At 63.1% G+C, this 57,671-nt stretch carries 44 protein-coding genes, 1 tRNA gene and 2 pseudogenes (1 of these 47 running past the window's edge); 26 read left to right on the forward strand and 21 right to left on the reverse strand.

Features of this window, described 5'->3' with window-relative positions:
* From RBB16_RS07775 to RBB16_RS07810, 8 genes and pseudogenes are all read left to right on the forward strand, one after another.
* Positions 1-1,165, forward strand: a 1,165-nt coding sequence (locus tag RBB16_RS07775) for a 3-hydroxyacyl-CoA dehydrogenase (protein ID WP_306045622.1), incomplete at its 5' end; no start/stop codon positions are given.
* Positions 1,162-3,180, forward strand: coding sequence for a phenylacetic acid degradation bifunctional protein PaaZ (paaZ, locus tag RBB16_RS07780; RefSeq protein WP_306045623.1), 2,019 nt, complete (start codon positions 1,162-1,164; stop codon positions 3,178-3,180). The genes RBB16_RS07775 and paaZ, both read left to right, overlap by 4 nt.
* Positions 3,181-3,182: 2 nt before the next feature.
* The gene (locus tag RBB16_RS07785) at positions 3,183-4,028 is read left to right on the forward strand and encodes a PaaX family transcriptional regulator C-terminal domain-containing protein (RefSeq protein WP_306045624.1); all 846 of its coding nucleotides are present in this window, start codon (positions 3,183-3,185) and stop codon (positions 4,026-4,028) included.
* Positions 4,029-4,401: 373 nt separating this feature from the next.
* Positions 4,402-5,502 (forward strand): ABC transporter ATP-binding protein, encoded by a 1,101-nt coding sequence (locus RBB16_RS07790; protein ID WP_306045625.1) that lies wholly within the window; start codon positions 4,402-4,404, stop codon positions 5,500-5,502.
* Positions 5,503-5,572: 70 nt separating this feature from the next.
* Positions 5,573-6,687, forward strand: a pseudogene (locus tag RBB16_RS07795) (extracellular solute-binding protein).
* 102 nt (positions 6,688-6,789) lie between these two features.
* A complete protein-coding gene (locus RBB16_RS07800; protein WP_071690844.1) occupies positions 6,790-7,080 on the forward strand; it encodes a DUF1330 domain-containing protein in 291 nt (96 codons plus the stop codon).
* Positions 7,077-8,633 carry an ABC transporter permease gene (locus RBB16_RS07805; protein WP_306045626.1) on the forward strand — a complete coding sequence of 519 codons (1,557 nt, stop codon included), beginning with the start codon at positions 7,077-7,079 and terminating at the stop codon, positions 8,631-8,633. The genes RBB16_RS07800 and RBB16_RS07805 overlap by 4 nt, the downstream gene beginning before the upstream one ends.
* Before the next feature lie 14 nt (positions 8,634-8,647).
* Positions 8,648-9,493: pseudogene (locus tag RBB16_RS07810) on the forward strand (ABC transporter permease); the annotation flags it as partial.
* 210 nt (positions 9,494-9,703) lie between these two features.
* Here the strand turns inward: RBB16_RS07810 and RBB16_RS07815 are convergent.
* Positions 9,704-10,438 carry an SDR family NAD(P)-dependent oxidoreductase gene (locus RBB16_RS07815; RefSeq protein WP_306045628.1) on the reverse strand — a complete coding sequence of 245 codons (735 nt, stop codon included), beginning with the start codon at positions 10,436-10,438 and terminating at the stop codon, positions 9,704-9,706.
* Positions 10,435-11,208 (reverse strand): SDR family oxidoreductase, encoded by a 774-nt coding sequence (locus RBB16_RS07820; protein WP_306045629.1) that lies wholly within the window; start codon positions 11,206-11,208, stop codon positions 10,435-10,437. Before RBB16_RS07820 ends, RBB16_RS07815 begins: the two co-directional genes overlap by 4 nt.
* 151 nt (positions 11,209-11,359) lie before the next feature.
* Between RBB16_RS07820 and RBB16_RS07825 the strand changes: the two genes are divergently transcribed.
* Together RBB16_RS07825 and RBB16_RS07830 are read left to right on the forward strand one after the other, a co-directional pair.
* Positions 11,360-12,586: an acyl-CoA dehydrogenase family protein gene (locus RBB16_RS07825; protein ID WP_306045630.1), complete on the forward strand. Its 1,227-nt coding sequence runs from the start codon at positions 11,360-11,362 to the stop codon at positions 12,584-12,586.
* Complete coding sequence (locus RBB16_RS07830) at positions 12,586-13,605, forward strand: phosphotransferase family protein (protein WP_306045631.1); 1,020 nt, start codon at positions 12,586-12,588, stop codon at positions 13,603-13,605. The genes RBB16_RS07825 and RBB16_RS07830 overlap by 1 nt, the downstream gene beginning before the upstream one ends.
* A 182-nt stretch (positions 13,606-13,787) precedes the next feature.
* On the opposite strand, the gene betC is transcribed toward RBB16_RS07830, so the two are convergent.
* On the reverse strand, positions 13,788-15,323 hold the full coding sequence (gene betC / locus RBB16_RS07835; RefSeq protein WP_306045632.1) for a choline-sulfatase: 1,536 nt from the start codon (positions 15,321-15,323) through the stop codon (positions 13,788-13,790).
* A gap of 481 nt (positions 15,324-15,804) precedes the next feature.
* On the opposite strand from betC, the gene RBB16_RS07840 reads away from it, so the two are divergent.
* The 8 genes from RBB16_RS07840 to RBB16_RS07875 all read left to right on the forward strand — a co-directional run bounded on the left by RBB16_RS07840 (position 15,805) and on the right by RBB16_RS07875 (position 26,262).
* The gene (locus RBB16_RS07840; RefSeq protein ID WP_306045633.1) at positions 15,805-17,373 is read left to right on the forward strand and encodes an ABC transporter substrate-binding protein; all 1,569 of its coding nucleotides are present in this window, start codon (positions 15,805-15,807) and stop codon (positions 17,371-17,373) included.
* A gap of 92 nt (positions 17,374-17,465) precedes the next feature.
* Positions 17,466-18,422: an ABC transporter permease gene (locus RBB16_RS07845; RefSeq protein ID WP_071690835.1), complete on the forward strand. Its 957-nt coding sequence runs from the start codon at positions 17,466-17,468 to the stop codon at positions 18,420-18,422.
* Positions 18,423-18,434: 12 nt separating this feature from the next.
* On the forward strand, positions 18,435-19,358 hold the full coding sequence (locus RBB16_RS07850; protein ID WP_083431444.1) for an ABC transporter permease: 924 nt from the start codon (positions 18,435-18,437) through the stop codon (positions 19,356-19,358).
* Between the two features lie 4 nt (positions 19,359-19,362).
* Positions 19,363-20,997, forward strand: a complete 1,635-nt coding sequence (locus RBB16_RS07855; RefSeq protein ID WP_306045634.1) for an ABC transporter ATP-binding protein — start codon at positions 19,363-19,365, stop codon at positions 20,995-20,997.
* Between the two features lie 177 nt (positions 20,998-21,174).
* Positions 21,175-22,128, forward strand: coding sequence for an ABC transporter substrate-binding protein (locus RBB16_RS07860; RefSeq protein ID WP_306045635.1), 954 nt, complete (start codon positions 21,175-21,177; stop codon positions 22,126-22,128).
* An 8-nt stretch (positions 22,129-22,136) separates the two neighbouring features.
* The gene (locus RBB16_RS07865; protein WP_306045636.1) at positions 22,137-23,198 is read left to right on the forward strand and encodes a glycine betaine/L-proline ABC transporter ATP-binding protein; all 1,062 of its coding nucleotides are present in this window, start codon (positions 22,137-22,139) and stop codon (positions 23,196-23,198) included.
* Complete coding sequence (locus RBB16_RS07870; RefSeq protein WP_306045637.1) at positions 23,195-25,261, forward strand: proline/glycine betaine ABC transporter permease; 2,067 nt, start codon at positions 23,195-23,197, stop codon at positions 25,259-25,261. The genes RBB16_RS07865 and RBB16_RS07870 overlap by 4 nt, the downstream gene beginning before the upstream one ends.
* On the forward strand, positions 25,258-26,262 hold the full coding sequence (locus RBB16_RS07875) for a GlxA family transcriptional regulator (RefSeq protein WP_071690830.1): 1,005 nt from the start codon (positions 25,258-25,260) through the stop codon (positions 26,260-26,262). Before RBB16_RS07870 ends, RBB16_RS07875 begins: the two co-directional genes overlap by 4 nt.
* A gap of 76 nt (positions 26,263-26,338) precedes the next feature.
* Here the strand turns inward: RBB16_RS07875 and RBB16_RS07880 are convergent, their stop codons facing one another.
* Positions 26,339-26,683 carry a hypothetical protein gene (locus RBB16_RS07880; RefSeq protein ID WP_306045638.1) on the reverse strand — a complete coding sequence of 115 codons (345 nt, stop codon included), beginning with the start codon at positions 26,681-26,683 and terminating at the stop codon, positions 26,339-26,341.
* A 136-nt stretch (positions 26,684-26,819) separates the two neighbouring features.
* Here RBB16_RS07880 and ppsA point away from each other — a divergent pair, with 136 nt between their 5' ends.
* Positions 26,820-29,210, forward strand: coding sequence for a phosphoenolpyruvate synthase (gene ppsA / locus RBB16_RS07885; protein WP_306045639.1), 2,391 nt, complete (start codon positions 26,820-26,822; stop codon positions 29,208-29,210).
* 83 nt (positions 29,211-29,293) lie between these two features.
* Positions 29,294-30,460, forward strand: coding sequence for a hypothetical protein (locus RBB16_RS07890; RefSeq protein WP_306045640.1), 1,167 nt, complete (start codon positions 29,294-29,296; stop codon positions 30,458-30,460).
* Between the two features lie 39 nt (positions 30,461-30,499).
* Here the strand turns inward: RBB16_RS07890 and RBB16_RS07895 are convergent, their stop codons facing one another.
* From RBB16_RS07895 to RBB16_RS07950, 12 genes are all read right to left on the reverse strand, one after another.
* On the reverse strand, positions 30,500-34,090 hold the full coding sequence (locus tag RBB16_RS07895) for a hydantoinase B/oxoprolinase family protein (RefSeq protein ID WP_306045641.1): 3,591 nt from the start codon (positions 34,088-34,090) through the stop codon (positions 30,500-30,502).
* A gap of 65 nt (positions 34,091-34,155) precedes the next feature.
* Entirely contained in the window at positions 34,156-35,439 is a 1,284-nt protein-coding gene (locus RBB16_RS07900) for a TRAP transporter large permease (protein ID WP_306045642.1), read from the reverse strand.
* Positions 35,436-35,984, reverse strand: coding sequence for a TRAP transporter small permease (locus tag RBB16_RS07905; protein WP_306045643.1), 549 nt, complete (start codon positions 35,982-35,984; stop codon positions 35,436-35,438). The genes RBB16_RS07900 and RBB16_RS07905 overlap by 4 nt, the downstream gene beginning before the upstream one ends.
* Positions 35,985-36,013: 29 nt before the next feature.
* Entirely contained in the window at positions 36,014-37,048 is a 1,035-nt protein-coding gene (locus tag RBB16_RS07910; RefSeq protein WP_306045644.1) for a TRAP transporter substrate-binding protein, read from the reverse strand.
* Positions 37,049-37,069: 21 nt separating this feature from the next.
* Positions 37,070-37,897 (reverse strand): putative hydro-lyase, encoded by an 828-nt coding sequence (locus RBB16_RS07915; protein WP_306045645.1) that lies wholly within the window; start codon positions 37,895-37,897, stop codon positions 37,070-37,072.
* An 89-nt stretch (positions 37,898-37,986) separates the two neighbouring features.
* Positions 37,987-38,880, reverse strand: coding sequence for a LysR family transcriptional regulator (locus RBB16_RS07920; protein WP_306045646.1), 894 nt, complete (start codon positions 38,878-38,880; stop codon positions 37,987-37,989).
* Between the two features lie 77 nt (positions 38,881-38,957).
* Positions 38,958-39,593: a DUF3726 domain-containing protein gene (locus RBB16_RS07925; protein ID WP_306045647.1), complete on the reverse strand. Its 636-nt coding sequence runs from the start codon at positions 39,591-39,593 to the stop codon at positions 38,958-38,960.
* Positions 39,590-41,284, reverse strand: a complete 1,695-nt coding sequence (locus tag RBB16_RS07930; protein ID WP_306045649.1) for a hypothetical protein — start codon at positions 41,282-41,284, stop codon at positions 39,590-39,592. The genes RBB16_RS07925 and RBB16_RS07930 overlap by 4 nt, the downstream gene beginning before the upstream one ends.
* 70 nt (positions 41,285-41,354) lie before the next feature.
* A complete protein-coding gene (locus tag RBB16_RS07935; protein ID WP_306045650.1) occupies positions 41,355-42,902 on the reverse strand; it encodes a BCCT family transporter in 1,548 nt (515 codons plus the stop codon).
* A gap of 70 nt (positions 42,903-42,972) precedes the next feature.
* Positions 42,973-43,950 carry a membrane dipeptidase gene (locus tag RBB16_RS07940; RefSeq protein WP_306045651.1) on the reverse strand — a complete coding sequence of 326 codons (978 nt, stop codon included), beginning with the start codon at positions 43,948-43,950 and terminating at the stop codon, positions 42,973-42,975.
* Positions 43,947-45,398 carry an aldehyde dehydrogenase family protein gene (locus RBB16_RS07945; RefSeq protein WP_306045652.1) on the reverse strand — a complete coding sequence of 484 codons (1,452 nt, stop codon included), beginning with the start codon at positions 45,396-45,398 and terminating at the stop codon, positions 43,947-43,949. Before RBB16_RS07945 ends, RBB16_RS07940 begins: the two co-directional genes overlap by 4 nt.
* Before the next feature lie 103 nt (positions 45,399-45,501).
* On the reverse strand, positions 45,502-46,383 hold the full coding sequence (locus RBB16_RS07950; protein ID WP_306045653.1) for a LysR family transcriptional regulator: 882 nt from the start codon (positions 46,381-46,383) through the stop codon (positions 45,502-45,504).
* A 116-nt stretch (positions 46,384-46,499) separates the two neighbouring features.
* On the opposite strand from RBB16_RS07950, the gene RBB16_RS07955 reads away from it, so the two are divergent.
* Entirely contained in the window at positions 46,500-46,874 is a 375-nt protein-coding gene (locus RBB16_RS07955) for a RidA family protein (protein WP_227435030.1), read from the forward strand.
* A 218-nt stretch (positions 46,875-47,092) separates the two neighbouring features.
* Here RBB16_RS07955 and RBB16_RS07960 read toward each other — a convergent pair whose 3' ends face one another.
* The 3 genes from RBB16_RS07960 to RBB16_RS07970 are packed head-to-tail and all read right to left on the reverse strand — an operon-like array spanning position 47,093 to position 49,420.
* On the reverse strand, positions 47,093-47,596 hold the full coding sequence (locus tag RBB16_RS07960; RefSeq protein ID WP_306045654.1) for a GAF domain-containing protein: 504 nt from the start codon (positions 47,594-47,596) through the stop codon (positions 47,093-47,095).
* Complete coding sequence (locus RBB16_RS07965; RefSeq protein WP_306045655.1) at positions 47,589-48,692, reverse strand: Xaa-Pro peptidase family protein; 1,104 nt, start codon at positions 48,690-48,692, stop codon at positions 47,589-47,591. The genes RBB16_RS07960 and RBB16_RS07965 overlap by 8 nt, the downstream gene beginning before the upstream one ends.
* Positions 48,689-49,420, reverse strand: a complete 732-nt coding sequence (locus RBB16_RS07970; RefSeq protein WP_306045656.1) for a GntR family transcriptional regulator — start codon at positions 49,418-49,420, stop codon at positions 48,689-48,691. Before RBB16_RS07970 ends, RBB16_RS07965 begins: the two co-directional genes overlap by 4 nt.
* Positions 49,421-49,499: 79 nt before the next feature.
* Between RBB16_RS07970 and RBB16_RS07975 the strand changes: the two genes are divergently transcribed.
* The 5 genes from RBB16_RS07975 to RBB16_RS07995 all read left to right on the forward strand — a co-directional run bounded on the left by RBB16_RS07975 (position 49,500) and on the right by RBB16_RS07995 (position 56,717).
* Positions 49,500-50,486 (forward strand): sugar ABC transporter substrate-binding protein, encoded by a 987-nt coding sequence (locus tag RBB16_RS07975; RefSeq protein ID WP_306045657.1) that lies wholly within the window; start codon positions 49,500-49,502, stop codon positions 50,484-50,486.
* 69 nt (positions 50,487-50,555) lie between these two features.
* Positions 50,556-52,583, forward strand: coding sequence for a hydantoinase/oxoprolinase family protein (locus RBB16_RS07980; protein ID WP_306045658.1), 2,028 nt, complete (start codon positions 50,556-50,558; stop codon positions 52,581-52,583).
* Positions 52,580-54,280, forward strand: coding sequence for a hydantoinase B/oxoprolinase family protein (locus tag RBB16_RS07985; RefSeq protein WP_306045659.1), 1,701 nt, complete (start codon positions 52,580-52,582; stop codon positions 54,278-54,280). The genes RBB16_RS07980 and RBB16_RS07985 overlap by 4 nt, the downstream gene beginning before the upstream one ends.
* Positions 54,277-55,785 (forward strand): sugar ABC transporter ATP-binding protein, encoded by a 1,509-nt coding sequence (locus RBB16_RS07990; RefSeq protein WP_306045660.1) that lies wholly within the window; start codon positions 54,277-54,279, stop codon positions 55,783-55,785. The genes RBB16_RS07985 and RBB16_RS07990 overlap by 4 nt, the downstream gene beginning before the upstream one ends.
* A complete protein-coding gene (locus tag RBB16_RS07995; protein WP_306045661.1) occupies positions 55,782-56,717 on the forward strand; it encodes an ABC transporter permease in 936 nt (311 codons plus the stop codon). Before RBB16_RS07990 ends, RBB16_RS07995 begins: the two co-directional genes overlap by 4 nt.
* Before the next feature lie 402 nt (positions 56,718-57,119).
* On the opposite strand, the gene RBB16_RS08000 is transcribed toward RBB16_RS07995, so the two are convergent.
* Both RBB16_RS08000 and recJ read right to left on the reverse strand, forming a co-directional pair.
* Positions 57,120-57,194 (reverse strand) — tRNA-Glu (locus tag RBB16_RS08000).
* Between the two features lie 117 nt (positions 57,195-57,311).
* Positions 57,312-57,671 carry the 3' portion of a single-stranded-DNA-specific exonuclease RecJ gene (gene recJ / locus RBB16_RS08005; protein WP_306045662.1) on the reverse strand. The gene runs 1,386 nt beyond the window's last position, so the window shows 360 of its 1,746 coding nt (coding positions 1,387-1,746); the start codon falls outside the window, past its right edge — the gene reads right to left on this strand; it ends in the stop codon at positions 57,312-57,314.

The following is a 57,671-nucleotide window of genomic DNA, read 5'->3' on the forward strand; positions in this document are numbered from 1 at the left end:
GGGGGCGGGGATTGCCGCCTCTTGTCTGTCTGCCGGATTGCGGGTGACCTTGATCGAGCGAAGCGCAAAAGAGGCAAGCGCCGCGCAAGGCCGCGTGGAGGGGCTGGTTGCCGGGGCGCTGAAACGCGGGAAAATTTCGCAATCCCAGTATGAAAGCCAGATGACCGCCTTCGCGGCGGTGGATAATTACGCGGCGGCCTCTGGCGTAGATCTGGCGGTTGAGGCGGTGTTCGAGGACCTGGGCGTCAAGCAGGCGGTGTTTGCGGAATTGGCGAAACATCTGTCGCAGGACGCCATCCTTGCCACCAATACCTCCTATCTCGATCCGCAGGAGATTTTTGCCGACATCCCCAACAAGGCGCGATGCCTCGGCCTGCATTTCTTCTCGCCCGCCCATGTGATGAAGCTGGTCGAGGTGGTGAACACCCCTGAAACCGACCCCGATGTGCTGGCCACCGGGTTCCAACTGGCCAAGCGGCTGCGCAAGATCGCGGTGCTGTCGGGCATCTGTGACGGGTTCATCGGCAACCGGATGCTGTCGGCCTATCGGCGCGAGGCGGAATATCTGTTGGCCGATGGCGCGCTGCCGCATGAGGTGGATGCAGCGATGCGGGGCTTTGGTATGCCGATGGGGCCGTTTGAATTGCAGGACCTGACGGGGCTGCAAATCGCCTGGGCCAACCGCAAGCGGCAGGCAGAAACGCGTGACCCCGCAGAGCGCTATGAGAGCATCGCCGATACGCTGTGCGAGTTGGGCCGCCTTGGGCAGCGCAGCGGCAAGGGCTGGTATACCTATGCCGAGGGCAGTCGTGCACCGCAGCGTGACCCGGAGGTCGAGGCGCTGATCGTGGCCTATTCGGCCGAACGCGGCATCACCCGGCGCAAATACACGGAACAGGAGATCCGCGACCGGCTGCTGGCCGTCTATGCCAATGAAGGCGCGCGGATCGTGGAGGAAGGGACCGCCGAGGATTTCGCGGCGGTCGATATGGTCAAGCTGCATGGCTACGGTTTCCCGCGCTGGCGGGGCGGGCCGATGCAATATGCGGCTGAGGTGGGGTGGGCCGCGATGGCCCGCGTAATGGCCGAGGTGGCGGGGGAAAGCCCCGGCTCCTGGGCCCTGGCCGACCATCTTGCCCGCGCGCTGGAAGGAGAACGGACATGAGCCTGCTGGATATCAAAAGCTTCGCCGCGGACGAGTGGATTGCGCCCGATAGCAGCGCGCGGATGATCGCGAGCGCCGTCACGGGTGAGCCGATGGCGCGGGCCGGATCGGCCCTGCCGGTGCAGGACATGCTGGACTATGCGCGGGGTGTAGGCGGACCGGCCCTGCGGGCCATGACGTTCCACGACCGCGCGCGGATGTTGAAGGCTCTGGCGCTGGAACTGGGCAAGCATAAGCAAGCGCTCTATGACCTCAGCTTCAGCACCGGGGCCACGCAATCGGATCACCTGATCGACATTGATGGCGGCATCGGCACGATGTTCGTCTTCGCCTCCAAGGGGCGGCGGGAAATGCCGGATGGGCATGTGTATCTTGATGGCGAGGTGGAGCAGTTAAGCCGCAATGGCACCTTCCTCGGTCAGCATATTGCGACGCCATTGCAAGGGGTTGCGGTTCACATCAACGCGTTCAACTTCCCCGTTTGGGGGATGCTGGAAAAGCTCGCGCCGACGCTGCTGGCGGGGGTGCCTGCGATTGTCAAACCCGCGACGGCCACCTGTTACGTGACCGAACTGGCAGTGCGGATCATGGTTGAGAGCGGCATCCTACCCGCCGGCGCGTTGCAACTGGTGTCGGGCGGGGTGGGCGATATGCTCGACCGGCTTGGCTGTCAGGATGTGGTGAGCTTCACCGGATCGGCGCAGACCGCTTTGGCTCTGCGGTCGAACCCGGTGATCCTGCGCAATTCGGTGCGCTTCGTGGCGGAGCAGGACAGCCTGAACGCCTCGATCCTTGGGCCGGATGCCGTTGCGGGCACGCCGGAATTTGATCTCTTCGTCAAGGAAGTGACGCGAGAGATGACCACGAAAGCGGGCCAGAAATGCACCGCCATTCGCCGGATCATCGCGCCACAGGCTGCGGTGCCTGCGTTGCTAGAGGCACTGTCGGCCCGGCTTGGCAGCACCACCATCGGCAATCCGCAGGACGAGGGTGTGCGCATGGGCGCGCTGGTCAGTGCGGCGCAGAAGGCCGATGTGCTGGAGAAAGCGGCGCTGATCGGGACAGAGGCGGAGCGGGTATTCGGGGACCCCGATGACTTCGCCATGGCTGGATCGAAAGGCGCCTTCCTGCCGCCGATGCTGTTCCATTGTGCCGATCCCGACGGGGCCGAGCGTGTGCATGACACCGAAGCCTTCGGGCCGGTCAGCACCGTCATGGGCTATCGCGATCTGGGCCATGCGGTGGAGCTGGCGAACCGGGGGCAGGGGTCTCTGGTGGCATCCGTCATCACCCATGATCCCGCCGTCGCCCGCGAGGTGGCGCTCGGGTCGGGAGCCTTCCACGGGCGTCTCTACTTCAACAACCGCGACTCGATGACCGAAAGCACCGGCCATGGCTCGCCGCTGCCGCATATGGTCCATGGCGGGCCGGGGCGCGCGGGGGGCGGCGAGGAAATGGGCGGCATCAGGGGCGTCCTGCATTACATGCAGCGCACGGCCATTCAGGGCAGCCCGGACATCCAGTCGGCCATCGGCGGCACCTGGGTGCCCGGCGCGGCAGAGATCGAAGGCCCGGCGCACCCGTTCACCCGCCGTTTTGGCGATCTGGCGATTGGCGAGACGATCCACACCGATCCCCGCGAGGTGACGCTGGAGGATATCGAGCATTTCGCCCATTTCACCGGCGACACCTTCTATGCCCATATGGATGAGGAGGCCGCAAAGCGGAACCCGTTCTTCCCCGGCCGCGTGGCGCATGGCTATTTGCTGCTGTCCTTCGCGGCGGGGCTGTTCGTGGAACCCAATGAAGGCCCGGTTCTGGCCAATACCGGGCTGGATGGTCTGCGCTTCATGAAGCCGGTGCAGGCAGGCGACGCGATCAAGGTGCGGCTGACGGTGAAGAAGAAGACCCGGCGCAACGATGAATATGGAGAGGTCCGCTGGCACGCGACCCTGACCAATCAGGATGACGAAATGGTCGCGGAATACGAGCTTTTGACCATGGTCGCCTTCTGAGAGTGGCGAGCCGCGCCGCGCCTGCCTATAGTCGCGCCATGGAGACGGAAAGCCAGACATTCCGGGATGCGGCGGCTTTGCTGACCGGGGGCGAAAGCCACCGGGTCTGGTCGCTGATCGTGACCATCTTCGGCGATCTTGCCCGGCGTGACGGAGACCGGATCAGCGGCGCGGCGCTGACGCGGCTTGTTGGCCTGATGGGCGTGAAGCCCGAAGCGATGCGCGTGGCGTTGTTCCGCCTGCGAAAGGATGGCTGGATCGACAGTGTCCGCGAAGGGCGGAGCAGCCTGCATTTCCTGACCCCCATGGGGCGCAGGCAAAGCGCCGAGGCCAGCCCGCGCATCTACGAGGCCGAGCGCGGCTTTCCGGACAGGTGGCATCTTTTGGTGTCCGGCACCGGGGAGCAGACCGGCCGGGGGCAGCTCGACAGTTTCCTGCTGACCGGGGAATACCTGCCGGTGGGATCGCAGGTGGTGATCGGGCAGGGGCCTCTGCCCGAAACTCTCAAGGGCTTGCTGGGTGTGGAAACCGGGCAGGTCTCGGTGCCTGACTGGCTGCGGGAACAGGTTTGCCCGCCGGATCTGATGGCGCAATATGCGGCGTTGGAGCGGGATTTCTCAACGCTGCTGTCCAAACTGGATCGCGCCCCTCCGCTGGCAACGGCAGAGGCCGCGGCGCTGCGTCTGCTTGTCGTTCATAGCTGGCGGCGCCTGCTGTTCCGTCATCCCGACCTGCCGGACTGTTTTTTTCCCTCCGGTTGGCGCGGACCGGACTGCCGGGGACTTTTCCGGTCACTTATGGGCCGGCTGCCCGCCCCCGATCTGGTATCGCTGGAGGCGGCGCTGTGATCTGCGCCACCCGAATCCCGATCGCCGCGAATCAGCCTTGGGCTTTGGCTATTTGATCCGGGACCTGATTCCCGCAGGCTGCACAACCGGTCAGGGTCGAGTGGCTCCGATGTCCAATTTCCGCGTATCTATAGCGCAACCCCTTGCACTGATTGCCTAACAAACCCCTGTATTTTGGTCTTTCGAACTAAATTCCCTGCGGGGGCTGGACGCCTTCGTCTGTGCGCTTAAGGTGGGCAACAGGACATACGTGTCGGTTTTCGACGACCATGCGTCGTTTGGCGTGCCAGAAACCGAGGCGGATGCATAAAGAATGGCCGCCAGAGCCGAAAATAAGAACCAGCGCCCCGGCGCCGGACAACAGGGAAGAAACATGAACGCGAGTTCCGGATCGGAAAACTTCGTGGTCTTCGACCGCGTGCAGAAAAGCTACGATGGCGAAACACTCGTCGTAAAAGACCTCAATCTCAGCGTTGGAAAGGGTGAATTCCTGACCATGCTTGGTCCCTCGGGGTCGGGGAAAACCACCTGTCTGATGATGCTGGCCGGGTTCGAGACGGCGACGCACGGGGAAATCCTGTTGGGCGGTCAGCCGATCAACAACATCCCGCCGCACAAGCGTGGCATCGGCATGGTGTTCCAGAACTACGCCCTGTTCCCGCACATGACGGTGGCCGAAAACCTCGCCTTCCCGCTGCAAGTCCGCAACATGGGCAAATCCGACCAGGAAGCGAAGGTGAAGCGGGCGCTCGACATGGTGCAGATGGGCGATTTCGGCGGTCGCCGTCCGGCCCAGTTGTCCGGTGGTCAGCAGCAGCGGATCGCTCTGGCGCGTGCGCTCGTCTTTGAACCGGAGCTGGTTCTGATGGACGAACCGCTTGGCGCGCTCGACAAGCAACTGCGTGAACACATGCAGTTCGAGATCACCAACCTGGCCCATAACCTCGGCATCACCACGGTCTATGTGACCCACGACCAGACCGAAGCGCTGACCATGTCGGACCGCGTTGCCGTGTTCGACGATGGCCGCATTCAGCAGCTGGCCCCGCCGGACGAGCTGTATGAGGCACCGTCCAACAGCTTCGTGGCGCAGTTCATCGGCGAGAACAACACGCTGATGGGAACCGTCAGCAAGATCGACGGCGACCGCGCAGAGGTGCGGCTGGACGATGGTGAGATCATCGACACCAAGCCCGTGAATGTCAGCAAGGTCGGCGAGCGGACGCTCGTGTCGATCCGCCCCGAGCGGGTGGAATTCAACAAGGAACGGATGACCCCCGGCGCGCACACCATCAAGGCGGAAGTGCTGGAGTTCATCTATATGGGTGACATCTATCGCACCCGGCTGCGTGTGGCCGGCAACGAGGATTTCATCATCAAGACGCGTAACGCCCCCGATCAGCGCCGGCTACAGCCCGGCGAGCAGATCGAGATCGGCTGGCGCGCAGAGGATTGCCGGGCGCTGGACGCCTGAGCAACGGACCCGCCCCTCTGAATGGGGGCGGTGCCTATTCTAATAAAGACGATCAACAGAGGAGAGACTCATGAAACTCAAGACAGCTCTTATGCTGACCTCGGGCGCGGTAATGGCCGCTTCCATGGCGCATGCAGATGCCCATATGGCCAACAGCATGACGCTTGTCAGCTGGGGTGGGCCTACCAGGCCAGCCAGGTGAACGCGTATTCTGCGCCCTACCAGGCGATGCACGAAGGCCTGGAAGTAATCTGGGACGAAAGCTCGGCCGAGGCCGTGGCCCGTCTGCGCGCCATGAACGAAGCCGGCAACATCACCTGGGATCTGGTTGACGTTGTGGCCGCGGACGCCATGCGTCTGTGCGACGAAGGTCTGGCGATGGAAATCGACCATGACGAGGTTCTGGCCCCGGCGCCCGACGGCACCCCGGCCTCCGAAGACTTCGGCGACCTGATCGTGTCCGACTGCTTCATCCCGCAGATCGTGTATTCCACCACCTTCGGCTATCGCACCGACGTGGAAGCATGGGGCGGCAACACCCCCGACGATATCTGTGACGTGTTCGACCTGGAAAACTTCCCCGGTCAGCGCTCGCTGGAACGTCGCCCGATCGGCAACATGGAATGGGCGCTGATGTGCGACGGTGTCGACCAGGCAGACGTCTATGACGTGCTGGAAACCGAGGAAGGCATCGCGCGCGCCTTTGCTGTGCTCGACACCATCGCGGACAGCACCGTCTGGTGGACCGCCGGTGCCGACACCCCGCAGCTTCTGGCTGACGGCGAGGTTGTGCTCGGGTCGACCTATAACGGTCGTCTGTTCAGCCTGATCGAAGAGCAGGACCAGCCCGTCGCCATGATGTGGGACGCGCAGGTGTTCGACCTTGATGGCTGGATCATCCCCGAAGGCCTGCCGGAAGACCGTCTGGCCCGCGTGCTGGACTTCGTCCGCTTCGCAACCGACACGCAGCGTCTGGCGGATCAGGCTCGCTGGATCTCCTACGGTCCGGGCCGCGCATCGTCCGCACCGCTGGTGGGTCAGCACGCTGAACTGGGCATCGACATGGCGCCGCATATGCCGACCGACCCGGCCAACGCGCAGCGGACCTTCCTGTTCAACTACGAATGGTGGGCCGATTACCGCGACGACATGGACGCCCGTTTCCAGGCGTGGCTGTCGCAGTAAGCTGACGTTCGCGGCGGGGTTCGCGCCCCGCCCGATGACCTGAGACACCGGCAAGGCGGACATGCGCCGCCTTGCCAGCTCACCACGAAAGGCGGGGGACAGATGCCCAAGGGGTATATCATCGGACATATCACCGTCACCGATCCTGACGCCTACCCGGAATATATCCGGCGCGATACGCCGATCCTTCAGAACCTGGGCGCCAAGTTCATTGTCCGGGGCGGTCGGTCCGAAGTGCCGGAAGGTGAGACATTCGAGCGCCATGTGGTGATCGAGTTCCCGAGCTTTGAGGCCGCCAAGGCCGCTTACAACGACCCAGAATATCAGGAAGTGGCCGAAATTCGCCGGGCCTCGGCGGATAGCGTCATTATCCTAGTGGAAGGCCACGAATGACCGACAATACGGCAGATACCCCCGCAGGCCCGGTGCTGGCCGCTGACGGGCGCCCCCTGAAAGCGAGCCTCAATCGCGCGCTCAGGGCCCAGAAGATCCGTGCGCTGCTGCTGATCGCGCCGCTGCTTCTGTTCATCCTGATCACCTTCATCCTTCCGATCGCGGACATGCTGTTCCGCTCGGTCGAAAACCAGATCGTACGAGAGACCCTGCCGCGCACCGTCGCCGCGATGGAGGAGTGGGAGAACCACGACGAAGCGCCGGGCGAAGACGTGTATGCGGGGCTGTATATCGACCTGTTCGAGGCCGCCGAGTTCCGCCGCCACACCCGTGTCGGCAGCCGTCTGAACTACGAGATGACGGGCATCTCGTCGCTGTTCCGGCAGGCGGGCCGCGGCGTGGGCCGCTTTGACACCGACATCTATACCGATCAATTCACCGATCTGGATGCGGCATGGGCCGACTACGCCACCTGGACCGGGCTGATGGGCGACAGCGCCATCCGCGCCGCACTGCCCGAGACCGCAGCCGCTTTCGATACATGGGTTCGGATCACCATCGAGGCCAATGAAGATGACCCGGCTGAGGAAAACATCGAGGATTTCGTGTTTTTCTCGCTGTATCGTGACCTGGCTGGCAGCGGCTATTCCGGCAGCAACGCGCTGTTGAGCGCCGCCGCAGACGCCGTGGGCGGGTTCGACAGCATCTCGATCCGCGATCAGTTCGAAGATCTGGACGAAGACTGGCTGAACCCCGAGTTGATGGAGACGATCTGGGTCTATTCCCCCTCCTACACACCGGGCTATTTCCTGACCGCCATCGACATGCAATTGTCGGCGGACGGGATCACTGCGCAGCCGGAGGACCGGCAGATCTATGTGACGCTGTTCGGCCGGACGCTGTTCATGTCGCTGGTCATCATGGGCAGCTGCGTGCTGCTGGGCTACCCGATTGCCTTCCTGCTGGCGAACCTGCCGATGCGGGTGTCGAACATCCTGATGATCCTGGTTCTGCTGCCCTTCTGGACCTCGCTTCTGGTGCGGACCTCGGCCTGGAAGGTGCTGTTGCAACAGCAGGGGGTGATCAATGACATCCTGGTGTGGGTTGGGCTGGTAGCCGATGACGCGCGATTGCAGCTGATCAACAACCAGACCGGTACGATCATCGCGATGACGCATATTCTGCTGCCCTTCATGATCCTGCCGCTCTATTCGGTGATGCAGACCATTCCGCCCTCTTACGTGCGTGCCGCCAAGTCGCTTGGCGCGACGGATTGGACGGCGTTCTGGCGGGTCTATTTCCCGCAATCCATCCCGGGCATCGGGGCAGGCTGTATCCTCGTCTTCATCCTCGCCATCGGCTACTACATCACGCCGGAACTGGTCGGGGGCCGGACGGGTACCTTCATCTCGAACCGGATCGCCTATCATATCTCATCGTCGCTCAACTGGGGTCTGGCCGCTGCGCTTGGCAGTATCCTCCTCGGGGTCGTGCTGATCCTCTACTGGATCTATGACCGCATCGTGGGCATCGACAACGTGAAGCTGGGGTAAAGAACATGAGCAGCCTTCCTCCTTATGCCTCGACCGGCCAGAAAGTCTGGTTCTACAGCTTCCGGGTGATCTGCGGGTTGATCTTCTTCTTCCTGATCGCCCCGATCATCACGATCATCCCGCTGAGCTTCAACGCCGAGGATTTCTTCACCTTCACGCCGGGTATGCTGGCGCTGGATCCCGATGCCTATGGGCTGGATCACTACCGGGATTTCTTCACCAACCCGGATTGGCAGCAACCGCTGTGGAACTCGGTCCGGATCGCGCCCATGGCAACCCTGCTGTCGGTCGCCTTCGGAACCCTGGCCGCCATCGGCCTGTCGCAGTCCCATGTGCCCTTCAAGGGCGCGATCATGGCGATCCTGATTTCGCCGATGATCGTGCCGCTGATCATCTCGGCTGCCGGCATGTATTTCTTCTACAGCCGCATCGGGCTGCAGGGGACCTATCTGGGCGTCGTGCTGGCGCACGCGGCACTTGGCATCCCCTTCGTGATCATCACCGTGACCGCGACGCTTGTGGGCTTTGACAAGTCGCTGACGCGGGCCTCGGCGAGCCTTGGGGCGGATCCGGTGACGACCTTTTTCAAGGTGCAGATGCCACTGATCCTGCCTGGGGTGATTTCCGGCGGCCTCTTTGCCTTCATCACCTCGTTTGATGAAGTTGTGGTGGTGCTGTTTGTCGGTTCCGCCGGGCAAAAGACGCTGCCCTGGCAGATGTTCATCGGTCTCCGCGAACAGATCTCGCCGACGATTCTGGCGGTGGCGACGATCCTTGTGGTGATCTCGATCGCCCTGCTGACGACCGTAGAGCTTTTGCGGCGACGGTCTGAACGGCTGCGGGGGATGAGCCCCGGTTAACGGATCAGGGCGGCCTTCGGGGCCGCCCTTTTCGTTTCGCCGCCTTTGGCGTCGACCCGGGAACGCGCCTCGTCACCCCCGCTTGCGCGGGGACCTCCTTGGCGCGTGCTGCCGCAGTTGCGTGGCGAGGACGGCGCTTGGGTGTCAGGCCCTATCCCCGGTGGTGAGGTTGGGACGCCTCCGGCGGGAGTATTTGGGCAAAGAAGAAGGTCAGTAGGCGGTCACGCCCCCGTCGATGGCAATGGCCTGACCGGTCATGTAGCTGTTGGCCGGATCGAGCAGGGCCATCATTGCGGCGGTGATTTCCTCGGGCGTGCCGAGACGTTTCATCGGGGACGCGTTGGCAAGGAAATCCTGCATCCCGGCCATGTCGCTGTCTGTGACCATCGGCGTGGGACTGTAGAAGGGGCAGATGGCGTTCACGCGGATATTGTTGCGCGCTTCCTCGATGGCGGCGGTTTTCGTGAGGCCCACCACCGCATGTTTGGCGGCGGCATAGGCGGCCAGTTTAGGCGCTGCGCCCAGGCCCGCGACGGAGGCCACGTTGAGGATCGCGCCGCCGGTGTCCCGCATCAGGGGGATCTGGTGCTTGAGGCCGAAAAACGTGCCCTTGGCGTTGACCGCGTGAATAAGGTCGAATTCATCTTCGCGGATCTCGGTCAGCGGCTTCATCGGCCCCGCGAGGCCGGCATTGTTCACGGCGATGTCTAGACGCCCGAACTGTTCGATGGCGAGATCACAAAGCGCCTTCACGCGATCCTCTTTCGTCACGTCACAGCGCATGTAAGTGGCCAGATGCCCCCGCGCGACATGGCGCAGGCCCCATTTGTTGCGGTCCCCCATGACCAGAAGCGCGCCTTCTGCGGCCAATGCCTCGGCCAGCAGTTTGCCGAAGCCGCTTGCGGCCCCGGTGATCAGCGCGACCTTGCCCTCAAAGCGTTTCATATGGTCAGCCCGCCATCGACGACCAGCAGTTCCCCGGTGGTGTAGCTGGCAGCATCCGAGACGAGGTAGAGCACCGCGCCCGCCATCTCGGACGGCTCTGCGGGGCGTTTCATCGGCAGGCGGGCCATGATGTCGTTGTAGTGTTTTTCGCTGTCCAGCAGCGCCCCTGCGAAACGCGTTCGGGTCCAGCCCGGCGCCAGCGCATTCACGCGGATACCATGCGGCGCGCATTCCTTGGCGAAGGCGCGGGTCATGTTCACCACCGCGCCCTTGGTGATCGAATAAGTGCCCTGCATGTCGCCCGGTTCCAGCGCGTTGACCGAAGCCGTGTTGACGATCGCGCCCTTGCCCTGATCGCGCATCATCTTGCCTGCCTCAACGGACATGAAGAAGTAGCCCCGGATATTGACGTCGAGCGTCTTCTCAAAACTGCCGAGATCCGTGTCGAGTATATGCCCGAAATAGGGGTTGGTGGCGGCGTTGTTCACGAGGATGTCGAGCCGTCCATGCGTGGCCCTGATATGGTCGAACACGGTCGCGATCTGATCCATATCGCCGATATGGCAAGCGAAGGCCTCGGCGCTGCCGCCTGCCGCATTGATCGCCTCAGCCACGGCGGCGCACCCGTCGATCTTGCGGCTGGACACGATCACATGGGCGCCGTGATCGGCGAGGATCTTGGCAATTTCCTCGCCAATTCCGCGACTTGCGCCAGTGACGAGGGCGATGCGGCCCGAGAGATCAAAAAGCGGGTGTGGTTGGATGGTCATGTCTGGGCCTCCGTCATTAGGGGGGAGGCTAGTGGTGAGTGGGCGAAACGCAAGGGCTTTTGGCGGCCTTGCGGAAATGACACGACGGCACGGTTGACAGGCCGGGGACAGGGGCGGACCTTACCTGCAACCAGCGAGGAGGAGTGAGCAGGTGGATTTCGAACCGACGCCGAAGATGCGCGAGATGCAGGCGCGCCTGACCGAGTTCATGGAGGCACATATCTATCCGGCGGAACCCGTTTTCGCGCGGCATTTCGAGACCACGGATACACCCTTTCGCACGCCCGATTTCTACGAGGACCTGAAGGAGAAGGCCCGCGCGGCGGGGTTGTGGAACCTTTTCCGTCCAAAGGCCCATGGCGGGGATCTGTCGAACCTGGAATATGCGCCGCTGGCCGAGATCATGGGCCGGGTCTGGTGGGCGCCCGAGCTTTTCAACTGCAATGCGCCCGACACGGGCAATATGGAAACGCTGATGCTTTATGGCAGCGAGGCTCAGAAGGCGCGTTGGCTGGAGCCTTTGCTGGACGGCAAGATCCGGTCTGGCTTTGCGATGACGGAACCGGATGTCGCGTCCTCGGACGCCACGAATATCCGCACCGAAATCCGCCGCGATGGCGATAGCTACGTGGTGAACGGGCGCAAGTGGTATACCACGGGTGGCATGCGCGAAAGCTGCGCGGTGTTTATTGTTATGGGCAAGTCTGCCCCGGACAATCCCGATCGCCACAAGCAGCAAAGCATGATCCTGGTGCCGCGCGACACGCCGGGTGTGAATATCCTGCGCCATGTCACCACTCTAGGCTACGCGGATGCGCCTTTTGGCGAGGCCGAGATCGAGTTTGATAATGTGCGGGTACCAGCGGACAACCTGCTGCTTGGCGAGGGCAGGGGGTTTGAAATTGCTCAAGGCCGGCTTGGGCCGGGGCGCATTCACCACTGCATGCGGCTGGTGGGGGCCGCGCAGAGGGCGCTGGAGCTGATGATGGACCGGGTGGAAGAACGTGAAACCTTCGGGCGGCGGCTCAGCCAGCATCAATCGGTGCGCGAGGACATTGCCAAAAGCTGGTGCGAGATTGAACAGGCGCGCCTGCTGACCCTGAAGGCGGCGGCCAAGATCGACCGGGATGGCGCGAAAGCCGCGAAAGACCTGATTTCCGCGATCAAGATCGTGGCGCCGATGATGGCGCAGACGGTGATTGACCGCTCGATCCAGATCCATGGGGGCAAGGGGCTGACCCAGGATCTGCCGCTGGCGGAATTGTTCAATTATGCCAGACAGATACGCTTTGCAGATGGGCCGGACCAGGTGCATATGATGGCGCTTGGGCGGCAATTGGTCAGGGCGCATCACGAGGGCAACAAGGGGCCGGTCTGATGGAGGAGGCGGAGCTTAAGCGGCTAGGCAGCTACCTGGAGGCACATCTGCCGGGGTTTCGCGGGTTGCGCACGGCGCAGAAATTCTCGGATGGGCAGTCGAACCCGACCTACAAGCTGCGCGCGGAAAGCGGGGCCTATGTGCTGCGCCGCAAACCGCCGGGCGAGTTGCTGAAGTCGGCCCATGCGGTGGATCGGGAGTTTCGGGTGCTGTCGGCACTGGCCGAAACGGATGTGCCCGTGGCCCGCGCCCTGCATCTCTGCACCGATGACAGCGTGCTTGGGGCGATGTTCTACGTGATGGAATTTGTCGAGGGGCGGGTCTTTTGGGACCCGTCGCTGCCGGGGATGGAGCCTGCGGAGCGCGCCGCGATCTATGATCAGATGAATGTGGCGCTGGCGGCGATTCATAGCGTGGATCTGGGGGCCGTGGACCTTGCGGATTTCGGCCGGGCAGGGAGCTATTACGAGCGCCAGTTCGCGACCTGGGTACGCCAGTATCGCGCGACGGAGACCGGCCGCATCCCGGCAATGGAACGGATTATCGACTGGTTAGGCGCCAATATGGTGCCCGATGACGGGCGCGTGTCGCTGGTCCATGGCGACTACCGGCTGGACAATGTGATGTTCGCGCCGGACACGCCCAGGTTGATCGCGGTGATGGATTGGGAGCTGTCTACGCTCGGTCATCCACTGGCCGATCTGGCCTATCAATGCATGTTGTGGCGGATGCCGCCGGGGCCTGTGTTGAGCGGGCTGGAAGGAGTGGATCGCGGGGCGCTCGGGCTGCCCACAGAAGACGAGTACGTCGCGCGATATTGCGAACGGGTAGGGATATCGGGGATCGAAAACTGGGCGTTCTATCTGGTCTTCGGCCTGTTTCGGTTGGCCGCCATCGTGCAGGGCGTGGGCTATCGCGGATTAAAGGGCAATGCGTCTTCGGATCGGGCCTTGCTGGTGGGGGCGCTGGCTGCACCTTTGGCCGAAAAAGCCTGTGAAATTCTTGACGGGCAGGGCTGACACGGCCCCTCTAAGTTGTTGAAATCAGATTCATTATTGGAATCCAGACAGTTGTTGAGCGACTCTCGAGTCATTCATGAAGACTGCCCGCAGGGCCAACTCAAAACCAACCCCCGCCAGATTTGGAACTGACGGGGGCAGATCTTATTTGATCAAACGCCTTAAAGGCGAGCGACCTCATTCTAACTATCTGATTTTTCGTTGAAAGGTGGGAAGCGCGTCATCTCTGCCGCCACTGTCCAATCCATATGGTTGCGCACAAACTCCTGTGCGGCATCGCGGGGCGGTTGATAGTCCCAGCTGACCAGCGCACCGATCTCCATGGCGCGATGAACCGGGCCACGGCGCTTCTGACTGGCCAAAACAGCCTCTCTAAGCGGTTTTTCCTGCCATTTCTCTGAAATGAACGCTTTGAATTCTGCGACTTTCTGCGCATGCGCGGGATCATCTGCCAGATTTTCACGCTCAAAAGGATCTGAGGAAATATCAAACAATTGAGGGGGATCAACCTCACAGTGGATGTATTTCCAAGGACCACGCCGGATCATGAAGATCGGATGGCTTGCACATTCCGCACAATACTCCCCAAGCACCTCTCCTCCATCCGGGTTATCCACAGCCCCCTGAAGCAGTGGCCAGAGCGACCGCCCATCCAGATCCATTGCCGGATCGGGGGAAGCTTGTCCCGTGGAGGCCGCGATATCGAGGAAAGTCGGCAGGATATCCAGCAGGCTGACGGGCTCTGCCACGGTCCGGTTCCCGACACCCGGACCCGCAATTATCATCGGGATTCGAGCGGAATGCTCGAAGAAGCTCATCTTGTACCAGAGCCCTCGCTCGCCAAGCATGTCGCCGTGATCCGAGGTCACGATGACGATCGTGTTCTCCAACTGCCCGGATTCCTCCAGCGCCTTCACGATTTCGCCGACCTTGGAGTCGAAATAGGACGTGTTGGCATAGTAGCCGTGACGCGCATTGCGGATCTCCTGCTGTGTTACCGGCTGCGCATCCGCGCCGATCCCGTGATGCACGCGCAGCGTGTGCGGGTCGTCGGTCAGCCCGGTCTGCGGCATGTCGATCTCGTCGTCGGAATAGAGGTTCCAGAACTCGGGCCGGGGCACATAGGGGTCATGCGGGTGGATGAGGCTGACCACCATGGCAAAGGGCGCAGTCCCGCGCATCGCATATTCAAGAATGCGGCGGCGGGCGAGGAAGGTCGCCTCTTCGTCATACTCGATCTGAAACGTGGTCGCGGCAGGTCCGGCCTGCTGCACGGACTCCATATTGTGATACCACTTGTCGATCCGCTCGTGCGGGTTGGTCCAGTCTGGCGTCCATGCATGATCGGACGGATAGACATCGGTGGTCAGTCGTTCTTCGAACCCGTGCAGCTGATCCGGGCCGACAAAATGCATCTTGCCCGACAGGCAGGTGCGATAGCCCATCATCCTGAGGTAGTGGGCAAAGGTGGGGATTGATGCGGGGAACTCGGCGGCATTGTCATAGGCCCCGATTTTCGAAACCAGCTGGCCGGTCATGAAAGACGCCCGCGACGGCGCGCAGAGCGGTGAGTTGCAATAGGCGGAATCAAAGCGCGTTCCGCGTGCAGCCAAAGCATCCATGTTCGGGGTTTTCACCACCGGATGGCCATAGGTGCCCGTGAACTGCGGGGCAAGCTGATCGGCCATGATCAGCACGATATTCGGGGGCCTTTGCATCTGTCTATCCTCTTTTCGGGGGGGTGGCCGGGCACGGTGCCGATCGGGCACGTACAGTGTCAATGACATGAAAATCCGGGCCAGACGCAAGAAAATTTCTTTCTTTTGCGGAAACGGTGTCGCAAATCGCCAATCACCGGTCGAATTTGGGTTTTCGCCCTCGGAAACCCGTGCAAGAGTGCCCCCATGGACTCGCTGCACTTGATGCCATCATGCCAGAACTCCGGAACTGAGGTTTCGAAAAACTCGAAAACAGGGCAATTGGCTTGCGGATTTGAGGATCATTGTTTCGATTGGGACCCAGGGGGTGCAGCTCAGACCACTTGCCGCGCATATCGAAAGCCGTTTAGCTTAAAACATGGCTTGGACCATGCGACGGAAGGCCGATGGCAGCCCCTGCTCCGGACCATGCGGGCCAACGAAACACAGCTCGAGACTGTGAGAAACTCGAAAGAACTATGACAACAGCGGAGAAAGCAACATGACGAAGACTTCACTTCTTTCGGGCGGTGTAAGCCGCCGTGGCGTGCTGAAAGGCGCGTCTGCCATTGGCGGTGCGGCGCTGATCAGCTCAATGGGGGCCCGCAAAGCTCAGGCACAGCCGACCCGTGGCGGCACGCTGCGCGTCGCTCAGGCCCATGGCTCCACGACCGACTCGATGGATCCGGGGTCGTGGGAAAACGATTTCACCATTCTGCAGGCCCATACCCGCAACAACTACCTGACGGAAATCGCGCCTGACGGGTCGCTGGTTCCTGAACTGGCGGAAAGCTGGGAAGCCTCGGCGGATGCCGCCACCTGGACCTTCACCATCCGGTCCGGCGTTCAGTTCCATTCCGGCCACATCCTGACCGCCGAAGACGTGGTCGCCTCGCTGCGCCACCACATGGGCGAAGATTCCACCTCGGCCGCCGCGCCGATCGTGGCGCCGATCACGGATATGGCTGTCGATGGCATGAACGTCATCTTCACGCTGGCCTCTGGCAATGCCGACTTCCCCTTCGTGCTGGCCGACTATCACCTGCCGATGCTGCCGTCCCGTGACGGTGAAATCGATCCGATGACCATGGATGGCTGTGGTCCCTACAAGATCGAGGAACTGGAATTCGGTGTCGGGGCGACCTATTCGCGCCACGAAGGCTATTGGAAATCGGACGCGGCCTATTTCGATGCGGTCGAACAGATCGTCATCCACGATGCCGCCGCGCGTCAGAACGCGCTGATCTCGGGTGAGGTCGACTATATCGACTCCGCCGACCTCAACACCGTGCACCTGCTGCAGCGTGCGCCGGGCGTGGTGGTTCTGTCGGTCACCGGCAACCAGCATTACGGCCTGCCGATGGATACCCGCGCGGCACCGTTCAGCGACAACAACATCCGCATGGCGCTGAAATATGCCATCGACCGTCAGCAGCTGGTGGATACCATCCTGAACGGCTATGGCGCCGTCGGTAACGACCATCCGATCGGCTCCGGTCAGCTCTACTACAACACCGAGCTGGAACAGAAAGCCTACGACCCCGATCGCGCGCGCTACTACCTGGCGCAGGCGGGCGTGGACAGCCTGGACGTGGATATCCACCTCGCCGATGCGGCCTTCGCGGGCGCGGTCGATGCGGGTGTGCTCTATTCCGAAACCGCAGCAGCGGCCGGGATCAACATCAACGTTGTGCGCGAGCCCAATGACGGCTACTGGTCCAACGTCTGGATGCAGCTGCCCTGGTGCGGTACCTACTGGGGCGGTCGTCCGACCCAGGACCTGATGTTCTCGACCGCCTATGAAACGGGCGCGCCGTGGAACGAAACCTACTGGAGCCATGAGCGCTTCAACGAGCTGCTGCTTGCGGCCCGTGCTGAACTGAACGAAGACCTGCGCCGCGAGATGTATTTCGAGATGCAGCAGATCTGTTCGGACGAGGGCGGCGCGCTGATCCCGATGTTCGCGGCCTATGTCGGTGCGCATAGCGATGCGCTGATGCATGGTGAACAGGTGGCTTCCAACTGGCGCAACGACGGTCACCGGATCGCGGAACGCTGGTGGTTTGCCTGATCTGACACACATCGCCCCGGGCCGTTCTGGCCCGGGGTTTCTATTCTGTGACCTTAGGCGCACTCGGGACGGTGCCGCCTGAAGGGGGACCCATGTCACATATCTGGAGCATGATCGCGAAGCGACTGGCCCTTGGCCTGCTGACGCTGTTCATCGTGTCACTTCTGATCTTCGGGGCGACGGAACTGTTGCCCGGCGATTTCGCCGAAGAGTTCCTCGGGCAGGCCGCGACGCCTGAAACCGTTGCCGCGATCCGGCGCGAGCTGGGGCTCGATCTGCCCATGCACACCCGCTACATCGAATGGCTGACCGGCGTCTTGCAGGGGGATTTCGGCAATTCGCTGTCGAACCGCCGCCCGGTGATCGAGCTGATCAGCACGCGGCTTGGCAACACGCTGTTCCTGGCGCTCTATGCTGCCGCCATCGCTGTACCTCTGTCGCTGATGCTGGGTATCCTTGCGGCGCTGTTCCGCAACAGCTTTTTCGACCGGTTCTCGAACGCCTCGGCGCTGACCTCGATCTCGTTCCCCGAGTTCTTCGTCGCCTATATCCTGATCTTCTGGCTGGCGGGCCGGGGCGGCATGTTCCCCTCGATGGCAAGTTTCCGGGGCGATCCGTCCATGGCGGAGATGCTCTACCGCACCTTCCTTCCGGCGCTGACCCTGACGCTGGTGGTGACCGCCCATATGATGCGCATGACGCGGGCGGCGATCATCAACCTGCTGGCGTCGCCTTATATCGAGATGGCGCGTCTGAAGGGGATGAAGCCGATGCGGGTGATCGTGAAACACGCGCTGCCCAATGCGCTGGCCCCGATCATCAACGTGATCGCGCTGAACCTGGCCTACCTCATCACCGGTGTGGTCGTGGTCGAGGTGGTCTTCGTCTTCCCCGGTCTCGGCCAGTTGATGGTCGACAGCGTGGCGGCGCGGGACATGCCTGTTGTGCAGGCGGTCGCGCTGATCTTTGCCGCGGCCTATGTGCTGCTGAACCTGACGGCGGATGTGTTGGCGACCTTGTCCAACCCGCGCCTCGTGCATCGTCGTTAAGGGGGGCGGATCATGGGTTTTCTGACTGGACTCTTCTGGTTCGTCGCTGTCATCGCGGCCTGTATGGCTGCGGGCTGGCTATTCCGGACCATCGCCATTGCCGTCACTCCGAAAGGCGTCAAGAAAGAGCTGCGCACCGCGCCGCTGACCGCGTCTTTCGGGATGATGGTGATCATCATCTATATCATCGTGGCCGTCTTCGCCCCGCTTATCGCTCCGTTCCCGGAACGGATGGTGGTGGGGCCGGAATACATGCCCTGGGACGAGACGCATCTTCTGGGCACCGACAACCTGGGTCGCGATATGCTGTCTCGCCTGATCTTCGGGGCGCGCAACACGGTGGGCATCGCCTTTGCGACCACCGCGCTGGCCTTCCTCATCGGCTCGATTCTGGGTCTTCTGGCGGCCACGGTTGGTGGCTGGCTGGATCAGGCGCTCAGCCGCATGGTGGACGTGCTCATGGCCATTCCGGCGCTGATCTTCTCGCTGCTGCTGCTGACCATCTTCGGCACGTCGGTGATCACCCTGATCATCGTGATCGCCGTGATCGACTCCACGCGGGTGTTCCGACTGGCGCGCTCGGTGGCGCTGAATATCGTGGTGATGGATTACATCGAGGCCGCGAAACTGCGGGGTGAGGGGTTGTGGCGCCTGATCACGCGAGAGATCCTGCCCAATGCCATGGCACCCTTGGTGGCGGAATTCGGGTTGCGCTTCTGCTTCGTGTTCCTGGCGATCTCGGCGCTCAGCTTCCTTGGCCTTGGCCTGCAACCTCCCATGGCGGACTGGGGGTCCATGGTGAAGGAAAACGCGACCCTGATCGCCTTCGGAGACATCACGCCGCTGCTGCCCGCCGTTGCCATCGCACTGCTGACGGTCAGCGTGAACTTCGTCGTCGACTGGCAGCTGCACCGCGCCAGCGGGTTGAAGGAGTAAGACCATGACCGAGCAAAACAACGGAAAACCGGTCCTCCTGACCATGAAGGGCCTGCGTATCGAGGGCCGGTCCGACGAAACCTGGTCCGAGATCGTGCATGGCATCGACCTGACCCTGCACAAGGGCGAGGTTCTGGGGCTGATCGGCGAATCCGGGGCAGGGAAATCCACGGTCGGTCTGGCCGCCATGGGCTTTACCCGCGACGGCTGTCGGATTTCGGGGGGCGAGATCGTCTTTGACGGCATCGACCTGATGAAAGCCAGCGAGGCGACAAAGCGCAATCTTCGCGGCAAGCGCATCGCCTATGTGGCACAATCCGCGGCGGCCAGCTTCAACCCGGCGCACAAGCTGATGGACCAGTATTGCGAGGCCCCCGTGCAGCACGGCGTCATGGGCCGGAACGAGGCGGAAGGCGATGCGGTGGATCTGTATCGCCGGATGCAACTTCCGGACCCGGACAATATCGGCTTCCGCTACCCGCACCAGGTGTCGGGCGGGCAGTTGCAGCGGGCGATGACAGCTATGGCGATGGCCTGCCGGCCCGACCTGATCATCTTCGATGAACCCACCACCGCGCTCGATGTGACCACGCAGATCGAGGTTCTGGCCGCGATCCGCAACATCGTGGAACAGTTCGACACTGCAGCGATCTACATCACCCATGACCTCGCGGTCGTGGCGCAGATGGCCGACCGCATCAAAGTGCTGCTGAAGGGGGATGAAGTCGAAGAGGCGGATACGCGGTCGATGCTCTCGACCCCGAAAGAGGACTACACCAAGTCGCTTTGGGCCGTGCGCAGCCATGCGCGGGCAGAACAGCCCCCGGTCGCTGCGGACAAGACGCCGGTTGTCTCGGTCAAGAACATCACCGCGGGCTACGGTGCCGTGGATGTGTTGATGAATGTCAATTTCGACATTCATGAACGTCGCACCGTGGCCGTGGTGGGCGAATCCGGGTCCGGTAAATCGACCACCGCGCGGGTCATCACCGGGCTGTTGCCGCCCCGGCAGGGCGAGATCCTGTTCGACGGCAAGGTGCTGCCGCCCGACTATCGCCGCCGCACCCGCGACCAGCTTCGGCAGGCTCAGATGATCTACCAGATGGCGGATACGGCGCTGAACCCAAAGCTGCGCATCCGGGAACTGATCGGACGACCTGCCCAGATGTATCTGGGGCTACAGGGCAAAGCCCTGACGGACCGTATCCGCAATCTGCTCGACCTGATCGAGTTGGAACCCGACGACTATATCGACCGGCTGCCGGCCGAGTTGTCGGGCGGGCAGAAGCAGCGCATCGGCATCGCGCGGGCGCTGGCGGCGGAGCCGAAGTTCATCATCTGCGACGAGGTCACATCGGCGCTCGACCAGCTGGTAGCCGAGGGCATCCTGAAGCTGCTGGACAAGCTGCAAACCGAGTTTGACCTGGCCTACATGTTCATCACCCATGACCTTGCCACGGTGAAGGCCATCGCGGATGAGGTCGTCGTGATGAAAGAGGGCAGGGTGATCGAACAGGGCCCCAAATCCGAGATGTTCCGGCCGCCGCATGATCCTTACACGGAACTGCTGCTGTCCTCGGTCCCGGAGATGGACCCGGATTGGTTGACCGATCTGCTGCGCGAACGCGAAAGCGGCTAGGTTGAGTGGCGCTTTTTCAGGATTTTCACGGCCTGCCTTTCAGAAGGGCAGGCCGTTTTCGTGCACCGAGATGACGGAAATCTTAACTTTTGGGTGGAAATCCGACGCCTTGTCATATGAAATGAGCGCAGACTCTAAGAACAACAATCCAAGAAAACGACCTCAGGGAGTGACTTCATGAAATCCGTGCTTCTTTCCGGCCTGTCCGTTCTGGCACTGGCAGGCACCGCCGCCGCTGCCGATCTTGGCGATACAGGCACACCGATCCGGCTGGCCATCAATGAATGGACCGGCCAGCACCTGACCACGCATGTTGCGGGCCAGATCCTGGAACAGGCAGGCTATACCGTCGAATATGTCACCGCCGGGTATTACAACATGTACCCCGCCATCGGCGAAGGCGAGATTCATGCCGCGCTGGAGGTCTGGGATTCGAACGTGCCCGACCTCTACTATGACGTTCTGGACGATGGCGGCGTGGTGGAACTTGGCGATCTCGGCCTGACCGCCCGCGAAGGGTTCGCCTATCCCGCCCATGTCGAAGAGATCTGCCCCGGCCTGCCCGCATGGGAGGCGCTGAACGACTGCGCCATGCAGTTCGCCACCGCCGAAACCATCCCGCAGGGCCGCCTGATCGACTATCCGGCCGACTGGGGCACCCCCGGTGCCGAACGTGCCGCCGGTCTGGAACTGCCGTTCCGTGCCGTGCCAGCAGGGTCCGAAGGGGCGCTGATCGCGGAACTGCGCGCCTCGACCGAACGCGGCACGCCGCTGCTGATGGTCTTCTGGCAGCCGCATTGGGCCGTGTCGGCCTATGATGTGCGCTTCGTCGATCTGCCGCCGGGCACCCCGGAATGCTACGAAGATGCCTCGGTCGGTCCGAACCCGAACGCGACCTCTGACTGTGACTTCCTGCCGACCCGTGTATTCAAGATCACCTGGTCGGGCTTTGCGGACCAGTGGCCTGCGGCTGCGGAAATCCTGACCGCCTACCAGATGATGACCGAAGACCAGCAGCCGATGATGGGCATGGTCGACAATGACGGCATGTCGGTCGAGGAGGTCGCGGCGGCCTATATCGCGGACCATGCCGACGCCGTTGCGGCGATGATCGCGGCCGCGACGGAGTAATCGGGGACATGACCGCTTCGGCCCCGACCGGCACCCCGGCAATCGCCGTCGAGGGGCTGTGGCAGGTCTTTGGCAATGACGCCAAAACCCGATTGAAAGACGCGCAGGGGCGGACCGGTTCCGCCCCCGACGCCGCCGAAGCCCTGCGCGATGACGGGTTGATCCCCGCCGTGCAGGACGCCAGTTTCGAGGTGAAGGAAGGCGAGCTTTTCGTGATCATGGGCCTGTCGGGATCCGGCAAATCGACCATGATCAGATGCATCTCGCGCCTGGTGGAGCCAACCGCCGGATCGGTGCGCATTGACGGCGAGGACATCCTCTCGGCCAATGCCAAACGCCTGATCGAGCTGCGGCGCGAGAAATTGGGCATGGTGTTCCAGCATTTCGGCCTGTTTCCGCATATGACGGTCGCCGACAATGTCGCCTTCCCGCTGAAAATGCTAGGGAAATCGAAATCCGAACGGCGCGCGCGTGCGCTGGAAGTGATCGAGATGGTGGGGCTGACGGGCCGCGAAGACGCCTATCCGCGCGAACTGTCCGGCGGGCAGAAACAGCGGGTGGGCATTGCCCGGTCGCTGGCCGCGAACCCCGATATCTGGTTCCTGGACGAGCCCTTTTCGGCGCTCGATCCGCTGATCCGCCGACAGTTGCAGGATGAGTTCCTGAAAATCCAGTCGACGCTGCACAAGACCATCGTCTTCATCACCCACGACATTTCCGAAGCGCTGAAGCTGGCCGACCGGATCGCCATCATGCGCGACGGCAAGATCGTGCAGATCGGCACCCCGGCGCAGATCGTGCTGAACCCGGTCGATGACTATGTGCGCGAGTTTTCCCGCGATGTGGCCAAGGGCAAGCATGCCTGCCTCGATTCCGTGATCGAAACCAGTGATGAGCTGCCCGAGATGCCCGACGATCCGAAACTCAGGATCGACATGACGCTGGACGAAGCGCTGGCAAGCTGCATGTCCTGCTATCAGCATGTTCCGGTCTGGGACCGCGAGGGCAAGATGGTGGGATTTGTTCACCCCTCGGCGCTTGCTGCCGCGCTGCAGGTTGACCCGGCATGAGCGACGTCAGCCTGCCAGCCCCGTCCGTTATGGACCGCCTGACACCCGGCACGAAAGCGGCATTGCTGACCTTGCTCGTTGGCGCCCTGTGCCTCGCACTAGAATCCGCAACCGAGTTTCTGCCGGTCTGGCCAGAGGCCTGGACCCTGCCGGTGACGGAATGGATCGGCGTGTCATTGGAATGGCTCTTTGACATCATCCGCCCCGCGATGCGGCTGATCTCGGCCGCGCTGGAATACCCGATGGTCTGGGTGAACTGGCTGCTGGTCAACACGCCATGGCCGCTGATCATCGGCGCAACCGTGGCGCTTGGATGGTATGCGGGCGGGCTGTCGCTGGCATTGATGTCGGGGGTGGGACTGGGCTTCGTGCTGGCCTCGGGCTACTGGGTCGAGGGGATGAACACGCTGGCGCTGGTCTTCGTCTCGGTGCCGCTGGCGCTGACGCTCGGGTTGCTCATCGGCATCTGGTCCAATGAAAGCGCGCGGGCGCGGCCCTGGATCGAGGCGACGCTCGACCTTATGCAGACGGTGCCGACCTTCGCTTATCTCACGCCGCTGCTGTTGCTATTCGGGTTCGGCCCGGTCGTGGGCCTGATCGCTTCGGCCATCTACGCCGCCCCACCGATGGCGCGCAACACGCTTCTCGGCCTGCAACGGGTCGAGGCAGAGGTGAAGGAGGCCGGGGTCATGTCCGGTGCCACGCGGCTGCAGCAACTTGTGCAAGTGGAAATCCCCGCCGCCGCCACCCAGATCATGATCGGTGTCAATCAGGCGCTGATGGCGGCGCTGTCCATGGTCATCATCGCCGCCGTGATCGGGGGCTTTGACGATATCGGGTGGGAAGTGCTGCTGACCATGCGGCAGGCCAATTTCGGGCAAAGCCTGCTGGCCGGGTTGGTGATTGTGGTCTTCGCCATCATCATCGACCGGATTTCGGCCCGTATGGCGACGTCACGCGAGCGGTTCGATGTGCGGATCTCCTGGGTCATCCTGGCCGTGGCCATCGCCACCTCGGTCCTGGCATGGGCGGCGCTTCCCGCACCGGGAGACATGGCCGTTCTGGCCCCGACAGTCGAGGCCGTGGACGGGGCGCTGACCAGCTTCACCCGCAGCGCGGGCGCGACGCTCGACTCCATCAAGAACAACGCGATGTTCTATGGGCTGCTGCCGCTACGCATCGGTCTGGATGGCGCGGTCCTACCCTTTACCTGGGGGTTCAGCTGGACGGCGAACATGTCCTATGCGCTGTTTGCCGTGGCGGGCGCGCTTGGGATTGCCGTGGCGATGACCGGCCGCATGGCCTTCGGTATGTGTCTGCCGATCATCGCGATCATCGTGGAAACCGGCGTCTCGGACCTGCCATGGCCCTTCGTTCTGGTCGGGCTTGGTGCGGTGGCCTGGGTCGCGGGCGGATGGAAGCTGACGCGGCTGGTGGTCATCCTGATGCTGCTCATCGCCATCTCGGGCCTCTGGCCACGGGCGATGCTCTCGCTCTATCTCTGCGGAGCGGCTGTCATTGCCTGCGCGGTTCTGGGCGGGCTTCTGGGATTGCTGTCTGCCGTCTCGAATCCGGCCTGGGCGGTGATCCGGCCCGTCTGCGACATGCTGCAGACGATCCCGCTCTTCGTCTTCCTGATCCCGGTGCTGATGTTCTTCCAGATCGGCGAGTTCTCGGCCTTCCTCGCCATCATCGCCTATGCCATCGTGCCGATGATCCGCTATACCCGTCACGGGCTGGTCACCACGCCGCCCGAGATGCTGGAATCCGCCGTGTCCTCCGGCGCGACGGAATGGCAGATCATGCGCGAGGTGCGCGCGCCTTATGCGGCGCCGACGATCCTTCTGGGGCTCAACCAGACCATCCTTTACGCCTTCGCCATGCTGGTCATCGCGGCCCTGATCGGCACCACCGGGCTTGGTCAGTCGATCTATATCGCGCTTGGCGCAGGCGACGTTGGCCTCGGCATTTCGGCAGGCGCGGCCATGGCCATCCTTGCGCTGATCGCCGACCGCATAGTACAGGGCTTCGCAGAAGAACGGCGGAGGGCCCTCGGCCTATGAACGACGAGTTCATCCCCAAGGGGGTGGCACATGTGGATTTGCCCCCCGGGCAGAAGACGGAAATGATCAGTTTCCTGTTGCTGCCCAAACTGTCGCTGCTGGCGTTCACCTCGGCGGTCGAACCGCTGCGCATCGCCAACCAGCTGACCGGGCAGAAGCTCTATAGCTGGCAGATGATCACGCAGGACGGCAAGCCGGTCCGCGCCTCGAACGGGGTGGAGATCGGGGCGACCTGTGCTTTGGCGGATGCGAAGATCACCGGGCCGCTCTTTGTCTGTTCGGGGGTGGAACCCGATACCGTGGTCACCGATCAGGTCGCCGGTCTGGTGCGCAAGCACTGGCGGATGGGGCATCAGGTTGGGGGGCTCTGCACCGGGGCCTATGCGCTGGCGCGGGCGGGTATCCTGAAGGGCCGGGACTTCACGCTTCATTGGGAAAACATGCCGCCCTTCCGCGAAAGCTTCCCCGATCTGGAGCCTCTGGACCAGCTTTACGCCATTGACGACCGGATTGTGACCTGCGGCGGCGGGTCGTCCGCGACGGACCTCTTCCTGCGGCTGATCTCGGAACGGTTCGGACCCGTGATGTCGCATTCGGTGCTGAACATGTGCCTGCACCCGGTTCACCGGTCAGAGGAGGAGGCGCAGCAATCCTCGCGCGCGGCCTCTATCGGCACCCGAAACCGCAAGCTGCTGCAAATCCTGCGCTATATGGAAGAGAATATCGAGGAGCTCTTCTCGCTTGATGACCTCGCCGACCGCTTCAAGGTCTCGCGCCGTCAGATCGAGCGGCTGTTCCTGACCCATGTGAAGGCCACGCCCAAACAGTACCTCACCGACCTACGCCTGCGCCGGGGGCGGATGCTGCTGGCGGAAACGGATATGAAAGTGGCTGATATCGCCAGCTCCTGCGGATTTGAATCGACCAACCACTTCTCGCGCCGGTTCCGGGAAAAATACGGGGTGTCGCCGCATAAGTTCCAGTCGGCGGGGCGGGGCTAGTTCTCCGACGATAACGTCGAGCCAAAACAGGACATCGCCCGCGCGGAACGGAACAAAGGCCAGATGCTGTCGAATATCACCCCGACTTCCGCACAACATCCCAAAGCGCCCGTGCCATCACCAGCGGGATGGTCGGTGCGGTGGCGGCACCAACAACCAAATCGTCATCATGCGCATCCGACTTGCGTAAGGAACAGCGCCAGTGGCCATTCGGCTCGGCGGCCTGTCCTGTCAGGTGGATATGCCAGCCGGGCAGGCAGTGGGACAGCAGGTGCATGACCGCCTCTGTCGGGTCGGACAGCACCTCCGGGTGTGCGGGGGTATCGGGGAAGGTGGCAGCGGCGGCGGCGCAAATCTCGGCCAGCAGGTCAGTGTCCAGCATCTCGGCGGCGGCAAGGCGGGCGGTCAGGTCCTGGGTCATCGGGCGCTCCTGTCAACTGTCGTGCCGGTTGTGCCGCACCCTGTGTCAATCGACCATGACCTGCATCAAGGAGCGCGCCCCCGAACCCGCCTAACCTGCCCCCAACGGCCTGACCCGGCCCAGATGGAGGACAGACATGGCACGCTATGTGATCGGATTCGAAGACCTGCGCCGCGCGGATGTGGCGCTTGTGGGTGGCAAGAACAGTTCCCTGGGCGAGATGGTGCAGGAACTGGCAGGGCAGGGGATTGCGGTGCCCGGCGGCTTTGCTACCACGTCTGACGCCTATCGCGCCTTTCTGAAAGCCAACGGGTTGGAGGCGATGATTGCCGACACCGTGGGCCGCTGGCAGGCGGGCAAGATCACTCTGGCTGATGCGGGCAGCGCCATACGGGCCGCCATCGTCGCGGGCGACTGGCCGGAGGACATCCGCGCGGACATCCTGTCCTCTTACGCGGCGCTCAGCGATAAGGCGGGCAAGGCGGATGTTGCTGTGGCCGTGCGCTCGTCAGCCACGGCGGAGGATCTGCCCGATGCCAGCTTTGCGGGCCAGCAGGAGACCTTTCTGAATATCGAGGGCGAGGCCGATCTGCTGACCGCCTGCCGCCGCTGCTTTGCCTCTCTCTTCACCGACCGGGCGATCAGCTATCGCGAGGTGAAGGGGTTTGACCACATGGCCGTGGCGCTGTCCGTGGGCGTGCAGCGCATGGTTCGGGCCGATACCGGCGGGTCGGGCGTCATGTTCTCCATCGACACGGAATCGGGCTTCGACAAGATCGTGCTGATCAACGCGGCCTGGGGGCTAGGGGAAAACGTGGTGCAAGGCGCGGTGGACCCCGATGAATACCAGGTGTTCAAGCCGTTTTTGGGGGATGAGAGCCTGAGTCCCATCGTCGGCAAGCGGCGCGGCGCGAAAGAGATCAAGATGATCCTTGGCGGCAATGGACCAGCGCCGGTGCGCAATGTGCCGACCTCCAAGGCCGAACGCGCGGCCTGGGTGCTGAGCGACGCGGACATCCTGTCGCTTGCCCGCATGGCCGCCACCATCGAACGCCATTACGGATGCGCGATGGACATGGAATGGGCACGCGATGGCGATACGGGCGAGCTCTTCATCGTGCAGGCGCGCCCCGAAACGGTGGAAAGCCAACGCAAGGCGGGCGCGCTGCGCAGCTATTCCTTGTCTGGCGAGGGGGAGGTTCTGTTGCAGGGCCTGAGCGTCGGCAACGCGGTGGCGACGGGGCGCATCTGCCTGATCGAGAGCGTTTCCGATATAGATCGTTTCGTCGATGGCTCGATCCTCGTGACCTCCAACACCGACCCCGATTGGGTGCCTGTGATGAAACGCGCAGCGGCGATCATCACCGATCATGGCGGGCGCACGTCGCATGCGGCCATTGTCAGCCGGGAACTGGGGGTGCCTGCCATCGTTGGCACCGGCAACGCGACCCATGTGCTGCACGACCAGCAGGACGTGACAGTGAACTGCGCGGCAGGCGAAGACGGGTTGATCCACGCCGGGATTGCTGAGGTGACGGTTGAGGAACTGGACCTCTCGGACCTGCCGGAAACGCGCACGAAGATCATGCTGAACATGGCCAACCCCTCTGCCGCGTTCCGCTGGTGGCGGCTGCCCGCTGACGGCGTGGGCCTAGCGCGGATGGAATTCGTGGTGAACAACGCCGTGAAGGTGCATCCCATGGCGCTTATAGAATTTGACAAGGTGGCGGATGCCGCCGAGCGCGCCCAGATCGAGGCGTTAACGGCGGGCTACCCCGCCAAGCCCGACTACTTCGTCGATCAACTGGCACGCGGGCTGAGCCAGATCGCGGCCTTTGCACATCCGCACCCCGTCATAGTGAGGATGAGCGATTTCAAGACCAATGAATATGCGGAGCTTCTGGGTGGCCGTGCGTTTGAGCCGGAGGAAGAAAACCCGATGATCGGTTTCCGGGGCGCGTCGCGCTATACCGACCCGGCCTATAGTCCGGGGTTCGAGCTGGAATGCCGGGCGATCCGGCAATTGCGCGAGGAGATGGGCTTTGACAATGTCGCCATCATGATCCCCTTCTGCCGCACGCCGGAGGAGGCGGACAAGGTGTTGGAGGTCATGGGCCGCGCGGGCCTCGAACGGGGCAAGGCGGGGCTGGAGGTCTTCGTCATGTGCGAAATTCCGGCCAATGTGATCCGGGCCGAGGAATTTTCCGACCGCTTCGATGGCTTCTCCATCGGATCGAACGACCTGACGCAGCTGACCCTGGGCGTGGACCGCGACAGCGACCGGCTGGCCAGTCTCTTTGACGAAAGCGATCCGGCGGTTCTGTGGATGATCCGGACGGTGATCGAAAAGGCCCGCGCGGCGGGGCGCAAGATCGGGCTGTGCGGGCAGGCCCCGTCGAACAACCCGGCCTTTGCGCAGCTGCTGGTGGATGCGGGGATCGACTCGATTTCCGTCACGCCCGACAGCTTTGCCGCCGTCAAGACGCAGGTCGCCAAGGCCGAGGCTATGCAGAAAGGCCCCGATTGAGTAGGCTGCGAGGCGGGAGGCGTCCGGATTTTACCCGGACGTGCATTTATTCAAAACTCGCATTTACGGAGGTCTGATCCGATATGACCCGACTGCCTTACGCCCTCGCCCTGTCGCTGTTGGCCAGCCCCGCCCTGGCCGGTCCACCGATTGAACAGCCCGCCCCCGCACCGGCCCCCACGGGGGCCAGCGGCGCGGCGACGATCTATGACTGCCAGATAGCCGGCCGCACGGAGCGGTTCGTGATCGCGGGTGGCGCGCTGGCCGAGGGGCCGGGCACGCTGAGCGTTCTGACCGAGGATGTCTATGTGGTGACCCGTGACGGCGTCACCTATCTGATCGACCCCACGGGGGTGCAGATTGACCAGGGTGTCGATGCGGGCAAATGGCCCTGCGTGGAAAGCGCATCGGCCCCGGCCCCCGCCGCGCCCGATGCCAGCCAGATGGCCCGGATCGTGGAGCTTGAGGCAGATGTGGCCAATCTGCAGGCCGCGCTCAGTGCCGCCAATGGCGAACGGGATGCGGCCATTGCCGCGCGCGAGGCGGCGCTTGCGGCAAGCGCTGAGGCAGAGGCCAGCAGTGCGGCGGCCTCCACTGCCGCGCAAACCGCGCTGAACGAGGCCGCGGCGCTTCAGACCCGCGCGGAAACGGCGGAAACCGCCGCGACCACGGCGATTGCCGCGCAGGCCGCTGCGGAGGCGCGTGTCGTGGAACTGGAGGCGGCGGCAGCGGCAAGTGCCGTGCAGATGGCAGAGGTCCAGACAAGCCTCGACCAGACCCTGGCGACTCTCGCCACCGCGAACGCACGGGTGGCGGAGCTGGAAGCTGCCGCGACAGCGGATGCGACCGAGATGGCCCAGATGCGGACCCTGCAAGGCCAGATGGCGGAAACCCTGGCGGCGGCAGAGGCACGGGTGGCAGAGCTGGAGCAGGCCCTCGCCGCATCCATGGCCGCGCCCGAAGAGGACATGGAAGAGGACAGCGCTGATGATGCCGAGGACATGACCGACGGATCGGATGAGGCTGCCGAGGATATGACCGACGACACCGGGTCTGACGACATGTCCGAGGATCACGGCGCAATGGAGGATGCGGCGTTTGACGCCGATGCGGCGCTGCTGGCCATTGAGGCGGCGGAGCTCAGCCCGATCTCTCGCGCCGCTCTGACGGCCGCCGTGGAACAGGCGCGCAGTAATCCCGATCTGGTGGCAGAGGTCGTCACCCGGTTGCAAAATGCGCTTGGGGAATGAAGGCAAGCGGGCCGGGGTCATCCCCCGGCCCCTTTCGTGTCAGGCGCGACCGTAACCGCCCCCGCCGGGGGTCTGCATGAGGAAGATGTCACCGATCTGCATCTGGGCCTGATCATTGCCCGCCAGCAGGTCAACCCGACCATCAGCCCGTTCCACCGCGTTGCGGCCACAATTCCCCGGTTCGCCCTCATGGGTTCCATGCGGCGGCACCTGCCGGTGCGAGGACAGGACCGTCACCGTCATCTCCTCCAGAAACCGCAGCCGCCGGGTGATGCCATTGCCCCCCTGCCAGCGGCCCGCGCCGCCTGATCCCTGACGGATCGAGAACTCCTCGACCCGGACGGGGAAACGGTTTTCCAGCACCTCGGGGTCGGTCATGCGGGTGTTGGTCATGTGGCTGTGCACGGCGCTGGCCCCGTCAAATCCTTCCCCCGCGCCGGTCCCGCCACAGATGGTTTCGTAGTTCTGGAACCGGTCATTGCCATAGACGAAGTTGTTCATCGTCCCCTGACTGCCCGCGATCACCCCAAGCGCGCCATAAAGCGCGTCGGCGATGGACTGGCTGACCTCGGTATTGCCCGAGATCACGGCAGCAGGCGGGCGCGGGTTGATCATGCTGCCTTCCGGAACCCGGATTTCGATGGGTTTCAGGCAGCCCTCGTTCATCGGGATGTCGGCCCCCACAAGCGTGCGGAAGACGTAGAGCACCACCGCCCGGCAAATCGACAGCGGTGCGTTGTAGTTCAGCCGGTCTTGCGGGGACGTGCCGGTGAAATCCACCACCGCGCTGCGGCCCGCGTGATCCACGGTGATCGCCACCTCGATCTTCGCGCCGCTATCCATCTTGTAGGTGAACCGGCTGTCCTTCAGCACGTCGAGCACGCGGCGCACGCTTTCCTCCGCGTTGTCCTGCACATGGCCCATATAGGCCTGCACGACGGGCAGTCCGAATTGCCGGGTGATCTTCTGCAACTCCGCCACGCCGGTGGCATTGGCCGCGATCTGCGCGGCGAGGTCGGCCATGTTTTCCTCGATATTGCGGCAGGGGTAGGGGCCGGAGGCCAGAAGGGCGCGCGTCTCGACCTCGCGCAACTGGCCCTGATCGACCAGCAGGACATTGTCGATCAGAACGCCCTCTTCCTCGATATGGGCGCTATCCGGCGGGGCAGAGCCGGGCGTCTTGCCGCCGATATCGGCGTGATGCCCGCGAGAGGCGGTGAGGAAGATGATCTTCTCTCCCGCCTCATCAAAGACAGGCGTGATGACGGTCACATCCGGCAGATGGGTGCCGCCGTTGAAGGGGTTGTTCATCATGAAGACGTCGCCGGGGCGGATTTGGCCCGCGTTCTCCCGCAACACGGTGCGGACGCTTTCGCTCATCGACCCCAGATGCACGGGGACATGCGGGGCGTTGGCCACGAGGTCACCAGCCGCATCGAAGATCGCGCAGGAAAAATCATAGCGTTCCTTGATGTTGACCGAATAGGCGGTGTTGGCCAGCGTCGCGCCCATCTGGTCGGCGATGGACATGAAGAGGTTGTTGAAGACCTCCAGCATCACCGGATCGACGGATGTCCCAATGGCCTCCTGCCGGTCCAGCGCCACCACCCGGCGCAGCACCATCGCGCCACCGGCCAGCCCCTCGGCCTGCCAGCCCGGTTCCACAACATTGGTGCCGGTCGGATCGACGATGATGGCGGGGCCAGTCTGGGTGTCGCCCGCGCGCAGAGTGGCGCGGTCGATCAGCGGAACGTCGCGCCAGCCACCTTCGCAATACATGCGGGCGCTGTCCTGTTGTGCGGGTGGGTCATTGGCGTCCGGCAGGGTCACCGCTTCACCGGTTTCGCCCACGGCCTCGGCGGTCAGTAGGTCGATGATCAGACCGTCATAATCCGGCACGAAGCCGAAGCGCTGCTGATGCGCCGCGTCGAACCCCTCGCGCATATCCTGCACCGGGCCGAACGGCACGGGCAGGGTCTGATGTGAACCGGGCGTGCGGATATGGGCGGTTTCGATCAGGGAGATGCGGTCTGCCGGGATGCCCTGCCGCGCAACCTCGTCCCGCGCATCCGCGCCGATCCGGTCGAGGGCCTGCCGCGCGTCTTTGGCATCTGACAGGGGCCGCGCCAGCTGATGTTCCCGGATCGCCCGGATATCGGCCAGCCCCATGCCAAAGGCCGACAGGACACCCGCGAAGGGGTGAATGTAGATGCTCTCCATCCCCAGCACATCCGCCACCTGGCAGGCATGCTGCCCGCCCGCGCCGCCGAAGCAGTTCATCGTGTAGCGGGTCACGTCATAGCCACGCTGAACGCTGATCTTCTTGATCGCGTTGGCCATGTTTTCGACAGCAATCCGCAGGAAACCCTCGGCCAGTTCTTCAGGGCTTTTCGGGGTCTCGCCGGTTTCCGAGGCGATCTGCGCGGCCATGGCTTGGAACCCCTCGCGGGCGGCCTCCACATCCAGCGGTTCATCGCCACCGGGGCCAAAAACGGAAGGAAAGCGGTCGGGCTGGATCTTGCCAAGCACCACGTTGCAATCGGTCACGGCCAGCGGCCCGCCTCGCCGGTAGGAGGCGGGGCCGGGATTGGCCCCGGCGCTTTCGGGGCCGACCTGCATGCGGCCCTGCGCGAAAGAGAGGATCGAGCCGCCCCCTGCGGCAACCGTATGAATGCTCATCATCGGGGCGCGCATTCGGACGCCAGCCACCTCGGTCTCGAAGGACCGCTCATAGTCACCCGCGTAGTGGCAGACATCGGTTGATGTCCCGCCCATGTCGAAGCCAATCAGCTTGTCGAACCCGGCCTCCTCCGCCGTGCGGACCATGCCGACGACGCCGCCCGCAGGGCCCGACAGGATCGCGTCCTTGCCCTGGAAGAGCCGCGCATCCGTCAACCCGCCGTTGGATTGCATGAACATCAGCGACCGGCAGCCGCCCTCAGCAGCCCCTAGCGCATCGCTGACCTGTTGCACGTAACGTCGCAGAATGGGCGACAGATAGGCGTCAACGACCGTTGTATCGCCGCGCGACACCAGCTTGATCAGCGGGCTGACATCGTGGGAGAGCGAGACCTGTGTGAACCCCGCCGCGCGGGCCATGGCGCCGATCTGGCGTTCATGATCCGGGAAGCGATAGCCATGCATCAGGGCCACGGCAACGGAGCGATAGCCCTCGGCATGGGCATCGCGCAGCGCGGCCTCGACCGAGGCGGTGTCGAGCGGGGTGATCACCTCGCCTGCTGCCGATATGCGTTCACCCACCTCGACGGCTTCTTCGTACAGCAGTTCCGGCAACTCGATCTTCAGATCAAACAGGCGCGGGCGGTTCTGGTAGCCGATGCGCAAGAGATCCTTCATCCCTTCGGTGATCAACAGCAGCGTCCGATCGCCCTTGCGTTCCAGAAGCGCGTTGGTGGCCACGGTGGTGCCCATCTTGACCGCATCAATCGCGCCTTCGGGGATAGCGGTTTCAGCCCCAAGCCCCATCAGCTCGCGAATGCCCTGCACGGCTGCATCCCGGTAGCGCTCGGGGTTCTCGGACAGCAATTTATGCGTGACCAACCCGCCCTCTGGCGTGCGCGCGACGATATCGGTGAAGGTGCCGCCACGGTCGACCCAGAATTGCCACATGAGACAGATCTCCTCTGTTTGCCAGGGTGTGCCCGGCAGCGTTTTTCGTCAGAAAGGGAAGGGGGTTATTGCAGGACGGCCGGCAGCCAGAGCGCGATACCGGGGATCGCAATCAGCGCCGCGACCATGGCCAGCATCGCCAGCACGTAAGGGATCGCGCCCAACATGACCTCGCTCATCTTCCCCGATTTTCGCGCGCCCTGCACCACATAAAGGTTGAGGCCAACGGGCGGGGTGATCAGCGCCATTTCGATAAGCACGATCATCAGGATGCCGAACCAGATCGGGTCATAGCCTTGTGCCACTACCAGGGGCACGATGATCGGGATCGTCACCACCATCAGCGACAGGGTTTCGATGAAGAAGCCAAGCACGATGTAGATGCAGACCACGACTAGGATGGTCATCAGCGGCGACAGGCCGAGCCCGTCGAGGAAGCCCGAGAGTTCCGCCCCAAGACCTGCCGAGGCCAGCGTGAAGTTCAGGAAGGACGCGCCGATGACCACGAGCATGATCATCGAGGTGATCTTGACGGTGCCCATGACCGCCTCTGCCAGCATGCCGATGGTCACGCGGCTGAAGATCGACGCGATCAGCAGTGCCCCGGCCACGCCCACGGCGGCGGCCTCGGTCGGGGTGGCCCAGCCTTTGTAGATCGAGCCGATGATGATGGTGAAGAGCAGCACGATGGGAATGAGTTGCAGCAGCGCCCGCATCATCTCTGGCAAGGGGAAGACCCGGCGCTGGCCGCCCAGATCGGGCCGGATCGCGCAGATGATGGCGGTGATCGCCAGGAACCCGAGCGCCAGCAGGATACCGGGCATCAGCCCCGCAAGGAAAAGCTGCGGGATCGAGGTTTGCGTCAGGAAGCCATAGACAATGAGGTTGATCGACGGCGGGATCATGATGCCAAGCGTGCCGCCTGCGGCAATGGCGCCAGAGAAGAGCTTGGGGTCATATCCCAGTTTCTCTGCTTGCGGCATGGCGACGGTGGCCACGGTCGCGGCGGTGGCAACAGAGGAGCCTGACGTGGCCGAGAACATGGTGGCCGTCGCCACATTCGCATGGACCAGACCGCCCGGCATCCACGACACCCACCGGTCCAGCGCTGCATAGGTGCGGGCCGCAATCCCGCTGCGCACGAGGATTTCGCCAAGCAGCACGAAGAACGGAATGGCAATGAGTGTGGCGTTGTTCGAAGTGGACCAGACAAGGTTGCCAAGCCCGCGCATCAGCGGGAAGGGGCTGAAGAAAACGTCAGTGCCAAAACCCAACAGGAACAGGACGATACCCACGGGGATCGACAGCGACAGCATGGCCAGCAGGCCGATGGAGACATAGGTGATCACAGCACTGCCTCCTCTTCGCCAAACGCCCCGATGGCGGCCTCGGATTGGCTGAATTCTCCTTTGGCGACCAGCAGCAGGGCGGCGAGGAAAGTCAGCCAGGACACGATGGCGAACCAGACCCATCCGGCGAACCACGGCCCCTGAACCAGCCAGAGCGGCGTTTCCAGCGGCGTGTTTGCGCGGGACATGTTGGCTATGGACCGGTCCAGAACAGGCCAGCAGCGGAAGGCGATCAGCGTCACGGTGCCCGCCATGGTCAGCATGGCGAAGAGGTCGAACAGGGACCGACCAAGGGCCCCCACGCGCCCCCGGAGGATGTCGATGCGGACATGGGCCAGTTCCAGCAGGGCATAGCCCATCCCCCAGGACGTCACGATGGCCATGACATATCCGCTGATTTCGTCGGTGCCGCCGAAGGACGCCCCCAATTTGCGCAAGCCCACATCCAGCAGCACGAAAACCGCGCAGAGGAACAGCACAAGGCCGATTGCCATGGCCACCCAACGGTTGAGGCGGCGCAGGAGGGAGAGAATGGACTGGGCCATTTTGGGGGCGCTCCTTCAGCGGTCCGGGGTCAGTTGACGGGAACCGTCACGCCAACGGTTGCGCCGACACTTTCGTTCCAGCGGGTTGCCCATTCACTGCCCGCGCGCTCGGCCCAATCGGGCAGCACTTCGCTGACAAGGATGTCACGGGCACGGTCGAAATCGGCCTCCGAGACCTCGACAAGGATCATGTCGCGCGCCTCGCCCGCCGGGCACTCGCCATTGCCGGTCAGGCAGGCGATGTCGTTGACCAGCGCATCCTGCGCGACGGCCCAAGCCGGGTCTTCGAAACCGGTGGCAATCTCGGCCTCGATCAGCGCCTGAGTGTCGGCATCCATCGCGTTCCAGCGGTCGAGGTTGATCGCGGTCACGACGGAATCCCAGCCACCAAGCGGAATGGGCAGCAGATGGGTGGACACCTCCCACCAGCCGGCGGAATAGCCGGAACCCGCGCCCGTTACGGCACAATCCACGACACCGCGCTGCAACGCGCCGGGCACTTCAGAGAAGGAGACGTTCACGCCTTCCGCGCCAAGCGCCTCAAGAAATTTCGCGGTCATCCGGCCAGAGGCACGGATTTGAAGACCGGCGAGGTCATCGAGGCTGTTAATCTCGGCATTGCAGAACACGACCTGCGGCGGATAGGGGGCGATGGCCAGCACGTGGCTGTTGAAACGGGTGTTGTAGATATCCTCGACCATGGGGCGGGCCGCATCGACCATGGCGCGGGCCTCGTCAGCGGTCATGGCCAGCAGCGGCACGTCCAGACCTTCCAGCTCCGGCGCGTCGGCAACGGCGTAGTCGGCCACGGTCATCGCCACGTCATAGACCCCGTCCCCAAGCAGGCGATAGACGTCGCCCACGCCCAGGTTCATCTGGTTATGGGTGGTCAGGGCCACGTTGATCTCTCCCCCGGATGCAGCGGGAAGGGTTTCGGTCCAAAAGGGCGCTTCGAACTGGTTGTGCAGCGGCAGGCTGGACCAGCTGCCCACGACCGACAGATCCTCGGCCAGGGCCGGGGACGCGGCCAGAACGGCGGCGGTGATGGCGATTGTCTTTTTCATCTCGTCTCTCCTTGTTGGATGTTAGCTTTTTGATTGTGTTTGTGAAATCACCGGGAATTCCGCGTCGTCGGGCACATCGGTGATCAGCATGTGGCCCGGTTTGTGGGTGATGCAGAGCGGCAGCTTCGCGCGGGTGACGGCCACTTGCGGGGTCACGCCACAGGCCCAGAAGGTGGGGATATGGCCCGGCGGCACCGGGACAGGATCGCCCCATTCCGGGCGGGTCACGTCCGCGATGCCGATCTTCGCCGGATCGCCCCAATGGACCGGCGCGCCATGGCCGAGCGGGTAGCGACCGGACACTTCGATGGCCAGCGCCAACTGATCCTCCGGGATCGCGCGCATACTGACCACCATGGCCCCGCCGAACGGCCCGGCGGGCACGGTTTGAACGGAGGAACGGAACATCGGTACGGTGCGGTCATTGTCGATATGCCACATGGCGATGCCCTCGGCCTGCAGCGCCTGTTCAAAGGTGAAGGAACAGCCGAGCGCGAAGCCAACCAGGTCATCGGTCCAGATATCCGAGATATCGGTGGCGGACCCGCTGAGTTGCCCGTTGCGATAGATGTTATAGGCGGGAACATCCGTCCGAAGATCCAGATCATGGCCGAGCGTTGTCAGCATCGGATTGCCGGTGTCGGAGACGCCCACCAGAGGGCAGGGCTTGGGATTGCGCTGGCAGAAGCGCATGAAATCGAGCGCATAGGTCTTCGGCATGATCGCAAGGTTGGCCTGAAGATACCCACCCCCCAGACCAGCCGTATGGGAGGCATAGTCGCCCGCCCGGATCGCGGCCCGAACCTCCGGCAGGGGTTTGTGTTTCAGCAGGCCATGAGTCGTGTTCAAGGTCGGGTCCTCCGGTTGGGAGGAGTATCGAAAGCCAGTCCGATAAGATCAAATTGAATGATTTTTGAAATAGTGATTATAAAATTTTATCACCCTGCAAAGTCCCGCGCCACGTTCTGCGCGATATGGGCGGCGGTTTCGACGATGTGGCTTTTGGGATCGCCAAGGAATGACGCGGAAAAGCGCAAGGGGCTTGGCACCCAACCGGGGTCGAACTCCCTTATGCGACCCGCATTGACCATTGGCGCCCCAAGCGTGCGAGGCAGGGCGGCAACGCCCAGACCGGCCTCGACCAACCGGAAACAGGCCGACAAGGACGAGGAGGGAAAGGTCGAAACCTGCGGTCCGACCCGCGCGGCCAGTTCCGCCTTCAACTCCCGGAAGGGGCGGGTGTTGCGGGCATAGGTGATCACCGGTTTCAGCAGGAACCCGGCGGGACCTTCGGGGGGATCATCGGCCCCCGAAGCACAATACCACGCAAGGTCGAAAACGGGCAGGTCCACGTTGTCGACGGAGTATTCCGAGATCGGGCCAAGCAGGATGGCAAGGTCGATCTCGCGGTTCAGCAGGTCGGCGCGCAGGTTCATCGAGATATCCACGTTGATCTCGATATCGAGCGTCGGATAGCGATGGTGCAGGGCGGCCACGAATTCCGGCAGCCAGCATTGGGCGATGGTTTCAGACACGCCAAGGCGCAAGTGGCCTTCGACGCCCGCCGGGTCCATCACGTCGCGGCCCACCCGTTCGGCCAGTTGCTCCATCTGTTCGGCATATTGCACCAGCAGATCACCGCGCTTGGTCAGGCGAACGCCATTGGCGGTGCGCTCGAACAGTTCGGCCCCGAGCGAGGCTTCGAGGTTCTTGATCCGCGTCGTGACCGCCGGTTGGGTGATGTTCAGAACCTCGGCCGCCTTGCGGATGCCCCCCATGCGCACGACGGCGAGGAAGGTGTGCAGCTGGTCGAGGTTCAGTCGGGCTTTCATCGCGCTTGCCTGCATGGGGCCGGGGGGTGGCCCGACCCTAAGGCCGGGTCCCCCCGCTTGGCAATGCAAGGCGCGCGTCAGTCGTTGTCGGTCAGCCCCGCACCGGCCCCGGCAAGGCGGCTTTCTTCGGTGGCAGGCGCATAGGTGCGATGCGCGAAGCTGTTGAGGGCCGCCACGGTGTCCGCAGAACAGGCGGACCGCAGCCCCTCGGCCACGGTGTCCCCTGCCGGATCGACGCCGAACCGGAGGGTTACGGGCGCAGAGACAGGCGAAGGGATGTCTTTCGTTTGGGTCAGGGTTCCCTCGGGGGACAGGGTGACTGCCGTATCAGCGACCCCGATTCCGACCGTCCGCCCCTGAGCGGTCGCCATCCAGGACAGGAACGGGAGCAGCAGCAGCGGGCTTGCCAGATCGGGCAGGGTGATCGGGTCTGGGCCGGACCCGGCCATGCCGTCGGCCAGCATCGTGCCCGCAAGGATCGGGCAGGCGGTGCCGTCGGGGGCGGTCCAGTCGTCGGCATCGGGGGTAAAGCTGGCCAGGTCCTGACCGTCCACGCGCTTCAGGTGGTCAACCAGTGCCTGAGCACCCGGCAGGCCCCGCGCCTCCAGCCAGCGCACGGCGCGGCCTGCCTCTTCTGCCAGGCCCCAGGAATATCCCGCGCCACGGGCGGCTTTGCGGGACAGGGCTTCGATCTCGTTCAGGGACCAGGTCACTCTGCGGCCTCCTCTGCCGGGGGGAAGGTCCAGTCATCGGCTTCGCCTTCCGCCAGATCACCGGGGAAGGGGGCGTGCTGGAACATGTTGATGCGCACCCAACGGTCCGAGCGCGGATCGAAATGCACGGCCCCGAAAAAGGCCAGCTTGGCGCGCAGCAGATCAATCGGCAGCAGGCCCGCGCCGATGGTGTTGTCGCGGATCTCGGCATAGGGGAAGCGGGCTGCAATCTGCGCTCGGCGGGCGATGTGGCGATGTTCAGGATGATCCATCAGGAAGCGGGCCACGGTCCCGGCATTGCTGGCCAGCAGATCGGCATGCATCCGGGCGGCATCGCGACCGGGGCAAAGCGGCAGTTCGTAGGGTTCCACCGGTTCGGCAAAGCGGTCGCCAAGGCGCGGTTCCAGCTTCTCCTCGGAGGTGTACCACACGTTTTCCTGCGCGGCCTGTGCCGTCCAGTCGATGGTCAGTGCGAAGCCGTATATATCTTCCACGTGAGCGCGGAACTCATCGAGCGGCATGGTGCCGTCAATCCGCGTCGGCGCGGCTTCATCGGCGGCCATATCGTCGGCCAGCCCATCCACCAGATCGCCATGCGGTTCCAGCAGCAGCGAGACAAGCTGCTCCTGTCCTTCTAGGGTCAGATTGGCTTCCCCCCATTCCCACAGCGCGTTCCATGGCTGCGGGCCGGACAGGTCGGTCTCAGCCAGGTGGGTTGCAAGCGCATCCATGTCGCGGCGAAGATCGGCCAGCTTGCGTTGCTGGATCGGGTGTTCCGAATGCCAGTCCTGCGCATTGATCTGGGCGCGACGGGTGAAGCTGCGCACAGCCTCGGCCGTGCCGGGCAGCGCCGAGGGCAACGAGCGGACGCGTGCCAGCGCCTCTTCCCGCGCGGCGATCCAGTTGTTCAGCAGGACCGGATGATTGATCAGATAGGGCGCCATGCCAAGCCCGGTGGAATTGCCAATCCCGAAACGGCGACGGAGCGCGGGGGCCAGCGTAATGGCGGTTTCGGGGCTGCGCACTCGGGCCATGTGTTCCACAAGGTCCATCACGAAGGCGCGGGTCAGAAAGACGCTCAGCATCTCGACCTGGAAGGGTGCGTGGAATTCGGGTCGGTCGGCGGTCTTCTCTCGATCCGCCGCGCCCAGTTTGCCGGAACCATAGACGGCGGTCGTACGCATCAGATAGCCCACATCGGCCACACGGGCCTCATCGGGCTGCTGGCCAGCGGCCAAAGCCTCGACCACATGATCCCAGAGCCGCACAGACCGGTTGGCGCGGCTGACCGAGAGGGAAGTGTCATCGACCCGGCCCGCCTCCTGCAGCGGAATATTGGCGCGCAGGCGTTCAATTTCTGCCCGGTCCGGGATGCCATCGTAGAGCGTAAAGGTCGCGTCCCATTCGGTGGCGATCACCCGGTCGGACCGTTTCTCGGGCGGCAGATCATTGGCGAAGGCGACCAGTGAATAGCTGTGATCGGGGCCATGGGCGGTATAGACGGCGTGACCAACGCCCTTGGCGTCCACCTCGAATTCACGACGCTCGAACCGCCAGTTCTCGGCCTTCAGGCGGCGCAGAAGGACCCGCATGAAGGACAGGCGACACTGGTGGAAGGACCCCATGCGCGCCAGGGTCATCACCGTGTTCGGGTCGCGCGGGGCGATAGTGTCGGTGTCTGTCTGGGTCATATGGGGTCCTCCTTCCCGTGAGTTGTTCTGTGGTGGCGGCCCCAACAGCTCGGGACCGCCGGTGGTTTCGTCAGCTGCGCCCCTTGGCCAGCGTGATCCTGAGCGCGTCCCAGAGCGAGGGCAGCAGCACCAGAGACACCGGCACGGCGGTGACGACGATGAAGCTTTGCAGTTTCCCGATGGTGCCCGAGCCGGTGTAGATCAGGATCAGCGCCATCACCCCCATGGCCACGCCCCAGAAGACGCGGACGGGCAGGGCGGGCTTGTCCTCGTTCGACATGGCAACCGAGATCACATAGGTCATCGAGTCGCCCGTGGTGGCCACGAAGACCGTGGTCAGGATCAGGAACAGCACCGAGACGATGAAGCCCATGGGCAGTTGCTGGGTGATGGCCAGCAGCGCGGCGGGCAGGTTGAAGCCCTCGAATGCGGTCGAGACGGAACCGGGGGTTTCCAGCTCGAACCACAGCCCGGTGCCGCCCACGATGGTGAACCAGAAATTGGTCACGATGGGGGCGACGATGGCCAGCATGATCACGATCGAGCGGATCGACCGGCCCCGGCTGACACGGGCGATGAACATCGCCATCAGCGGCCCGTAGCCCAGGAACCAACCCCAGAAGAACACCGTCCACCAGCCAAGCCAGCCTGCCTCACCAAAGAGCCCCGCATCGCCGCGATGCAGCGCCATCGGGATGAAATCGGTGATGTAGGTGGTGAAGCCGCCAAAGAAGCTGGAAAAGATGAAACCGGTGGGGCCCGCGATCAGCATGAAGGCCAGCAGAACGCCCGCCAGGATCACGTTGAACCGGCTGAGGATCTGGATGCCCTTGGACAGGCCCGACATGGCCGACGCGGTGTAAAGCGCCACAAGGCCAAGGATCACAACCGCCTGGGTGGCAAAGCTGTCGGGAATGCCGAACAGCGCGTTCAGCCCATAGCTGACCTGCAGGCCCAGAAAGCCGATGGGGCCAACGGTGCCCGCCACAACCGCGATGATGCAGGACGCATCGGCAATCAGCCCGATGGGGCCATTGATCGCGCGGTCGCCAAACAGCGGATAGAGCAGCGTGCGCGGGGCCAGCGGCAGGCCCTTTTCATAGTGGTAATGCATCAGCATGACCGTGGTCAGCGCGCCAAGGATGGCCCAGGCCAGGAAACCCCAATGCATGAAGGATTGGGCCATGGCAGGGGCCACATCGGCCGCCGTTCCACCCTCGCCGCCGAAATGGGGCGGGGAATAGAGGAAATGCGCCATCGGCTCGGCTGCGGCCCAGAAGACACCGCCGCCTGCCAGAAGCGTGCACATGATCATCGCGCCCCACTGGAACACGGGGAATTCAGGCGCGGTCAGGCCGCCCATCAGGGCCTTGCCACCGGGAAGGACAACCAGCACGAGGCCGATCACGAACGTGGCGAGCAGAAGGATCTGCCAGTAGAGCCCGAAGAAGCGGGCCGACCAGGCAAAGCCGGTATCGACAAGGCTCGACAGCAGGTCGAGGTCGAAAAGCGCGATCAGGCAGAAGATCGCGATAAAGCCGCCGGTGATGATGAAGAGCGGCTTGTTGATATGCCCCAACCCGCTGCTGGCGGTCTGTGGAGCGGTTGCGTCGGTCATTCTGTCCTCCCTCGCGAATAACCGTGGGTGCCTTGGCTGCACAGAATGCAGCGCGGGCGCAGTCCGGCCATCAGGCCGGGGTGAAGTTTTCCTTGAAGAACCGGTGCCAGTTGCCGCCCATCAGGCCCGCGACCTCCTCGTCGCTGAAGCCCTTGGCGCTGAGGCCCGCTTCGATATTTCCGAAATCGCGGTTGTCGCCGAACCAATCGGGCATGGGCGGGAAACCGGGCGCGGCGGCGCTGCCCTCGCCATAGTCGATTTCCTTGGTCCAGCGGCCCACGCGCATCCATTCCACGATACTGTCGGGCTGATCCTGACAGAGGTCGCTGCCAATGCCGAAGTGTTCGACGCCGAACCGTTCGGCGGCGTCCGCAATCATGGAACAGAAGCTGTCCAGCGTGCAGGCGGACTTGTCCTTGAGGTGATGGGGATAGAGCGAGAAGCCCATCATGCCGCCGTTTTCGGTCACCGCGCGCACCACGTCGTCGCGCTTGTTGCGAAGCGCAGGCTGCCAGCTGTGCAGGTTGGCGTGGGTGATCGTGATGGGCCGGGTGCTGACCTCTGCCGCTTCGATGGTGGACCGGTCGGCGCTGTGGCTCATGTCGATGACCAGGCCCACGCGGTTCATCTCCTTGATGACCTGCTTGCCCATACGGGTCAGCCCCGGATCTTCCGCCTCATAGCAGCCCGTCGCCAGCAGCGACTGGTTGTTGTAGCTCAGCTGCATGAACCGCGCGCCGAGCTTGTGCCAGACTTCGACGAGGCCGATATCGTCCTCGATCGGGCTGGGGTTCTGGAAGCCGAAGAAGATCGCGGTGCGCCCGGTTTCGCGGGCTTTTTCCACATCGCTGGCCCACTGCCCGTGAAAGATCAGATCCGGGAACTGCTCGAACCAGCGGTTCCATTTCTCGACATTCAGAACCGTCTCGCGGAAATTCTCGTGATAGGCGATGGTGACATGAACCGCGTCCACGCCACCTTCGCGCATCTGCCGGAAGATCTTTTCCGACCAGTTTGCATATTGCAGGCAGTCGATCCGATAGGTCATTCCGGTGCCCCCGCAGAGATATAGGCGGTCTTCACCGTGGTGTAGAATTCCGCCGCCGTCCGGCCCTGTTCACGGGGGCCATAGCTGCTGTCGCCGCGCCCGCCGAAGGGCACGTGATAGTCGGTGCCGGCTGTGGGCAGGTTGACGGTGACAACGCCGGTGCGGGCGTTGCGGCGGAAATGGGTGGCGCGCGCTATAGAGCGGGTGACGATGCCGGATGTCAGGCCGAAATTCGTGTCGTTGACGGTGGCCAGCGCCTCGTCATAGCTGCCCACCTTGATGACGGAGGTGAGCGGCGCGAACATCTCCTCTCGGTTTATCGCCATGTCGTTGCGGGTGTTCAGGAACACGCCGGGGGACATGTAATAGCCCTCGGTTTCCATGTTCAGGCGCAGGCCACCACAGGCCAGTTCGGCGCCTTCGGATTTGCCGAGGTCCACATAGGCGAGGTTTTCATCGAGCTGCTGCTGGCTGACCACCGGCCCCATCTGGGTGCCTTCTGCCAGCGCGTGACCCACTTTCATCGCCTTCGCGCCAGCGACCAGCTTTTCGACAAAGGCATCATGGATGCCCTCATGCACCACAAGACGTGAGGACGCGGTGCATTTCTGACCGGTGCCGCCGAAGGCGCCCCCAAGGGCCAGCGTCACGGCCAGATCGAGATCAGCGTCATCCATCACGGCGAGCGCGTTCTTCGATCCCATCTCGGCCTGGATCTTGGTGAAGTTCTGCACGGCAGCGGCGGCGATGCCGCGCCCCACGGGGACAGAGCCGGTGAAGGAAATGGCATTGACGCGCGGGCTTTCCACCAGACGCTGGCCCACGTCGCGGCCCGCGCCCATGACGAGATTGAAGAGCCCCTTCGGGATGTCCTGGCGGCTGATGATCTCGGTCAGCGCCACGGCACTGGCGGGTGTCGCGTTGGCGGGCTTCCAGATCACCGCGTTGCCGTAGCACAGCGCGGGTGCGATCTTCCAGGATGCGGTTGCGGTCGGGAAGTTCCAGGGGGAAATCACCGCCACGACGCCCACGGGTTCGCGGCGCACGTCGATTTCGACGCCCGCGCGGACGCTGTCGGCATTCTCACCCAGTTGCCGCAGGCATTCTGCGGCGTAGTAGGTGAAGAACTGACCGGCGCGATAGACCTCGCCCTTGCCCTCGGCCAGCGGCTTGCCTTCTTCGCGGGAGAGAAGCGTGCCCAGTTCCTCGGCCCGCGCCATCAGTTCGTTGCCGATATTCATCAGGACGGCCTGCTTGCGTTCCATGCCGTAAGCGGCCCATTCCGCCTGTGCGCGGGTGGCGGCGTCCAGCGCGTCGTCAAGCTGCGTAGCACTCGCCTGTGTGAACATCCCAACGAGGTCGCTCAGATCCGACGGATTGCGGTTCTCGATCTCGGAAATCCCCGACACCCATTCCCCGGCGATGTAATTCAGCTTTGTCTCGGTCATCTGGCGGTCCTCTTTCTGCGCGCGTGTTAACAGCGGCAGAGGGCCACAGAGAGGAGATTCAGGCAAACGCAAAGAAATTGAATTTGCTTCAGCAATGCTGAACTTAGTGGTCCACGCCCGTGATCCGCGCCAATCGGATCGATTCCACCAGCGCCCGCGCGGCGGGGGTCAGCATCTGCCGGGGTTGGGTGATCAACCAGACCTCTCGCCGTGCCCTGACATTGGCCAGCGGCAGAAAGGCCAGATCGGTGAATTCGGGCAGCACCACCAGCCGGGGCAGCACGGTGATACCCACACCAGCCTTGACCAGCCCCAAAAGCGAGGCGGTATTGCGCACCATCAGCCGGGCACTATCGAGGATGGGCGCAAACCCTTCGTCCCGGATCTGGCTGCACAAGCCATTGGCGATGAAGTCGATCCCCTCCAGATCCGACCATGTCAGCTGGTCCCAGTCTTTCGCCAGAGGATGGTCGCGGCGGCAAATCACGCCGAACCGGTCGGAAAACAGCGGGCGGCAGTCGAACCCCTGAAGCGCGCCGATGCTGGCCAGACCGATATCGGCCCGCTCTGCCTGCAAGTCCTGGTGCACGGCGGCGGAATCCATGTCGGCCATGTCGATGCGCACATTCGGGTGGTCCTGAAGGAAGCGATGCAGGATCGGCGGCAGAACCGATTGCGCCAGCGACGGCGTGACCGACAGCCGGACAAAGCCAAGCTCTGCCCGAGACAACCCCTCGATGGTGGACACCGTGCGGTCGAAGTGGTCCAGCTCTCGCCGCGCCTCGTTGTGGATCAGTTGGCCAAGCGGCGTCAGGCGCGATTTGCGGGCCGTTTCGAACAGGGGGGCGCCGATATGGTCCTCGAATTGCTTGAGCATCATTGACACGGCAGAGGGCGTGCGCCCCAGAACCGCCGCCGCATCGGCAAGCGAGCCTTGGTCCACGACAGCCCGGAAACAGCGCAGCATCTCGATCTTGATGGACATGGGTCGCTCCGAATTTCAATTTTGCTGAATTAGATTCCACAAATTTGAGCCTGTTGCAATCCGGGGTGGGGCGCTATGCCTAACCGCGTTCGAAACGCAACTGGACCTCCCCTCCCATGAACATGATGACCTCCCCCGCCGCTCCCGTGACCAAGCTTGGCGGTTCCTCCCGTTTTTCGGCAATCGCCGTGCATAACGGCCTCGTGCACCTCGCCGGCCAGGTGTCCCAACTGGAAGACGGCGATATCGCCGCGCAGTCCCGCGACGTCTTCGCCAAAGTCGACGCGCTGCTGGCCGAGGCCGGTGCCGCCCGTGAAAACCTGATCTCGGTCCAGATCTGGCTGCGCGAAATGGAAGACTACGCCGGCATGAACGCGGTTTGGGACGAATGGGTGTCCGACATCACCCCGCCCACGCGCGTCTGCGTCGAGGCCCGCATGGCCAAGCCGCATTACCGCATCGAAGTGCTGGCCCTCGCCGCCATCGGGTGAAACACTCCTGCCGCTGATCTCCCCCCCGGTCGGACAGGGTCCGGTCGGGGGTTTTCTGAGGGGCACTTCGCACGCGGGCGAAGAATAGCGAGTGGACCGTTGTCAGACATGACGATCTCGAAGGCAAAGAAGCAGGTGCGCGGACCCGAGCATAAGCGTAGGGGGAAGGATTGCGTCACGTCAGCACCCGGATGCCAAGCGCTCCTGACGTTTGGGGTTCAAACTGCGGCTTCCGGGGAAAGGCTAAATGCCAGCAAGGATGGAAGGTTCAAACGCTCCAGCGATTCCAACCTTGACCTGGTGTAGAAACCGGCCTCGTGCAGCATGTTCACGGTGCCAATGAAATCGCCCCGCAGCATCACGGGAATGTTCACCACGGACCCCAGTCCGAGCGACTCGATGAATTCATGGTCGGGAAAGACATCGGAGAAACCTTCGACCGAGTTGGCGACGAAAACCTCGCGCTGCATGATCACGATGTCTGTCCAACGATTGGGAATGATGGTCTTCAGGCCCGAGACGGGGTAGTTCTTTTGATCGCTGGTATAGATGCGGGCTGCAACGCCGCCTTCGGTGCTGTTCATCCTGAACACGGAACAGGAAAAAAGCCGGTGGCCAACGACGTCCTGGCACAGGCGCTCGAGCTCGGGGAAGAGGCTTGTCCACTGGTCCTTGCGAACGACTTCGCTGAAGCGCTGTAGCGGGGGGAAGTGGTCAAGCATAGGTCTTCAGCTCCCTGTCGAAGCCGGTCAGGCAATCATGGCCTGTCTCGGTCATCAGAATGTCGTCCTCGATCCGCACCCCGATCTCCCCATCTCTGTAGAGACCCGGCTCGATGGTGAAGACCATTCCGGGCTGTAGCGTCTCAAGATTTGAGGAGACAACGGTTGGGGCTTCATGGACCTCACGTCCAAGGCCGTGCCCCGTCTTGTGAAGGATCATGTCGGCATAGGGCGACGCAGCGAGCACCCCCGTCGCAGCCGAATCGACAGCGCCGATGGCATCCCCCGGTCGGGCAGCGGCGCGCCCTGCCTGGTTGGCCGCTAGAACGGTTTCATAGATCTTTGCGTGTTCCTCAGGCGCATGGTCACAGAAGACCGTCCGCGTGATATCGGCATGCATGCTGCCCCAACTGGCGCCAAAGTCGATCAGCAGGGCATCGCCCGGGCCAATGGTGCGCGCACTTGTGTCGCCATGTGGGTTCGCCGCTTCTTCACCGCTCAGCACGATTGGCTCAAAGGCAAATCCCGTCGCCCCATGGGCCAGCATTGCAGCTTTCAGACGCCCCGAGATTTCATGCCCGCTGTGCCCGCAGATTCCGGCCATGAGCGTTTCCTCGAGGGCCGTTTCGCTTATCTGGATCGCCTGGCGGAGCTCTGCGATTTCCGTATCGTCCTTGAGAAGGCGGAGCCTTGCCAATGTCGGATCGGCATCGTGCAAGGCGTCGGCACCAAGAGCGCGGGCAAGCGCACGGTATTCGCTGGCGCGCATGCGCAACCCTTCGATGCCGAGCAGTCCGCCGCGCCCGATTCTGTCCGACAGCGCTGCAAAAGCCGATTCCGGCCGGTCGGAATCGTGCCAGTAGACGGTGATGGCGTCAGGCATGGCGGCAGACCATTTCTGGCGCTCCAGCGACGGCATCATCGCCAATGACTCTCCATCCGCGGTCAACACGTAGAGGGTCGGTCGTTCCATGAGGTGCAGGTTGACCCCGGTCAGGTAGGCGAGATTGGGGCCGGGCACGAAGGCCGCCGCCGCAAGGCCGGCCTCGCGGAGAAGCCGGGCGGCCCTGTCGCGCCTGTCTTTCAGGGTGGTCATGCCCCATCTCCGATATGCAGATCCATGCCATGGCCGAAGCGAGGGCCGAGTCCAGCCTGGATGACGCGGGTCTCAAACAGGATCGAATCGCGCACGGCTGCATCCGCAGCCTCAGGGTCACCTGCTGCCATGGCCTCAACGACGGCGGTCAGTCGGCGCACCGCCTCGTTGCGGTCCGCCCCCACAAGATGCGGGAAGAAGTAAAGCAGCTTCATGCGCACCGACGCATCCTGCGCTTCGAGAAAGTATTTTTCGAGGAAGCGGTTACGGGCCTTGGCAGCGATATGTCGGAACAGTCCTAGCTGCGCGCGAAAGGCGGGCTCCACCGCGCCATCCGCTAGGCTTTCGGCATAGGCGTCCACGAATGGCGCCAGTTCCGATTGGTCGATCTTGCCATGTTGAGCTGCCGCACGCACCAGCCCCCGCGACAGCAGGATGAAGGTGTCGAGAAAAGCCGCCTGGTTGTCGAGTGACAGGGGGGCAACGATGGATGTCCGGTTCTGCAGGAACTGAACGAAGCCCTCGTTGGACAGGAGCAGCAGCGCCTCTCGAATCGGAGTGCGCGAGACTTCGTACTCCTTGGCCAGCGCGACTTCGTCGAGCGCGGAGCCAGGTTCCAGGTGCAGCCATTGGATGGCCTCCCTCAGTTTGTCACGCACGAGGATTGCGCCGCGCTTCTTCCGCTCTGGCGCGGTCTGGGTCGGGGGGGTGTTGGGTTTCTTCGTCATAAAATTATTCTTGCATAAAGTTTGCATAATGTGCAAGGCTGAAGGTGAAGATGACAGAAACTTTCCTTGGGAGGTGAAGATGAACACCCTGAAAACAACGCTTCTGGCCAGCGTGGCCGCGCTCTGCGCAGTCGGGGCCGCTTCGGCTGATGGAACCATCGCTTACTTCGCCTCGGCTTCTCAGAACGGGTTCAGCCAGGCCACATTCGAAGGGATCCAGGCGGCTGCGGCAGGGCGCGGCTATGATGCGGAGATGCTCGATGGTCAGTTCGATGCGGCGCTTCAATACGCGCAGATCGAGGACGCGCTCGCGTCGGGCCGTTTTGTCGGGATGATCATCGCGCCCAACGACTCGGTTGGAATCACCGGGGCGGTGGAGCAGGCGGTTGCCGAGGGTGTTCCGATCGGCACGGTGCTATTCCCCGTCGGCCCGGATCTCAATTCGCTGGAACCGCAGGTCGAGGGCCTGACGGTGACGGCGGCCTCTCCCCCCGTGGCCGGGGCGACCGTTCAGGCCGAAGCGGTGGTCGCGCATTGCGCCGATCTCGATCCCTGCAACGTGGTCATTATCATCGGCGCGAGGATCTTCCCCTTCGACAATCTGCGTCTTGAAACCTTCGAGGCTGTGCTTGGGCAGCATGAGAATATCGAGGTGGTTGCCGTTGGCGAGGGATACTATTCGCCCGATCCGAGCCTTCAGGCAATGACGGATATCCTCCAATCCAACCCGGAGGTTGATGTGGTTCTGTCGAATGCGGACCAGCATCTTGTCGGGGTGGAAATCGCGCTTGAATCGGCGGGGATGGACCTCGCGGAGGTCTACCTGTCCGGCGGCGGCGCTGCCGCGATTGCCATCGAGGCGATTCGAGAGGGCAGGTGGGACGCGACCCTCGCGTATTTCCCGCGCACCATGGGCGCGCTGGCAATGGAGCAGATTGCGAATGCAATCGAAGGCGAGCCTGTGACCCACGCCATCAACATGGACGAGGCAGGCCCGATCGAGGCGATGATCGACCGCGCCGTGCTCGACGCAAACCCCGAATTCGTGGGTGAGTGGGAACAATAAAGTCGTCCGGCATCCGGGGCGTGCAAGTCGGTGCGTCCCGGCGGATTTCAAGACAAAGGGGCCAATCCCGTGACCAAGAAATACCGCGTGTCCGCTGATATCGGCGGCACTTTCACAGATATTGTCTATCAGGATGTGTCGACCGGGCGCTGCGGCGCAACCAAGGTGCTGTCGACCCCGGACAATCCCGCGCTGGCCGTGCTCAAGGGCATTGACGAGGTGCTTGGCGAAGACGGCGAGCTGGCATTCTTCGTCCATGGCACGACCGTCGGTCTGAATGCCCTGCTGACGCGGCGGGGGTCCAAGGTTGCGCTCGTCACCAACGAGAACTTCCGCGACATCTACACGATCCAGGGCAATGACCGGGGCGAGATCTTCTCGATCCAGTGGAACAAGCCCGAGCCGCTGACCGCGCTGGAACACACCTATACCGTTGGCGGTCGCCTGGCTGCGGATGGCGCGGAACTGTCCCCGGTGCGCCTGTCGGATCTGGACGCGCTGGTGACAGCCTGCGCGCGCGAAAACTACGAGGCGATTGCCGTATCGCTTCTGTTTTCCTTTAATAACCCCGCGCACGAACAGGCGGTTGGTGCCTACCTGAAGGAGCGTCTGCCGGATGTGCAGATCGTGCTTTCGCACCAGGTATCGCCCGAGTGGCGGGAATTCGAGCATACCTCGACAACGGTCACGGACGCCTATCTTGCCCCCGTCGTGCGGAAATACATCGCCACGCTGCAACGAGAAATGGGTGACCGCCTGCCCGAGGATGGCACGCTGCACGTGATGGAATCGAACGGTGGCGTGATGACCGCCGCGACGGCATCGGAAACCCCGCTACAGACGCTTCTTTCCGGTCCGGTTGGCGGAGCTATCGGCGGCAAGGCGCTCTCGGCGGCAACCGGGCGGGGCAACCTGATTTGTGTCGATATGGGAGGCACCTCCTTTGACGCTTCGCTTGTGATCGACGGTCTGCCCTCGACCTCGAACGAGGCCAAGCTGGAAGGTCTGCCGATCCAGATGTCGGTGGTCGATATCCACGTGATCGGCGCAGGTGGCGGGTCCATCGCCTGGACCGAGGCGGGCGCGCTGCGTGTCGGGCCGCAATCGGCGGGCTCCAAACCCGGCCCGGTCTGCTATGGCCTTGGCGGAACTGAACCTGTGGTTTCGGATGCGAACCTCGTTCTTGGGCGGCTGGACGGCGCCAACTTTTCTGGCGGTGAAATGACGCTGGACCGCGACGCAGCGGCGGATGCGCTGGCCTTGCTGGGACAGGGCTTCGGCATGAATGCCGAGGACATGGCGCAGGGTGTCATCGACATCGTCAATGCCAAGATGGCAGACGCGATCAGAACAATCACCATCCAGCGCGGTATCGACCCGCGTGACTTCTCGCTGGTGGCCTTCGGCGGGGCGGGGCCCGCGCAGGCGGCGGCGCTGGCCGAAGAGCTGGAAATCGGCGAGGTCATCATCCCCGTCCATCCCGGAGCATTCTCGGCCTGGGGCATGTTGCAGACCGATGTGCGGCACGACTTCAAGGAAACGCTCTACAGCTTCTGGGACCAGATCGAGGTGGCCACCATCGAAGAGGCGTTCGAGCGGCTGGCGGAAAAAGGGCGAAGCTTCCTGTCTGACGAGGGCATCGGCGGCGATCGCATCGGCTTCGAACGCGCGATCGACTTCCGCTATTACGGGCAGGAATACGTGCTGACGATCCCGCTGCCCGACGGCCCCATCGACATGGATGCGGTTCGCGCCGATTTCGATGCGGCCTATGAACGGCAATATGGTCACAGCAGCCCCGAAAACCGGGTGGAAATGGCCAATATCCGTCTGGCAGCGCTCGGTCGGCTGGACCGACCAGACAACGCCCCTCCTGAACGCGCCGAAGCACGTCCGGCACGGGAACGTCCCGTGTGGTTTGCTGGCACCCCCAAACCCACGGCCATCATCGACCGCAATAGTATTGCCGAGGGCGACAGCGTGCACGGCCCGGCCATCATCGAGGAAGTGACCTCAACCACCCTTCTGCCGCCCGGATGGACAGCCCGGCTGATCGACGGCGGCCACATGACCCTCACCAAGGAGGCGATGGCATGACCACCGCAGACCCGATCACCACCGAAGTTGTCCGCAATTTCGTCATCTCCTGCGCCGAGGACATGAATGCCTCGCTCTGGCGGTCTGCCCATTCGGCGATCATCTACGAGGGCAAGGACAGTGCGGTTGCGTTGATGGACGAGAATGGCAACATGCTCGGCCAATCCACCGGCGTGCCGCTGTTCATCGGGGCCATCGACGTCTGCGTGCGTCATGTGAAAGCCTATTATGAAGATGACATCCATGAGGGCGATGTCTTCATCATGAACGACAGCTACATGCAGGGCACCCACCTGCATGACGTGACCGCCATCGGCCCGATTTTCCACGAGGGCGATCTTGTGGGCTTCGGCGCGGCGCGCGCGCACTGGAACGATATCGGCGCGATGGACCCCGGCTCGACCATGTCCTCGACCAATATCTACCAGGAGGGGTTGCGGCTCGGGCCGACCCGGATCGTGTCGCGGGGCAAGCCGGTGCGCGAATGGTATGATCACCTGAAGCTGAACACCCGGCTGGAAGGCGCCACCATCGGCGACCTGGGTGCGCAGATCGCGGCAATCCGCACGGGTGAACGGCGTCTGGGGCAGCTTCTGTCCAAGATCGGCGCCGATACCTATCGCGCCGCCTGCCAGAACATCTTTGAACAGGCGCGGCAGCTGGATCGAGAGGCCATCGCCGCGATCCAGGATGGAACGTGGAGCCGCGAGGGCTATCTCGACAACGACGGGGTCGGGACCGACCCGGTGAAGGTTGCGCTGACCCTGACGGTGAAGGGAGAGGAGCTGATCGTGGACCTGACCGGCACCTCTGGCCCGGTCGCGGGCTCGGTCAACTGCGGCGCAAGCCAGACCGAATCCCTGCTGCGGCTGGCCTACAAGACCATGATCTCACCGGAACGCGCGATCACCGGTGGCTCCTTCGAGACGATGAGCGTGATCCTGCCCGATGAATGCATGTTCAACGCCGGCGAACCTGCGGCCTGCGAATGGTATTTCACCGGGCTTGGACTACTGGCGGATCTCTTTATCTCCTGCCTGTCCGAGGCGATGCCGGAACGGTCCACCGCCGCGCATTACGGCGACTCGATGGTGGTGGGGTTCTTCTCGGTTGACCCCAAGCGGGGCCAGTGGATCTCGATCGAACCGACGGCTGGTGGCTGGGGCGGACGTGCCGACAGCGACGGGGAAAGCGCGCTGATCAACCTCGTGAACGGGGGCTTCCGCAACATCCCTGCCGAAGTAATGGAAACGAAATTCCCCGTGAGGCTGGAAGAATTCGCGATGCGCCCCGACAGTGCCGGACCGGGCCGCAACCGTGGTGGGCTTGGGGTCATCCGACGCTACAGGATGCTGGAGGACTGCTATGGCGCGATCTGGTTCGAACGGTCGCGGACCCCGGCTTGGGGCCTGAATGGCGGTGGCGAGGGCAAAGGCCCCGAGGTCAGCATCACCTTCCCCGATGGTGAGGCGGAAACACCGCTAAAGATGCGCGCGCGCGCCCTGCCTGCCGGAACGGTGGTTGAGACCAAGACCGGCGGTGGCGGCGGCAATGGCAATCCGATGGAGCGCGCTTTCGACAAGGTGGCGCGGGACGTGCGGCGCGGGCTTGTCAGCCGCGAGGCTGCGAAAGCCGACTACGGCGTGGTCATCGCCGATGACGGCACCGTGGACATGGCCGCTTCGGTGGCCCGGTGAACACTGGCGCGCTTCTCTCCCTGCGCGGCGTCGGCGTCCGGTTCGGTGACGTTGACGTGCTCTCCGGGGTGGATCTCGATATCCGCCCCGGAGAGATCCACGGCCTGATCGGAGAAAACGGCGCGGGAAAGTCGACTCTGGGGAAGGTGATCGGTGGATACTACCGCGCGACGAGCGGGGCAATTTCCGTCGATGGCCGTCACCAGGACAGATGGGACACCCCAACCGCGTTGGAAAACGGTGTTGCGATCATGCATCAGGAACTTCAACTGGTGCCGGCGCTTAGTGTGGCACAGAATGTCTATCTTGGACTTGAAGAGAACTGGTTCGGCCTGTTGCGACGGTCCGAGCGGTCGCGTCTGGAGATGCTGATGGAGGACAGCGGGCTGCGGCTTGACCCCGACGCACCTGCTGCGAGCCTGACCATAGCCGAACAGCAGAAGGTCGAGGTTCTGCGCGCTCTGGCACGCGAGGCGCGCGTGATCGTGATGGATGAGCCGACGGCGGCCCTTTCCAAGACCGAAGTGGATCAGTTGCACCGCATCATGCGCAGGCTTCGCTCCGAAGGGCGTTCCGTCGTCTACGTCACCCATTTCCTGAACGACATTCTGGAGGTCACCGACAAGGTGACCGTTCTGCGCAATGGTGAACTGGTCAAAACCGGCGAAACGGCGGATGAGAGCAAGCAGTCGCTCGTTTCGGCGATGCTGGGCGGCGTCAAGTCGGAAACGCTCTATCCTCCAAAGCCCCGCGATTTCGGAGACGTGCTCCTGTCGGTTCGCGATCTGAAATCCCCCAACGGGTCAAATGTCGAGCGGCTCGATATTCGGGCCGGAGAAATCGTCGGTTTCGCAGGTCTGATGGGCGCTGGCCGCACCGAGATCGCCCGCGCCATCACCGGCGCGGATCCGAGCACGGGAACGGTAGAGGTGGCAGGAAAGCCATTGACGGAACGCTCGATCCGCGCCGCGACCGAGGAGGGGCTCGTCATGGTCCCCGAGGATCGACGCGGGCAGGGACTTGTCATGACCTTGCCCGTGCGCGCAAATATCTCGCTGCCGCACCTCGCCCGGTTCTCGCGGGCCGGGATCGTGGACAAGAAGGGAGAATGGGCCCTCGCAGAGCGGTTGATCGACCGATTCAGCGTGCGTCCTGCCATCGTCGACGGAGACGTGTCCAACTATTCCGGCGGCAACCAGCAGAAGGTTCTGATCGGCAAATGGCTGGCGGGGAATCCGAAGGTCTTGATCCTCGACGAGCCTTCTCGTGGGGTGGACGTGGGTGCACGCGAGGCCATCCACGCCGAAATTGCACGGCTTGCCCGGGAAGGCGTCGCGATCCTCGTCATTTCCAGCGAGATCGACGAAGTGCTCGGGCTGGCAACGCGTGTCTTTCTCGTCGATGACGGTCGGCTGGTGGATGAAATCGACCCCGATGAGATCGGCGAGGCCGAGGTTCTGGCCGCGCTCTTCTCACATCAAGGATTCAAGGATAGCGTGGCATGACCAGAGCAAAAATGGCCAAATTCCTGCAGACTTATGCGGTGCTGATACTCATCGTGATCCTGATGGGGGTTCTGAGCTTTGCCTCCGACAGTTTTCTGACAACCCGCAATCTGCTCAACATTCTCAATCAGAATGCGCCTTTGGCGATCATGGCCTCGGCGATGACTCTGGTGATTATCGCTGGTGGCTTCGACCTGTCCGTCGGTGCGATCTTCGCCATCGGGTCGGTGGTCTCGGCATGGCTTGCGGTCAATGTGAACCCCTATCTCGGCCTGCTGCTGGCCCCCTTTGTCGGGCTTGCGCTCGGCTATGCAAACGGGTTGGCCATCACCTTGCTTCGGGTGCATTCATTTCTTGCAACGATTGCTACTGCCTTGATCTTCAAGGGCATTGCCATTGCGCTGTCTGACGGGAGGCTCATCTCAGCCCGGATCGAGGGCTTCACTTGGCTGGGACGAGAACGTTTCTTGGGCGTCTTCAACGCGGTCTGGCTGATGGCGATCTTCGCTTTGGTGCTAAGCTTTGCGCTGACACGCACGACCTTCGGGCGGCAGGTTCTGTCGGTTGGTGGCAACGAGGAGGCTGCGATCCTGTCTGGCATTCGCACCAAGCGTGTGAAGATTGCAACCTTTGCGATCGCAGGTTTCGCCGCGGGTCTGGCCTCGATCATCACCACCTCGCGAGTGGCGCTTGGGCAGGCCTCTGCAGGCGAGGGAATGGAGCTGCAGGCCATTGCCGCTGTGATCCTCGGAGGCACCAGCATCTATGGCGGACAAGGCGCAGTCTGGCGCTCGGTCGCGGGGGTGTTCCTGCTGGCCCTGGTTAGCAATGGCTTCAACATTCTCAGCCTCGACCCGTTCCTGAGGGATCTGACGACCGGGATCATCATCCTTGCGGCCGTCGGGATCTCGGCGATGGGACAACGAAGGTAGGCCACCTTCGCCACGCAACAGCAAGCATTGGCGAATGCGGAATTGCCCCACAGGATTGCTTTGAGTGTGATGAAACCCATCCCTCACTGTGCAAGTTCATTTCGGAGAAACGCGTTCCTAACCCTGATGGTGATGGCGTTTTCGGAAGCCGCTCAGATTTCGGCGAGACAATGTGCGTCTATGAATGGAACGAGGGGCCGCGCAACTTCAGTTGCGTGAGAATCGAGTTTTAGCGCAATATCTGGGTAAAGGCGGTCTGCGAAACCCACTTCATAACTCGCATCCAGCATCTTTCGGCTGCAGATGATCTTTGGGGCTTCAAGCCTTAGTGAGGGATGTTGTGAGGGGAATGAATCACAGACCCAAATTACTAAAGTATTGCAACCATTTATCGGGGTGAGGTGGCAGCCCGTAGGGGAATCGAACCCCTCTTTCCAGGTTGAAAACCTGGCGTCCTAACCGATAGACGAACGGGCCACTCTTGATTGCCAGCGGGCGGTCAAGGCCGCGTCGTGTCTGGCGTGAGGCGGTGTTTATGAAATGCCCGAGAGCCGCGCAAGGGGAAAAAACATGCGTGGCGCAACTTTTTTCCGGTCAGGCGGGGGCGGCGTCTTCCAGCTTCAATTGCAAGCTTTGGCGACCGTTCCAGTGGTTCACTTCGATCCGCCCGGCAAGGTGAAAGGGGCGGCCATTGTGGTTCTCCAGCATGTCGGAAAGCCCCGTCGCGCGGGCGTTGAAGGCGATGGCATCCATCACCACCGGGCCGCCGTCGGAAAAGCTCAGTTTCAGGTGGCCGTCGCCCACGGGCTTGGTGAAGCGGATGGTCTGCGCGGGAAAGGCGAATCGCGGGGCAGAGGCTCCGGCACCATAGGGGCCTGCGGCCTCCAGCATCTCGATCAGCTCGACCGTGGCCCCGCCCGGCATCAAAAGCCCGTCAATGCGCAGATCGGCCGG

This window comes from Nioella sp. MMSF_3534, from assembly GCF_030732985.1.
Classification (GTDB): Bacteria; Pseudomonadota; Alphaproteobacteria; order Rhodobacterales; family Rhodobacteraceae; genus Nioella.

What these genes read in the sequence shown, in the direction of transcription:
- RBB16_RS07830 (WP_306045631.1), top strand. Translation starts at nt 12,586, where the DNA reads ATGGAGGAGGCGGAGCTTAAGCGGCTAGGCAGCTACCTGGAGGCACAT.
- RBB16_RS07790 (WP_306045625.1), top strand. Translation starts at nt 4,402, where the DNA reads ATGAACGCGAGTTCCGGATCGGAAAACTTCGTGGTCTTCGACCGCGTG.
- ppsA (WP_306045639.1), top strand. Translation starts at nt 26,820, where the DNA reads ATGGCACGCTATGTGATCGGATTCGAAGACCTGCGCCGCGCGGATGTG.
- RBB16_RS07905 (WP_306045643.1), bottom strand. Translation starts at nt 35,984, where the DNA reads ATGGCCCAGTCCATTCTCTCCCTCCTGCGCCGCCTCAACCGTTGGGTG.
- RBB16_RS07975 (WP_306045657.1), top strand. Translation starts at nt 49,500, where the DNA reads ATGAACACCCTGAAAACAACGCTTCTGGCCAGCGTGGCCGCGCTCTGC.
- RBB16_RS07870 (WP_306045637.1), top strand. Translation starts at nt 23,195, where the DNA reads ATGAGCGACGTCAGCCTGCCAGCCCCGTCCGTTATGGACCGCCTGACA.
- RBB16_RS07865 (WP_306045636.1), top strand. Translation starts at nt 22,137, where the DNA reads ATGACCGCTTCGGCCCCGACCGGCACCCCGGCAATCGCCGTCGAGGGG.
- RBB16_RS07855 (WP_306045634.1), top strand. Translation starts at nt 19,363, where the DNA reads ATGACCGAGCAAAACAACGGAAAACCGGTCCTCCTGACCATGAAGGGC.
- RBB16_RS07875 (WP_071690830.1), top strand. Translation starts at nt 25,258, where the DNA reads ATGAACGACGAGTTCATCCCCAAGGGGGTGGCACATGTGGATTTGCCC.
- RBB16_RS07880 (WP_306045638.1), bottom strand. Translation starts at nt 26,683, where the DNA reads ATGACCCAGGACCTGACCGCCCGCCTTGCCGCCGCCGAGATGCTGGAC.
- RBB16_RS07840 (WP_306045633.1), top strand. Translation starts at nt 15,805, where the DNA reads ATGACGAAGACTTCACTTCTTTCGGGCGGTGTAAGCCGCCGTGGCGTG.
- RBB16_RS07800 (WP_071690844.1), top strand. Translation starts at nt 6,790, where the DNA reads ATGCCCAAGGGGTATATCATCGGACATATCACCGTCACCGATCCTGAC.
- RBB16_RS07845 (WP_071690835.1), top strand. Translation starts at nt 17,466, where the DNA reads ATGTCACATATCTGGAGCATGATCGCGAAGCGACTGGCCCTTGGCCTG.
- betC (WP_306045632.1), bottom strand. Translation starts at nt 15,323, where the DNA reads ATGCAAAGGCCCCCGAATATCGTGCTGATCATGGCCGATCAGCTTGCC.
- RBB16_RS07860 (WP_306045635.1), top strand. Translation starts at nt 21,175, where the DNA reads ATGAAATCCGTGCTTCTTTCCGGCCTGTCCGTTCTGGCACTGGCAGGC.
- RBB16_RS07930 (WP_306045649.1), bottom strand. Translation starts at nt 41,284, where the DNA reads ATGACCCAGACAGACACCGACACTATCGCCCCGCGCGACCCGAACACG.
- RBB16_RS07910 (WP_306045644.1), bottom strand. Translation starts at nt 37,048, where the DNA reads ATGAAAAAGACAATCGCCATCACCGCCGCCGTTCTGGCCGCGTCCCCG.
- RBB16_RS07950 (WP_306045653.1), bottom strand. Translation starts at nt 46,383, where the DNA reads ATGTCCATCAAGATCGAGATGCTGCGCTGTTTCCGGGCTGTCGTGGAC.
- RBB16_RS07945 (WP_306045652.1), bottom strand. Translation starts at nt 45,398, where the DNA reads ATGACCGAGACAAAGCTGAATTACATCGCCGGGGAATGGGTGTCGGGG.
- RBB16_RS07960 (WP_306045654.1), bottom strand. Translation starts at nt 47,596, where the DNA reads ATGCTTGACCACTTCCCCCCGCTACAGCGCTTCAGCGAAGTCGTTCGC.
- RBB16_RS07815 (WP_306045628.1), bottom strand. Translation starts at nt 10,438, where the DNA reads ATGAAACGCTTTGAGGGCAAGGTCGCGCTGATCACCGGGGCCGCAAGC.
- RBB16_RS07935 (WP_306045650.1), bottom strand. Translation starts at nt 42,902, where the DNA reads ATGACCGACGCAACCGCTCCACAGACCGCCAGCAGCGGGTTGGGGCAT.
- RBB16_RS07955 (WP_227435030.1), top strand. Translation starts at nt 46,500, where the DNA reads ATGAACATGATGACCTCCCCCGCCGCTCCCGTGACCAAGCTTGGCGGT.
- RBB16_RS07820 (WP_306045629.1), bottom strand. Translation starts at nt 11,208, where the DNA reads ATGACCATCCAACCACACCCGCTTTTTGATCTCTCGGGCCGCATCGCC.
- RBB16_RS07995 (WP_306045661.1), top strand. Translation starts at nt 55,782, where the DNA reads ATGACCAGAGCAAAAATGGCCAAATTCCTGCAGACTTATGCGGTGCTG.
- RBB16_RS07920 (WP_306045646.1), bottom strand. Translation starts at nt 38,880, where the DNA reads ATGAAAGCCCGACTGAACCTCGACCAGCTGCACACCTTCCTCGCCGTC.
- RBB16_RS07970 (WP_306045656.1), bottom strand. Translation starts at nt 49,420, where the DNA reads ATGACGAAGAAACCCAACACCCCCCCGACCCAGACCGCGCCAGAGCGG.
- RBB16_RS07850 (WP_083431444.1), top strand. Translation starts at nt 18,435, where the DNA reads ATGGGTTTTCTGACTGGACTCTTCTGGTTCGTCGCTGTCATCGCGGCC.
- RBB16_RS07890 (WP_306045640.1), top strand. Translation starts at nt 29,294, where the DNA reads ATGACCCGACTGCCTTACGCCCTCGCCCTGTCGCTGTTGGCCAGCCCC.
- RBB16_RS07805 (WP_306045626.1), top strand. Translation starts at nt 7,077, where the DNA reads ATGACCGACAATACGGCAGATACCCCCGCAGGCCCGGTGCTGGCCGCT.
- paaZ (WP_306045623.1), top strand. Translation starts at nt 1,162, where the DNA reads ATGAGCCTGCTGGATATCAAAAGCTTCGCCGCGGACGAGTGGATTGCG.
- RBB16_RS07985 (WP_306045659.1), top strand. Translation starts at nt 52,580, where the DNA reads ATGACCACCGCAGACCCGATCACCACCGAAGTTGTCCGCAATTTCGTC.
- RBB16_RS07965 (WP_306045655.1), bottom strand. Translation starts at nt 48,692, where the DNA reads ATGACCACCCTGAAAGACAGGCGCGACAGGGCCGCCCGGCTTCTCCGC.
- RBB16_RS07940 (WP_306045651.1), bottom strand. Translation starts at nt 43,950, where the DNA reads ATGACCTATCGGATCGACTGCCTGCAATATGCAAACTGGTCGGAAAAG.
- RBB16_RS07895 (WP_306045641.1), bottom strand. Translation starts at nt 34,090, where the DNA reads ATGTGGCAATTCTGGGTCGACCGTGGCGGCACCTTCACCGATATCGTC.